The organism is Herpetosiphonaceae bacterium (assembly GCA_036374795.1).
GTDB lineage: Bacteria > Chloroflexota > Chloroflexia > Chloroflexales > Kallotenuaceae > LB3-1.
Genome location: DASUTC010000267.1, coordinates 1 through 57671, shown reverse-complemented (window position 1 = coordinate 57671; position 57671 = coordinate 1). Strand labels below are relative to the sequence as shown.

Below are 57671 nucleotides of genomic sequence, written 5' to 3'. Positions count from 1 at the left end.
ATCGCCAGCGCGGCGATCTGTCGTTGCAGGATCGCCTGCGACGCGGCCTGGAGATTGGCGTCGAGCGTTGTCGTCACGGTCAGGCCGCCGCGCGCAACGGTGTCTGCGCCGAACTGTGCCGCTAGCTGGTCGAGCACGTAGTGGACAAAGTGCGGCGCTTGCATCGGCGGGCGGCTGGTGGCGAACTGGAGCGGCTCGCGGCGGGCGGCGTCGGCTTGAGTTGACGTAATGTATCCAGCGCTGACCATCGCGTCGAGAACGGCGCTCTGGCGCGTGATCGCGGCGTCGGGATTGCTGACGGGATCGTAATATGAGGGAGCCTGCGGCAGGCCAGCCAGCAGCGCGGCCTCGGCGAGATCAAGATCGCGCACGGGCTTGCCAAAGAAATGCTGCGCTGCCGCTTCGACGCCATAGGCCAGGCCGCCGTAGTAGCTCTGATTCAAATACAGCGCCAGGATCTCATCCTTGGGATAGGTCGCGGTCAGCTTGAGCGCCAGGACCATCTCGCGGAGCTTGCGGGTGAGCGTGCGCTGCTGCATAAGCTGCGGATCGAGCAGGAAATTACGAGCAAGCTGCTGCGTGATCGTCGAGCCACCGGCGACGAGCTTGCGGGCGCGCAGGTCGATCCAGGCGGCCCGCGCGATGCCGCGCGGATCGATGCCGAGATTGGCATAGAACGAACGATCCTCGACCGCGATCGTCGCCTGCCGCAGCGCCAGCGGAATCTCGTCGAGCGGTACCGGGCGCTGCCGTCCGCTGAGCGGATCGGGCATCTCGTAGAGCAGGCGACCATGCCGATCCAGAATGCGCGTGTTGCCGATCGCGGCGCGGGCGCGCAGGTGCTCCGGCGTCGGTAAGGGCGTGGACACCCAGAAGTAGCCGCCGACCAGCAGGATCGCCAGGCAGCACAGGCCAAGGCCGCGCGCAAACCAGCGCAGCCAGCGCGGACGCTGTAGCCTGGGACGAACGTTGATGCTGGACGACATAGGCACCTCCAAGATCGGCTGCTGTGATGGGCGGTCTGTTTTGGATCACGTCTCGGACGTTGCAGAGCTGTGCGCTTCGATCACACGGCGCGCTGTATGCGATGGATGCTGATGATTCCCGGTGTCGAACGAGGACGGCGCGGGCTGCCGGGTGCGTGACACACCTACCCAAGCGCAGTGTAGTACGCGCCGACGGTGTGCAGCGCAAAGATTTCTTTCTGCCAGGGAAAGATCTCTTTATCTAGCCGCTCAGCAGGCATCGTGGGCTGCCAGGCCGAGGCGGGCACCCTCTGGGTGGTGGGAATGCCCCAAACATGCCTTCTGCACCAGCATAAGCCATTGTGGCTGAAGTCGAAATGAGATCGCGCTGAACGAACTGTGATGAGAATCGACAAATATCGGCGCTACGCCTTGCATCGTGGATCGATCTGTGCTAGACTAAACGTGTGGCCGTCGCAGATGTCTGCGGTGGCTATATTGCTTTTTGGTAGTACGACACAGTGTACTATGCCTGTTCGGTAAACAACGATCGGGCACGAACAGAACTGTGTGGGACATACACTGCGTTCCACGGAAGGAACATTTGGAGGACCGATGCAAGCTCGCTTATTCATTGGCAACCTGTCGTGGAATACGACGGACGCCGACTTATCCAATCTTGTCGCCCCGCACGCCGAAGTTTTAGACGCGAAGGTCATTTCGGATCGCGACACGGGCCGCTCTCGCGGCTTTGGCTTCGTGACGATCGAGAGCGATAATGTTCAGGATGTCATTCGCGCTCTGGACGGACAGGATCTGGATGGTCGCGCTATTCGGGTGAACGAGGCGGAAGACAAGCCGCAGCGTGATCGCGGCTTCGGCGGCGGCGGACGCCGTAACCGCTACTAGCGGCGCCTGGCCGGGGTGCAGAATCGTTGCTCCTCGGCTAGATCAGCACGCTCCATGTCCGCGTACGTGTCTCGATGATATAGCTAGACACGGTTGGGTGATGACGCGCCAGGGAATATGCCCTGGCGTGTTCTGTTTCGAGCAGCCCGCAGGCTCAGCGAGTCGTTGAGCATATGCGAGCTTGCTGTCTGCCGCTTCCTCGGCCTCGGCAATCGTTTTCTCCGAATTCTGCGCAAGGCGTAGCCTACTGGTGATTGAAACTCTGCGCCTGACTCCGCTGATGGGCGGTCTGATCGGGCTGTCGCTCGGCGTGTTGGGCGGCGGCTTTCTGATCGTACCGGCACTGGTATTGCTGGTCGGCATGGATATGCCGGAAGCGGTCGGCTCGTCGCTGGTGATGATCGCGATCAACAGCGCGGCTGGTCTGTGCAGACATCTCAGCGCTGGCGGTTATGCTGCTGAGGATCAACCTGCCAATGGTGTTCGTCGCAAAAGCGCAACTGGGACGATCGACGCTGAACAGGAGGTGCGGTCATGGAGCGTAAGTTGCGGGAGTATGGGTTTGGCGCGGATCTGGATCTGCCCTACGAGCAGGCGATCGAGCGGGTAACTGCCGCGCTCAAAGAGGAGGGCTTCGGCGTGCTGACAACGATCGACGTGCGCCAGACGATGAAGCAGAAGCTCGACGTGGATTTCGAGCCGTATGCGATCCTGGGCGCGTGCAATCCCCAGCTTGCGCATCGTGCCCTGACGCTGGAGCACACGATCGGCCTGCTGCTTCCCTGCAACGTCGTGGTGCATGCCCACGGCGAGCGCAGCCGCGTCGACATCGCCGATCCGATCGCGATGCTGAGCCTGGTGGATAATCCTGAAGTCGAGGCGGTAGCCCAGGAAGCTGATGCCCGGCTGCGTCGGGTGATCGAGCGATTGCAGGCCCGCTAGCTCGCGCTGCCGCTCAGGGTCGCAGCGGGAGCGGGGTGGGGCTTGCCCGATGCAAAGCCGCTCACCCCGCTTCGATCGTATGGCGAGTCGACACCGGATGCTGCCGATCGCCGCCTGTCTACCGCCTGATCAGCCAGTCGCTCCCTACGTCTGGCCGAACCTTGCGCGATATTCGATGGAGAGCAAGAATGCCCTGATGATATGGTCGTAATCGTTGTTGCTGTTGAGATCGTTGAGCCAGAAGTTATAGCCTGGCGCATCAGGATCGCGCTGCAAGTAGACGACATAGCACAGCCGCACAAACTCCTGATTGTACTCCGGCGTGCCCTGGGGATAGCTCGCCAGTGTCGGCTGGCGCTGGAGAAACTCGATCGATTCCCAGAACGCCCGCGACACATGCACCCGCTCCCGATCGATACAGGCGGCATCGCCGCCGCACTGCGTGATCTGGCTCGTCCAGAAGTTCAGGCCAGGCTCGTCAGGCTCTTTGACCAGGAAATCCAGGTAATGCTGCCACACAAAGAACCGTGAATTGTCGATCGGATTGATGGCTGAGGATGGAACGAAGCCCGAATACAACAGCCGGTTGGGCGATCCGGCCCCAGGATTGACGACGAGGCTCAGGCTGGCATTACTTTTGATCATCTGGCTCACGATGGTCGGGGAGGCACCTGGATTGCTTTGCAGGTAGAGCGCCGCAACGCCGGCCACATGCGGCGACGCCATCGACGTTCCCGAGATCGTGTTGGTCGCGGTGTCGCTGCCGATCCATGCCGAGATAACACTCACGCCCGGCGCAAACACATCGACCACGGGGCCATAGTTCGAGAACGAGGCGCGATTATCCGCAATATCCGTCGCGCCGACGGTCAAAGCCTGCGCGACGCGCGCAGGCGAAAAGCCACGCGCATCTGCATTGCTATTCCCGGCAGCGATGGCATACGTAATACCGCGCTGGATGGAGTTGCGCACGGCGGTATCCAGCGGGTCGTAGGCCGAGCCGCCCAGGCTCATATTCGCAACAGCCGGGAGCGCCCGGTTGTTTGTCACCCAATCCACGCCCGCGATCACGCCTGAGAATGAGCCGCTACCACCACAATCCAGCACCCGAACGCCGTAGATTCTCGCCCGTTTCGCAACGCCGTACGTGCTGCCGCCGACCGTTCCCGCGACATGCGTACCATGCCCGTTGCAATCCTGACCATTGCCGCCAAACGCATCATAGGCGATGGCAGCGCGGCCTCCAAACTCTTGATGCGTCGGACGAATGCCGGTATCGATCACGTACACGTTGACACCTTCACCAGTCGTGTTGTAGGTGTAGGCGCTGTTGAGCGGTCGGTTATTCTGGTCGATGCGGTCGAGGCCCCAGGGTGGATTGAACTGGGTGTCGACCAAACCAACCCGACCATCCTCCGCCACATAGGCAACCCGTGGGTCGCGGCTCAAGCGGGACGCCGCAGCCTCAGGGAGCCGCAGCGAAAAGCCCTTAAGCGCATGCTGATAGACGTGGTGCAGCGTGCCGCCATGCGTACGTGCCAGATCGGCTGCCACGCCCGCAACCCTGGCCGGTGCGATGTCATCCTTAAGCACAACCACATACTGATCGGGAATCGCAGGCTGAACCCGACGAATATTCCCTTCGGCCTGGCCTGCGCCGCGAGCGGGCACAGGCTGAAATGCTAACACGTAGAGCGCGACGATAACGACGAGTGCCCGAAGCCTCATGACTCTCCTCCTGTGAGGTTGTCGATCTTTGGAATATCATTCAGACGAACGATGCCGACGAGCGACGAATCGCGGGAATGTCGTCAAGCTTTCACAGCGCGACCTCCTTCTTGGCGGATGATGGAGCTATGTCGAAGAACGAGCGAGGTGATACGGCATACGGGGGCCGCTTTTCGATTCGGCCCGGAGCACGGCAGCGCAAAGGATCGCGACAGCCCTCATGGTTTGCGCGATCATCCATGAGAGTCGACAGCAAACGATGCGCGCGCATACGCAAGCGATCGGTTGAGCGCCGGGAATTGCCGAGGAAGTACGTGGCTTGGGTATGGGTAGGAAGATCGGCCCAAAGCCTGAAGCTAGAGGTGCCGTGGTTGTTACCCCAGGGGTTGCTCCTCTGAATCATCGTATGCGCCTACGCTTCGGGGGGCGATAGACGTTGATACAGTTTCAGGCTACGCCAAGCTATGCGAGATTATTTAAAAGTGTAAAGAAACGTAGCGCTATACTAGCATACGCTGCTTGCCAATGTCAAGATCGTCTGTCTTGAGCCGATTTGATATTGGCCTCACGGTGTTGACCGTGATGCTACACTGGCGCTGGAGGACATCACATGCTGTTTGCCGATCTTGCTCTTGCGCAGCGTCTTGAACGCAATGAGGCACTCAACAACGCCGAATATGCCCACACGCTGAAACGGCTTCAGCCCGATTCGAGCGCGCAGGTGGTGCCGGTCGCGGGCGGCTATGCGACGTTTACCCGGCCCGACTTTCCGGTGAACCGAGCGATCGGGCTGGGCATGTCGCAGCCGGTTACGGACGCCGATCTGGATACGCTGGAGGCGCTGTATCGCGGCTACGGCCTGCCCGCGCAGGTGGATGTATGCCCGCTGGCCGATGGCTCGCTGGTAGCTGCACTCGGTCGGCGCGGATACCGGATCGTGCGCTTTTTCAACAGGCATATTCGGGCGATCGGGGCGGCAGACATGCAGGAAGCGCCGTACCCGGCGATCCGTGTCGCTGCTGTGGCGGCGGATGATATTGACCTGTGGGAGCGGACCGTGGACCGGGGCTTCTCCGGGCGCGACGATCTCGCCGCCGATGCTATGGGGCTGAGCCTGGCGCGGCTGGCGTTCCAGCGGCCTACTGTCACCTGTTTTCTGGCGCGGATCGGGGATGAGCCGGTGGGCGCGGCGGGCCTGGCGATCCGTGACGGGCTGGCGACGTTCTTTTCGACGAGCACCAGGGTAGAATATCGCAGGCGGGGCGTGCACACAGCGCTGCTTCGCGCGCGGCTGGCGGCGGCTGCGTCGGCAGGCTGCGGCCTGGCGACGGTCGCGCCCTTACCCGGCAGCGACTCGCAGCGCAACGTGCAGCGCGCGGGCTTCCAGATCGCCTATACCCGGCTGGTGATGCAGCGTGAGCTTGCGTAGCCGCAGGGGTCGAGGGAACGCGGGAACAGGTGAGCAAAGAAGTTGGACGTTTCGTTCATGTATTCTTTGCTCTCTGCTCTTTGTTCTCCGTGTATGCTTCGACAGGCCGCAGGATCACGACGGGAATTTGCCGATCGGTGCGTTTTTGGTAGTCGGCATAGCCGCCGTAGGCGCGAACTGCGCGCTCCCAGAGCCGCTGCCGCTCCTCGCCGGTCGCATCCTCGGCTTTGACGTGTAGCGTCCGCTCGCCAACGCGCACGATGACCTCTGGACGAGCCTGTAGGTTCAAGTACCAGCCGGGATCTGTCGGCGTGCCGCCGTTGGAGGCGATCAGCACCATGCGATCGCCGTCCGGCAGGTAGAGCAGCGGCGTGACGCGCAGCTTGCCACTTTTTCGGCCTACCGTGCTCAGCAGCAGGATCGAATTGTTGACCAGCCGCCCGCCGATCTTGCCGTCGCTGAGCCGATAGAGCAGGACGTGCAATCCGGTGATAAACCGCTGCATGAAGCTCTCGAATTGCCCGACACGTCGACCAGTGCTCGCCTGATCTCCGGCAGTGGTCATAATCGAACCTCCGTGGAATCCACCCCGAACATTCATGGTATGCGCCGCGCGCCATGTGATATGCCCCCGCTTTAGACCCGGCAAGCGCACGAGCGGCTTAGTTCCAGTGTAGCACGATTTTTATATTGACATAACTTTATGCGCCTATTTACGGGTGTAGCGGTGCTTCACGCCTACGGGGAAATACTCCGGATCGCCGCTAGGTCTGAGCGTCACCTGCGGCAAACGGTATTCGGTCGGGACGTAGTTGGCAAACTCGCTGTTGAGTCGGAGTAGATGGGTGAGAATCGAGTGAGTAATGGCGTGCTGTTGCTCCGTGGTTCCTGCAACGCCTGGCGCAAGCTCGACCACAATCGATAGAAAACGGTTACGATCTGCATCTTCCGTGACTTGCAGCACAAACTTGCCGGTGACAAAGGCGCTCACGCTTGGCTGCTCTAGCCCCACCGTTATATTTTCTGGAAAGATGTTTGCGCCAAAGTACGAAACCGTGAAGTCAGAGCGGCCAAAAACGTACACAAAGGGCAGGCGGCGGACGCCCCGCGCGGTTGCCCCGCCAAGCTGATCGAGCGGGTTGAACCCATACTGCGCCAAGAACGCGAGCATGTCGTCGTAGGAGATCAGGCCGCCGGTATCCAAAATATTGTAGCGAATCAGGGGAATGCCGTTATCGCCGGTAAACAAGAGCGCTCGATCATGGACCTCAAAGAAGCGACTGAGCGGATCGTACTGCGCCAGTGTGGGCAAGCGCGACTCGCCGAAGAGCGTCCGCGCTGCATCGGGATTGTTAGCCAGGAAGCGCCGAATGCAGATCGACAAAGGCGATTCATTCGCGATCACACCCGCGTCTGCCGTGCCATAGAGCGAGGCTGAATCGTAGCAGGGGTTGTGCGCTCCGGCTCGTTCGCCAACGAGCTGTCGCCACTCCTCGCTGACGACTTCGCCCGCCATGACCCATTTGATGTTGTAGCGCTCCCAGGCCATGCCGCGCGCAATGCCGCTGTCGATGATGTCTTTAAGAAACGGAGGATACCCCAGCAGCACCACTTGCTCGAAGGCTGGGCCAAGCTCCTGCACCACGCGGAAAATCTCTTCTCGATTATTGCCCGGCGTAATCACCGTGATCGGGTAGCCTTTGCTGGCGAGATACCGGCAGCAGCTTGCGGTGTACATGCCCCCGACCCACGTGCCGAGCGTGAAGCAGACGACCGCCAGCGTGCGGCGCGTATCGGCGGAGAAGCTGTCGTGGAAGACCTGATCGAAGCGTGCGGCGACTGTCATCTCGTCGGCGAAGAAGCGCGGCCAGAAGGTCGGCTGCCCGGTCGATCCCGACGAAACCGCGATCATATCGCAGTGGTCGAGGCGACCATCACGGCAGAGATCGGCCAGCGGGTAGCGCGAGACATAGTTAGCCTTGGTCGTCAGCGGCAACCGCTGGAAATCGGCGAGGCTACGGATCGACGCAGGATCGATCTCGCGCTCGGCCAGGAATGCGCGATAGGCCGGTACGGTAGCCGCCACGCGCTGAAACAGATCGAGCGCGGCAGCTTCCGGGCTAATCGTCGTATGGTGCTGAAGCAGCGTTTCCAGCGGTGTGCTCAAAAAGGTTTGTAGGGCGGTGATCGCCAGTTGGGATTGTTCGCTTTGCATCGGGGGGCCTCCAGCCAATTAGCCACGCGGCGCGCTGATGAGGCAAGTATAGCGCATGATACGCGGCGCTGCTGCGAGGCAGCGTGATCAAGATGCCTGGCGCAGCATGACGTACCCGTTTCGGGAAACGACACCTACCATGCTGCATCAGAAAGAGGGTGGTTTGGAGGACGCCCCGGGCACGGGCATGGCACCCGCCCGGCCTGTCGGCGCACGAGCGATCTGCCGCATATCCGCTTAGGCAACCGCGTGTCCGCTGTCATACCAGCGTGATGTGCGAGGTGCTGGAGGCAGGCGCATCAGCCGAGACGCGACACAGCCGCCGCACGCGCTACGACTCGCGCTGCGGCTGCGTGATCCGTCAGGAGACGCTCCAGCGACTCACGTCGATACAGGCCGCCAGCGCCCTGGCTGCATCTGGGAGCGTGCCTGCAACGCCATCGCGCACGGCTGCCGCGCTGTCTGCCATGCCGGCCCAGGCCAGCCCCTCGTAGCGATAGCCGTTGTCGGTCGCTTGCAGCACAAAGATGCCCGGCTCCAGCGCTTCCTTGAAGCTGGCCTGAACCACCACCCAGGTGCCGACTTTGGACATGTCCCAGACTTCATCGAAGGCGTAGGGCGCGGCCCGTTGCAGCTCCGGACTCTGCGTGGCGGGAAGCGCCGCCAGGAGCGCCGCGCCGATCCTTGTGCCTTCCTCCGAATCCGGGGCGATCCGCTCGACAGCGGCGCATTCGCCATCCGGCGGTGTGGTGGCTGTTTCGACGGCTGTATCCGTCTGCGTCACTGGCGGCTGAGACGGCGGGCCTGTAGGAGACGTTGGCTGTGCCCCACAGGCCGCGAGCATACCGCTCAGCATCAGCAGCGTTGCAGCGGCACAGCCGCTCCAGAAATGTGATCTCTGCATCTGCGCTTTTTCTTATGGCGTACACCAGTTGCGACGACGCATGCCGTCGTAGGCGGTCTGGACGCGATAGTTGCGCTGCCAGATGCCGGTGCCAGCGCTGTTGTTGATCGCCTCGATAATATGATCGTAGCCGTTCGAGTCTTCGTTATACAGCAGGCCGACATGACCGTCCTGCGCAAAGGCGTCCATCCTCATCGTCTCGTCGTACGAGCCAGCGCCGCACGAGTTGCTGGTTCCGTTACCGCAGACGTTGAAGCACGCGCCGTTGCAGCCGTCGCGATACGATGTCGAGTTGTACGGGCCGTGAACGTTCTCGCCGATCGTCCATTTGACGTAGCCCGTGGCACCGCTTGAGTTGGGCAGCGCCCAGCTCTTGAAGGTAAAGCCCGAACAGTCGGGGCCTTCGCAGCCGGAGCCGCCGTCGGTGGCGCAGCCGGGCGTGTCGTCCTGGTCGTTGTCATTCCACCAGCCGCCGCCCCACTCATAGCCTTCGTGACGGCCTTTATAGCTGTAATCAACAGCGTCCTGGCGTGTCCAGCAATCGATCCTGGTGCCCGCCTCGACCGGACGGTTGATCATTGCCGATACGAGCATGCCGATAACGAGTCCCAACAGCAATCCAAGTGTTCGTACGTTCATAGGTGTGCCTCTCCTTGCCGATGTGCAGCGGCCTGGTCTGGTCGCTCGGAGTGGGCAGACGTTGGATCGGTGCGTCTCACGGGCGGCTGAGACGGCGCGCCTGCGGGAGACGCTGGTGGCCCCCCACAGGCTGCGACATGAGCTGTGCCTGCGATCGTTCTTGATCAGGCGCACCAGCTCCGGCGGCGGATACCGTCATAGGCGGTCTGGTTGCGATAGTTGCGCTGCCAGATGCCGGTGCCAGCGCTGTTGTTGATCGCCTCGATAATGTTATCGTAGCCGTTCGAGCCTTCGCTGTAGATCATGCCGACGTGGCCGCTCTGCGCGAAGCCGTCCATGGCTGCCGTGCTGCCGTAGGAGGCCGAGCCGCAGGCAGCGCCGGTACCGCCGCCACATACGTCGTAGCATGCGCCGCCGCAGCCGTCGCGATATGATGTCGAGTTGTAGGGGCCGTGAACGTTCTCGCCGATGGCCCACCTGACATACCCGGAGCTGCCGGTCGAGTTGGGCAGCGCCCAGCTCTTGAAGGTAAAGCCCGAACAGTCGGGGCCTTCGCAGCCGGAGCCGCCGTCGGTGGCGCAGCCGGGCGTGTCGTCGCCGTTGTTGTCGTTCCACCAGCCGCCGCCCCACTCATAGCCTTCGTAGCGGCCTGTGTAGGCGTAGCTCGACGCCTGCGAGCGGCTCCAGCAGCTAATGCTTGTTCCGGCCTGCGCTGGCGTCGGCGCTGCTACGGTCAGCGCCGTCAGCATGCCCATGATCAGACCCAGCACCAGTCCTAAACTGCGTACTTTCATGGTTGTGCCTCCTTATCGCGCTGCCACGCGGCTAACTTCGATGCCTGTGTCGGTCGAGCCGAGGATGTAGACGTTGCCCTGCTGGTCCACCGCCACCCGTCCGTTCGGGTTGAAGGTCGAGGCTTGCTGGTTGGGCGCGAGCACGTCTTTGATCACGGTGCCTTTCGCGTCGAACCAGACGACGCGCAGGCTGGTATCCTCGAAGACCGCGACGTAGCCCTGAGCGGTGCGGCCAAAGTAGGCAATCGCGCCGAGCGTCTCGCTGGAGGTCACGTCGAAGGTCAGGTTGCGCTGCGTGTCGGCCAGGCGCGCGTGATTGGCGTCGAGGAACTTGACGAGGTAGGCCGCGCGGCTGCGGCTCTGGCGCTGCTCCTCGCGGGTGGCGGCTCTGGCATCCGCTTTGAGCGCCTGGACCTCGCGGTTATCCAGCAGGTCGTTGACGCTGCGGCTGGCGGTCAGGCCCGTAGGACGGCTGGCATAGACTGTCGCGCTGCCCAGCTTCTTGCCCTGGGCGTCGAAGCGATGGACCTGCGGCACGCGCGCCTTGCTCTCGCCGGTACGCTCGCCGACGAGGTCGAGCACGGTAATCGTGCCGTCGGCATCGATCGCGACATCGCCAACGCCCTTGAGCGGCGCGCCAAACGTGTGGAAGCTGCCCCGCGCCGGGTTGGTGACAACGACGCGCTGGTTGATGTGGTCGAGCAGGGCAATGGTGCCGTTGGGCGCTACGTCAAAGGAGTCGGGCGCCATCGTAGCCTGCTCCACATGACGCTCGACACCAACCTGGCTGGGCGCGGTGCCCCATCCGAGGTGGAGGTAGGACTCCGCCGTAGCGGCAGTGCTGGCACCCAGGCGCACCGGGGTCAGGTCGGCGGCAACCAGCGGCTCGATCGCGCCGACAGCGGGATGCCGTCCCTGGACGCTGGTGGTGGCCTCGGTCACGTCGAGGTAGTAGCGGAGCGGCTGGCCGCTGGCATCGGCGGCAGGCACCGTGGCGGCCAGGACGCGCAAGGAGTCGTGGTTCTCTTCGGCGAGAGCGACGGGCGTGAACTGACTATCACCGTAGGCGGTGAAGAGCGTCGCGGAGGGCAGGCAGCGCTGCTGGTTGGGTAGCGCGAAGCCACAGGCAAAGGTGAAAGCCAGGCGAACGTTCTCGTCGGCCCTGGCGATGACGGGCGGATTGTGGCTGACGTCGATCGCCGGGTAGATGTCGGGATCGAACCGATCGAGGTCGGGCGTGGCGACGGCACCGTTAGTCACGACCAGGCTGATCAGACCAACGAGGAAGCCTACCATGACCCATAAGCTAAGCTGTTTGAGGTGGCGGCGCGTAGGGCTAGTTGACGCTCCGAACATAGCGCTTGGCTCCTTGTGTGAAGCGATGACGAGGGACGAGAACGGTTGATGCAATGGTGGGCAGGCTCATCGTTCGGCGGTCGCTCCTCCTTTCATGGCCGATGCGGTGCTGTCTGGTCTAGCTTCCCCTGGCGACAGAGAAGGCCCCGACCTGGTAGATTCAAATAGTTAATTGCTGGTTAAAGTGTATCCAATCGATCTCAAACGCTTCTAAAAATCAGGCTCGATCTCCTTAAAAAGATCTGATAAAAACGGTACCCCTCGGTTGTACCCCTCGCCTGAGCGAAGCACAAAAGAACAAAGAGCATGGAAACAAAGGGAGAACCGAGAATCAAGAACCAGGGGCGTGAAAGAACAAGGAAGCCCTGAACTCTTCTTCCTGAACCCCACCCTCGATCTTGATCCCTTTGGAGGCGATTGCTTGATTTTGACGTGCGGCAAGCAAGGGATTACAATGGCAATGTGGCCTGACCGTGGTAGGCGCGGCGTGTGGACGGGCCTGCACGCGAGCCGCGAGTGACAAACCTACCGGCGCACGAAACCAGGATGCTGCGCTGTAGTCGTCGGCGTTTTGCCTTGGTATTTCCCCTGGGCCTGGGCTGCCCATCACAGCTCTTGATACGGATGGTTGCCCACATGCCAACGGGGCTTGCCCGCTGTCCACGTTTCACAGATCATGAGCGACTGGCTTTGCTCGATGCCCTACACGAACGATCATTGCGCGCGTCGCCGGTGAGCTTACCGTCACTCGATGGTTAGGAACACATTGAGATAGGCACATGGAAGGAGCGAAAGACGACCATGAGCGATCAGACGAATGGAAAAAAGGACGGGGATAAACAGGAGCAGCCCTTCTTGACGAACCGCCAGGGCCATCCCGTCTATGACAACCAGAATTCTCGCACGGTCGGCGACCGTGGCCCAGCGACGCTGGAAAATTATCAGTTCCTTGAGAAGATCAGCCACTTCGATCGCGAGCGGATTCCTGAGCGTGTGGTGCATGCGCGCGGCTTCGTCGCCCACGGCGAGTTCGAGGCGTACGGCACGATCGGCGACGAACCTGCCTCGAAGTATACCCGCGCCAAGCTGTTCCAGCAGAAGGGCAAGAAGACGCCGGTCAGCATTCGCTTCTCCACGGTGATCGGCGGGCGCGACTCCTCTGAGGCGGCACGCGATCCGCGCGGCTTTGCGGTCAAGTTCCGCACCGAGGACGGCAACTGGGATCTCGTCGGCAATAACCTGCCGGTCTTCTTCATCCGCGACGCGATCAAGTTTCCCGATGTGATCCATGCGCTCAAGCCCGATCCGGTCACGTTCCGCCAGGAGCCGAATCGCATCTTCGACTTCATGAGCATGACGCCGGAGTCGATGCATATGCTGACCTGGCTGTTCAGCCCGCGCGGCATTCCCAAGAACTACCGCACTCAGGATGGCTTCGGCGTCAACACCTACAAGATGGTCAACGCCGAGGGCACGGCGGTGCTGGTCAAGTACCACTGGAAGACCCAGCAGGGCATCGAGTCGCTGACGCAGGAGCAGGCCAGCGCGATCCAGGCCACCGATCTGGGCCATGCCTCAAAAGATCTCTTCGAGGCGATCGAGCGCGGCGACTATCCCAAGTGGGAGCTGTGCGTGCAGATCATGAGCGACGACGATCATCCTGAGCTGGACTTCGATCCGCTGGACGATACCAAGACCTGGCCTGAGGATCAGTTTCCGCTGCGTCCGGTCGGCATGATGACGCTCAACCGCAATGTCGAGAACTTTTTTGCCGAGAACGAGCAGATCGCCTTCGGCACCGGCGTGCTGGTCGATGGCCTCGACTTCTCCGACGACAAGATGCTGGTCGGGCGTACCTTCTCGTACTCCGACACGCAGCGCTACCGCGTCGGCCCGAACTACCTCCAGCTGCCGGTCAACCAGCCGATCGTCAAGCCGCGCACCAACCAGCGCGATGGGCAGATGGCCTACTACGTCGACGGCGAGGGCGAGAACCCGCACGTCAACTACGAGCCGTCGTCGCTCGGCGGCCTGGCGGAGGCGGCGCCCAATGGCGCGCCCTACGAGCCGATGATCTCAGGCAAGCTGACCCGCAGCAAGCTCAGCAGGACCAACGATTACAAGCAGGCGGGCGAGCGCTACCGGACCATGCCCGATTGGGAGCGCGAGGATCTGGTGCTCAACATGGTGACGCTGCTGGGCCAGTGCGAGCGGCACATTCAGGAGCGTATGATCGGTCATTTCCTCAAGTGCGACGAAGACTATGGTCGCCGTGTCGCCGAGGGCCTGGGCATCGACGTGAAGGATACGATGGTCGAAACCGCGTAGTCCTCACTCACCGCCGGAAACAGCGCACGGGAGCAAACCTGCTCCCGTGCGCTGCTTTGTCGCCGCGCTGTCGTCGCCGAGGTTAGAACCGCCTCACGGCCAGCGCTGCGCGCTGCCGCTCGGTCCACTGCTGAAGCCGCTCGGCGCGCATCTGCTCCAGCTTCGCCGTGTCCGGTCGCTCCGCCCGCTCCAGCACCTTGACGATGTACCAGCCCGACGGTGTTTTGACCGGCTGGCCTGCTTCGCCGAGCGGCTGGTTTAGCACTGCTTCTTTCAGCGGCGGCCAGAGCGTGTCGGGCACCGACCAGCCGGGATCGACGGTTTCATCGGGATTGGCGGAGTGCTCCTGCGCCAGCTTCAGAAAGTCTGCTCCCTGCTTGAGCTGCTGGTACAGCTCATCGACTTCGACTTTAGCCGCGTCAAATGCCGGATCGTTCAGATCGGGGGTTGCTGTGATTGTGTCCGTGCCGGTGATCGGTGAGGTGACGGGCAGTAGCAGGAAGTACGCATGCGCCTGGAGCGAGCGTGGCGCCTCGCTGTCGGGCACAAGCCGCGTCTCGATCTGATCTTTCAGCAGCTCGACGCGCTGCTGACGGCGGATATGGCTGGCGAAGGCTGCCTCGGAAAACCCGACGGCAATGGTATGCTCGGCTTTGAGCACGCGCACCAGCTCGCTGTAGGCGTTGGAAAGGAGTGCCTGCGCCGACTCAGGCGCGGGCGTATCCGTCGCCGCTGGTCCTGCGTTGGTGCCTGCCGCTTCGTCTGCGTCGTGGCCGTGACCATCTTCACCGGGCGGCGCGGCCAGCGTCTTGATCAGCGTCGCGTTGACTTCGTGCTCATCGACGGCGATGCCTTCGTGGGCCGCGCCCTGCAAGACCAGCTCCTGGCCGATCCAGTGGTCGACCAGCGCGCTGTCGAGGCGACTACCCTGCACCTGTCGCAGCTCCTCTACGACCGCATCGCGCAACTGTATCGTCCGCTGCCGATCTTGCTCAAACAGCGCAGTAGTATCGCCTGCGCCGCTCATCAGCTCATCGTAGCGCCCGAGCTCGCTGTGCAGATACGCAAATTGCTGGGCCAGATCAAGCTCGACAAGCTCCCGGTACTGCCGTCGGCTGATCGTCTCGTCGCCCACCTGCGCCACCGGACGAGTTGCGACATAAAGCTGATCCCAGGCCACACGGGCAACGATCACCAACAGCAGCGCAATCCCCACCTCGATCACGATTTGACGTGTTCGGGATGGCTTCTTTATCGCCATGCAGCTCCTCCGCTTCGGCTTGTTCGTCGTGATACGGGCATAGCAAGCCGCCGGATAGCGGAACCGAGATCCCGCAACCCAGCGGCTATGACAGCTATGCGTATTGTAGCATGCTCGCGTCTGGCAGCCTGTTCTAGCGGCGCACTAGGGCCGCCATGCGCAGTGGATATGTGTGGAGTGACCGGCGTCGCCTGGGCCGAGCACTTCGTCCGCGCCCAGCTCGCGGCAATGCTGCTGGAAGGTGTTGTGCGGATAGGTATAGCTGACTTCCTGCCCGTTGACGCGGTCCACGTCAAAGGCGCGGCCCGCGTAGTGCAGCGAGGTTGAGCTGTGCGAGCCACCGGCGATCGACGTTACGCGGTAGGTGTGGTTGTAGCGCTCCTTGAGCTTTTGCATGCCGAAGAGCAGAGCGTGCTTGAGCGTGACGGTTCCGCCGGGCGCGGTGCCATAGTTGCTCCGGTTCGCTGCTCGGCCAGCAGCGGCATCGCGAATGTTATCGGCGGGCGTCGCGCCGTCGTCGCAGCCACAGCCAAGCGTGTATTCCAGCAGGTTAATGCCCCAGCCGTTATTGTAGCGGCTCAAGATCCACTGGGCATGCTCTCGGTCGGTGTTGGTGGCTTGCGCGCTAGGCACCAGCGCAAATACGCCCCAGGCCAATGTTGCGAAAAAGACGACACGAAGGGTACGCCAAACCATAGGGAGCCTCCTACTGGAGCGATGGGTCGATCCCGCCTGGATCGGTTGCACATCGCCATGCTGATCGAGTGTGCGGATTGTTTCGAGTGTAGCGCCAGCGCTGGCGTTGCAGGCCTGTACGCGATGGCTCTGTTGCCGTGGTAGAGATGTGTTTCCTGGCGACAGTCGCGTAGCATCTGTTATTAAGTGGCAAGTATAGCAGGCATATCTTATACGTGGCTAAACAAACCAGAGCCGAATCTTTAAAAAATCTAAAAATTAATGACCGGGTTGGTGCCGAGCCGCGGTTGCAATCGTCCTGAGTGGTGGGCGCTGAGTATGATATAGGACTGACGCAACCGAACAGATCCGCCTTCGACAGAGCGGCCCTGACTGGCTTTTTGTCGTGTGGCGCTGGCGCGACCGCGCGCATCTGACATGTTGCCAGGGAACAAAAGTACTTGCGGTACTCTGGACCAAAGTAATGGATGGACAGTTAGCACACGAGTACCTCGACCCACTGCGCTGATCCGTGATATTTCCCTGTATTGATGCGCCTGTTCTACGCTTACGGCTGCATGCCGTGGAGTATTCGACCATATCGTGATATAGCGATACATCGAATAGTTTGAAATAGTTAATTATCTGTTAATACTAGGCGAAAAATGGACCAGCGAGGGTTGTATAGAGATCTGATCCATGTGTATATTCACACTACCATAACGTTAGGGAGCATCTGATTGCTAAACTGGCGACAAGTAGGATTAGCCAGCGCAAACAGAGCATAGCGACGGATATAGAGACATAAACGACAGGTAAGCCAGACACCACCCATCTCGATGATTGGTGTCATCTTAGAGGCTATAGGGGTGTAGCCTCCGGCTAGCTCATCGTCTTAGGCTCTCTAGCAGTGGACAGCATGGATTCGGCGTGTTTCAAGGGGGTAAAGCATGGCCGCAAACATCATCCGCAAGCAACTTAATATTCTTCTGGTCCTGTTGATCCTTGGCGTTGGTTTTGCCACAACATACGGTGCTGCCGCGTCAGGTCAAAAGCCGCGAGGCGATACCAGCCTCGATCGACGGCATGAGCAGGTTGGGACCTGGCAATGTAGTGGAATCACCACCGCTCCGCACGGAACCGAGCGTCCGTATTACGGCCTGATGGAAAATGCGTGGACGCTCGACGGGCAGTGGTTGAAGGTTCACTTTGTCGAGCAAGACCCGATCACGCCTGAGCCGTTCATCGAAGACCAGTACTGGGGCTACACCGAGTCCACCGGCAAGCACGCGCGGACGATTATGACCAATGATGGCTCGTTCGGCGTGCTCGACTCAAACGGGTGGCAGCAAGACACGATGGTCTGGGACGGCACCTATACGACCGGCGGTGTCACGCTGGAGTTTACCGAAACCATCGAGCGCATCAAGGCCGAGCGCTACCGCTGGTACGGCGCGATCTCGCAGGACGGCACGGTTCTCGGCAGGTACGATCTGATCTGCAAACGTAAGTAACAAGCACCGTCGCACATATATTCCCCATCTAAGCAGATGGGGAATTTTTGTTTGCCGCGCCCGCTCGATCCGGCGATCGTGGCTTGCGATCAATGTGCGGCAAAGAACGCGGTGAGCGCGTCGAGGACAGGTGCTTTCCGCTCGTTGTGGAGCACATGGCTGATGCCCGGTAGGCATACATGGCTGGGCTACGCGAGCAGCGGCACGGCATGGAGCACCTCGGCATCGGTCATGATGCCGCCGGATGCCGGATCGGCTTGCAGCAGCACCGGACAGCCGATCTGTGGCAGGAGCGTGTCGATCTCGTAGCCCGCCGCGACGGTCGCGAAATCGTCGAGCAGCAATGTCAACATTGTCTGGCGCGGTAAGGTTGCTGGTAAGGTCGGGGTGGTATCTTAAGGTCAATGCACGTGTGCTTACCCCCACACTGCAACGAACCAGGCAGCGCGACGTGTCGCCAGCACACCCTCCAGCGATGCGTTCTGTTGCGGCTCCAGATGTATCGTCACCACCCCTTGCACGATACCTCCAAGCCCGAAGCCCTTGCCTGTGTTTGGATCGAAGCAGGTCTTGTAGCGCCTGTACACCCCCCTACCCCCTGTATAATGGCTCCTGAGAAGTCGCTGCATCTGAGCTGTTCAGAAGCCAGGCGAGTCAGCGGAGCGGGAGCATACAAAAACCGCTACCCCATGTGTTCGGCCCACCCCCCAGTCGGTCGAACGGCATGTTGTAGCGGCTGTGTATAGCATAGCATGGACGATGCACGACCGCAGCATAGCCGATCGTCCTGCGCTAATGGACATCGAGCACTATCCCGTTTTGTGACTTTTGGCTGCCGAGCCAACACTTCGTCGGCTGTAGCTGCTCAGCGCCACAAAGCCTATGCCACCAACAGCGCTCTCGATTCCTCGCTCACCCCGGCCTTGGCTCTGCTTTAGCCGACCAGGGCTGCATCTTTGCGTTGGGAATAATCGATGCAGGGTATGAAGCCTCATACCCTGCTGCTTAAAACGCCCGGCTGCTCCCAGCGCTGATCTACCGCGTGTTGGCGTAGAGAAAACGATAGGCGGTAAAGATCATCGCGACGCTATACTGGTCGAAGCCACGCCGATCCACGCGGTGGACCACGGCCCGCACGGCAACACGGGGCGCGGGACCGGCGGGCTCGGTTGCAAGCCGGACGACCAGAAACAGCTTCGCTCCCGGCTCGACCAGCCGCTCCAGCCTGAGGGCCAGACTATGCGCGCTAAGGTTGTCGAGCACGGTATGCTCTTCAAACGATTGCTGGTTCACATCCAGACCCCGTACGATGGCTGGGAAGGGGAGTTCGACGCGCAACAAGCTTCGTCGCTCCGTCTCCTGAAGAAGCGGCCCTGCCTGCGTGGTGGGTGTGAACGTATCGACCATGTGCTTGAACGATTGTGACGGCATAGCATCCATGTCCTTGCTCGACTATGCACGCATGATACCGGGCCTGGTCCTGCTGCGCATCGTCAAATACGATAATTGCAGTAGGCACAAATGTGCCGCGTAGCGCTGACCCGGCCCGAACAAGCAGCGCGTGCGGGATCTGGCGATCGAATGAGCTATATCCAGGTTTCAATTCTCCACGACCAGCGATCAGGGGTTGTGGATCAGGAAGCAGCGTTCCACCCTTTTCTCGCTTCCCCGGTTCTTGGCTCTTTCCTTGATCCGTTGTTCTCTTCAGCGCGGCAGCTTGGCAAGACCGTGGCGGTAGGCGTAGATCACCAGCTCAAGGCGATTGCTAACACCTACCTTATCAAAGATCGATGTCAGATGATGGCGGACGGTCGTTTCGCTGATGAAGAGACGCTCGCCGATCAGCTTGTTTTGCAGGCCCTCGCAGATCAAGGCGATCACTTCGCGCTCGCGATCGGTCAGCGCTGCCATTTTGGCCGATTCCGGGTTGATGGCGCTGGCGTCGCTACCCGGCAGCGTGCGACCGAGGACACGCGCCATCAGCGCACCGTCGAGCCACACCTCGCCAGCGTGGACTTTTTCGATCGCCTTAAGCAGGTCGTCGGCGGCCTTCTCTTTGAGCACCACGCCCATAGCACCCAGCCGAACCGCACGATGATGCTGCTCAGGATCGCGAACGCCCGTCAGCATCAGCACGCGCGCCTGGCTGGCAGTGGCGAAGAGCTCAGGGAGGATGTCAAGGCTACTCTCGCCGCCCAGATCCAGATCGAGCAGAATCAGATCGGGCTGCTCGCGACCGCTGAGCAGCAGCGCCTCGGCTGTGCTGGCAGCCTCGCCCACCACCGTCAGCCCAGGCCGACTTTCGATCAGCATCCGTAAGCCTGCCCGAACGATGGCATGGTCATCCACCACAAGAACCCGGACCGTATTGACATCGAGAGTAGTCATAAAAATGCCTCCATAGAGCATGTGTCTTGAGCGGGCTGGCGATGACAGCGGCCTGATGCTCACCACTACGCGATTCAACCCGCGCAATCTTCCAGCGCTGTCGCTCGTTCTATGAGCAAGTCTAGCTTAAAGCGCGTCCCGCTGCTTCCCGACTGTCGTGCTCGATCCCTACTGCATGCTCAAGACACGTCTGCGGACATCTCCTATCGTGCCCTGGACCTGAGACAGGGGATACGTGGGCGACACCCCACACCCTTGGCCTGACGGCGGACTATCGCGCGCTGCATTATTTGACACGTGGCAATTAGCGGCAAAGAGTCTGCGCGGGCATCCTGCGATGGGTGCTCGAACGATAATCGGCGAGGTCGTCGACGCACCAGATGACGTGCAGGTTGCCTCTTACATGACTACGTAGCGTGGTTTCAGAAGAATAAACGCTGAGATCGTCTAAAAGATGTGGGTCATGGGCATAATTTGTTATCTTTGGTATAGACACGCGAAGCTGGCTCTTGCGAACGATTGGCGTTACAATACACATCCAAACAAGGTCGGCGCTTTCCGCTCACGTTCTTTCGTAATATGTTCTGCCTCTTGACAAAGTGGCGCTATCTATGCTAGGATTAGATTGTTGACTAGTCAACAAAAAAGTGCTCCAGAGTATATGGAAGACCACAGTCTCGTGATATACCATCAACTTCAGCAGATCTACGTGCTGCTCGACGACGGCGATCGTCGTACCCTGCGGGCTGTCGGTCTTACCCCCACCCAATACAATCTGCTGCTCAAACTTGGCGTCCAGCCCGACGAAGGCCAGACGATCACCGAGCTGAGTCAGGCGCTGCTCTGTACACGCGGCAACATTACGCGGCTGGTACAGCGGCTAGCGCAACAAGGGCTGGTCCAATGCAATGGCGATAGCCGCGACCAACGTCTGGTGCGGGTTTCGCTCACCTCAACCGGCTCACAGCGTTTAGAGCAGGCCCAGGCTGCGCATACGGCCTCGCTTCGTCGTCGCCTCGGCTCACTCGATCCCGCAACGCAACAAAGCCTACACTCGCTGATGCAAACCGTGGCAACGCTTCTCACCAGTGATCTCGAAACCCATAGGATCGAGCATGGAGCGGCTCAGCCTGGGGAGTGAGCAATCGAGCGAGCGCGGAAGATACATACTGCCAGCGACAACGAAAGTTGTGCTCTAACGGTCACACCTGAATCTAAGGAGGCCACGCAATGATGCGGATACGTCGGCGTTGGAGTCGGAGCGAGGCGATAGATCCATTTCACTCCTCAGGGCATATGAACCGGGCGCGCTCCTCAAGGCAGCGCCGTGGCTTGCGCGGGCTGATGGTTGTATTGGCGGCGCTCGCCATGATCGTCCCCGGCGCGATGCGCGCGGATGCGCCAGTGACGAATCGGGCGAGTCTCAAGTCCGATCTCTGCTACCAGATCGCGACCGACCGATTTTTTGACGGGAATACCGGCAACAACAACCCCGCCAAGAGTCCTAACCTCTACGACAGCACTAAATCCAACTGGAAGCTCTACTGGGGCGGCGATTTTGCCGGTATCCAGCAAAAGCTAAGCTATCTGAAGGGCATGGGCGTTACGGCGATCTGGATCTCGCCGCACGTCGACAACATCGACAAGGCAGCGGTCTACGGCGGCGTGCCCAACGCTGGCTACCACGGCTACTGGACGCGCGACTTCATGAAGACCGAAGAGCACTTCGGGACGCTCACCGAGTTCGATAGCCTGATCTCGGCTGCTCATACCAACGGCATCAAGGTGATCATGGACTGGGCACCCAACCACACCAGCCCGGCCAATCCCAGCGACCCGAACTTCGCCGAGAAAGGCGCGCTCTACAATAACGGCACCTTCATGGGCGACTACATCAACGATCCCAACGGCTACTTCCACCACAACGGCGGCATCACCAACTGGGACGACCGCTACGAGACGCAGTACAAGAACCTGGCGGACCTGGCCGATTTCGAGCAGCAAAACGCGACGATCGATAACTACCTCAAGAATGCCGCCAACTACTGGATGAATCGCGGCGTGGACGGCATTCGCGTGGATGCGGTTAAGCATATGACCCAGGGCTGGCAGCGCTCCGCCGCCGATAAGCTGCTCAACAACAAGGATCATTTCTTGTTCGGCGAGTGGTACCTGGGCGGCTACAACGATCCGCTCTACAGCGACAACGTGCGCTTCTCCAACGACAGCGGCATCTCGGTGCTGGACTTCTACCTCAATATCGCTATGCGCGATACCTTTGGCAATGGCGTGAGCATGCGCAACCTCGATAATGCCATCACCAAAACCGGCGCGGACTACAAGTACAAAGAGAACCTGATCACGTTCATCGACAACCACGACATGTCGCGCTTTCTGACGCTCAGGAACAACACCACCTGGCTGCATCAGGCGCTCGCCTTTATGATGACCGTGCGCGGCACGCCCTGCATCTACTACGGCACCGAGCAGTATCTCCATAACGATACGAACGGCGGCGGCGATCCGTACAACCGCCCGATGATGCCCGGCTTCAGCACCACCACCACGGCGTATCAGGTGCTCAACAAGCTCTCCACGCTGCGGCAGGATCAGCCCGCGCTGGCCTTCGGCGGGCATCAGCAGCGCTGGCTCAACGACGATGTGTATATCTACGAGCGGCGCTTTTACAACGATGTCGTGCTAGTGGCGATCAACAAGTCGGCGATCAACTACAACGTCACCGGCCTGAACACCGCGCTTCCGCCGGGCACCTACACCGATCAGCTAACCGGCCTGCTGGGTGGATCGAGCATTACTGTCGGCAGCGGCACCGGCGGCAATAATCCGGTCACGGCCTTCAACCTGGGCGCGGGCAAAACTGTGGTCTGGTCGTACAAGGCTGGCGAGCCGTCCGTGCCGCAGCTTGGCAGCGTCGGGCCGGTGCTGACGCGCTCCGGCAACAAGGTGACGCTGGAAGGTCGGGGTTTCGGCACGTCGGGCACAGTCTATTTCGGCACCACGCCCGCATCGGTCGTAAGCTGGTCGGCGAACCGGATCGTCGTCACCGCGCCATCGGTCGCGTCTGGCAACACGCAGGTGAAGGTGACAACGGCGGGCGGCACCAGCAACACCTACGAGATCAAGGTGCTGAGCGGCGCTCAGGTGCCCGTCACCTTTACAGTCAAGAATGCCAGCCCCACCAGCTTCGGCGATTACATTTATCTGACCGGCAACGTCTATGAGCTGGGCAACTGGTCGACCAGCCGCTCGACGGCGATCGGCCCGATGGTCGCGCCGAGCTATCCCGACTGGTACATCACAACCAGCGTGCCCGCGTGCACCACGGTTCAGTTCAAATTCATCAAGATCACGTCGGGCGGCGCTGTGACGTGGGAGAATGGCGCTAACCATACGTACACCGCTCCATGCTCCGGCACCGGCAGCAGCACCGTGTGGTGGCAATACTGATTGTCGTCGAGGGCGGGGGACGTCCCCCGCCCTTCGGATTTGAAAACGAAAGGTTGGGCGTGATGAGCGCTGATCTGGCAGCAGGACTTTCGATCGCCTGTGCTGCCGGATCGCAGCGCTATGCTTGCGGTCGAGACGAGCACTCCCAACCTGGCGTAGGTTGTCCGCCCGGCAGCGTGGCAGGGCGGGCAATCGTGCGGCGCGCCTGCTCCCAGGCTGGCGCTCTGCTGCGTTAAGTCCTCAGCGTAGAATCAAGCAACCGTTTCGGAGCTTCGGAGACTCCGCGTGAGGACTAAGGAATCTTTGGGGAATAGACCCACCCCTGCCTGAGGGCGCAGCGGCTACGCCCTGTGTCCACAACCCTTCCCCCCAGGGGTTGCAGATCTTCCAATCGATGGTATGACCAATGCAGCCGCCCGCGCGAAGATAGCGGGCAATATTTGCCTGCGAGGATGAGCTGGAGCGCGATCGAAGCAGGTGCTTGTTGACGACAGCGCCTACCGTCGAACGGTGGCACGTACGCTGGTAGAGCTACGAGGGCTGCTAGGAGATAGTCCTTTGGGTCAATCGGGCCTAGTTCTTCTGGTTGGAGTAATTTTTTACTTGTGTTAAACATTTCGATACTCTATAATGAACGTGTCGGCCCGGATGATCCATGCACCATCGTATGTGGTGTTCCCCTAAGGTACGTCGATGGTTAATGGTTATTCGTTGATCACTTCCGTTCCCAACGGTTAACACGAGCAGCAGAACACAACCGGTGTTTTTCTGGTTAACCTGTATGTGGGTGGCGAGCGCCCTCCAAGCTCGCAGGTGTGATATGACCCTGGCCCATCTTGTGTACCGCATCGCCTCCGACCCATCCTTCGCCGCTCAGTTTGTTCAGGAGCCACAGGCAGCGATGATGGCCTCTGGCTTGGTGCTGGACGACGAAGCCGCTGCTACGGTCCTTGCCATGCTCGGTGATCGCTCACGTATACACCAGCTATGCTCGCTCGATACCAGTCCAGAGGCGTGGCAGTGGTACACCCCCCAGCTTAAAGCGTAGTCGTACATTAACGTGATAGCGGATGCTTTAGAAGCCTTGTGGGCTGCGGCGGAAATCGACGCGGCCTATCTGTCTGTCATACGCGCAACGCTCCAGCCGGTGATCGAGGATCGATCATCGGATCAGCAGCCTTCCGGATCGTTGAGCGACCTTGCTGAGCTGTGTTGCCTGGCGACCGGCGGCGATCGGCGGCGAACTGAGCGCTTTGCACTTGCCTGGAAGATACTGTACACCGCGCTCTATATGCTCGATAGTGTTGAAGATGGCGATGTGCGCGACGCGCCCTGGGCGCAGTGGGGAGCGGGGCCAGCGATTAATATTTCGACTGGCCTGCTTGCCAGCGCGGGCGCGATGCTGAGCAATCTGGAACAGACAGGCGTCGGCGCTGATACAGCTCAAGCGGTCCGGCTGGATTTTTTTCAGACGCTGCTGGACCTGACCGCCGGGCAGCACGCCGACCTGACGCTTCAACAGCCGACGCTGGAGCAGCGCTGGCGGATCGCGCAGGCGAAGTCGGGCGCGTTGTTTGGCCTGGCGTGCCGCTCCGGCGCTCGTCTGGCAAACGCCGAGCGCGGCGTGGTCGATCAGCTCAGCGAGTTTGGGCAGACGCTGGGCGTGCTGATCCAGATTGGCGACGACATCGACGGCCTCTGGGCGAAGCACGGGCAGGCGAGCGATCTCCTGGCGGGCGACCGCTGGACGCTGCCCGTGGCGTATGCGATGAGCGTCTTACCCGCCGCCGAACGCGAGCGGCTACACCGGCTGCTGCGCGCGACCGGCACGGATTCGGGAGCTGAGGCGGAAGCGCGATCACAGATCGTGGCGGCAGGAGCGATCCTCTACCTTACGACGGAGGCGCGGCGGCTACACCGGCAGGCCCATGCGGCGCTGCTACAGGCTGTGCCACGTTCGGCAGCCAGCGATGGATTGCTGCGGCTGCTGGATGCATACACACCGCTCAAAGACCTATGAAACACTTGCGCATCCAATATTGGAGCATGGTTGCTCCGTTTACACTGGCATTAGCGACATTGCTCCTGAGCGCATGGGTGGTGTGGCAGTTTACGCCCTTTCCTTACACAGGCGTAACCTGGGCTGAGCCGGGCGGAATCGTCGAGGTTGTCGATCCACGGGGACCGGCGGCTGGCTGGGTGCTGCCGGGCGATCGGATCCTGGCGATCAACGACGTGCCGCTCTGGGAGATCCGGCGCCTACCGATGAAACGGGTCGGCGACAGCTTGCAGTTCGCGATCGAGCGGGACGGCGCGCGCCATATTGTGCTGGTCAGCCTGGTCGCGCCGCCGCTGCCGATCTTCGTGCGCGATCTGATGCCCTTCTTGATCGCGCTGCCCTTCTGGCTGCTCAGCGTGCTTGTGGTAGCGTTTTCGCCGCAGGGGCGGCAGCGCTGGCTGGTATTCGTCTTCGGGCAAGTCACCAGCCTGATGCTGACGATCGGCTCGGTATCGGGGATGGGTCCACTATGGACGGCCCGGCTGTTCGGCGTGCTGATGTGGTGGTTCGGCCCGCTGGCAATCCTCTTTCACCTTTATTTTCCAACGTATCTCTTTCGGCGTGCTGCGCGCTGGCTATGGCCGATCCTGTGCGGCATCGCGATCGTGGGGAGTCTGCCAGAGCTGCTCGGCGATCCGGTTGTGCTGCGGGCGGAAGTGCCGCTGCTCTACACCTTACGCCTGCTGTGGCTGGCCGGGTGTCTGCTGGGGATGGTGCTGGTGCTCGTGCAGACCTACCGGCGCGCTGCCTCGCCGATGACCCAGCGACATATCGGCGTGGTAGCCGTCGGCGGAGCGGTAGCCTTCTTGCCGCTGCTGATGCTGTCGCTGCTGCCGAGCGCGCTGCTGGGACAGCCGCTACTGCCGTATGAGCTGGCGTTTCTGTTTCTGCTGCTGCTGCCGCTGACGTACGGCTATGCGATCTTCCGCTACCGGCTGATGCACCTCGATCGGAATGTCAGCCGGGGAGCTGCCGTGATCCTGGTGATCACCCTGCTGGGCGCAATGTACCTGACGCTGTACGCCGTGCTGCTGCCGCTGCTGCCGCTGAGCATCTGGCGCGACCAACTGATTACGTTTGTGATCGCCATGCTCCTGGCGGCGACGGTCGGGCCGACCCATCGCAGCCTTCAGCGGATCGTCGACCGGCTGCTCTATGGCGGCTGGTACGATTACCGCTCCGCCGTGCAAAGCGTGAGCCAGTCGTTCGAGCAGGTGACGAACAGCACAACGCTGGCGCAAAACTTGTGCGAGGCCGTCCAGACGGTGATGCAGCTTGAGTGGGCCAGCCTGCTGGTATTCGAGCATAGCGGCGCGCTACGCACAACGGTGATCTCCGGCACGGCCTGCGCCGAGCACGAGATCGGTACGGCCTGGCCGTCTGATGGGAGCCAGATCATCGAGTTTTTTCGCCAGCATCAGCACCCTGTAGATAGCGCCACCTTGCGCTCGCTGCTGACCGACAGACATCTGGCTTCGGCGGATCGGTGTATGCTGGATTGTGCTAAGACCCAGTTGTGGCTGCCGCTGGTCGCGACAGATCGGCTGGTCGGGCTGTTCGTGTTAGGTCCCAAGCGCGGCAGCTATACCCTGGACGTAACCGATCGCGAAATCTTGCAGACCATCGCGCGACAAGCCAGCATAGCCGTGCAGAACGTGCAGCTGATCGTCGAGCTGCGCCAGCGAGCGCTGGATAGCGAGCGCGTCCACCAGCAGCTTTTACGGGTGCGCGAGGCGGAGCGCAGCCATATGGCGCGCGAGCTACACGATGAGGTGATTCAAGAGCTGATCGCGCTGAACTATCACCTGGCCGAGCTACGGTCGATCATGCCACAGGAGCATAGCCAGTACCTCGCGCCTTTGCAGGAGCATGTGCGGCAGATCGTCGGGGATGTGCGCCGCTTATGCGCGGACCTGCGACCGCCTGCGCTAGATAGCCTGGGGCTGGTGGCAGCAATTCGGTTTCGCATCCGGGCCGTGCAGCAGCACGCGCCGTTCTCGATTCGCTTGCTCGTTCAAGGCGACGAAGCGCAGCCGCTCCCTGACGAGGTAGCGCTGTGTCTCTTCCGGGTGGTACAGGAGGCGCTGAGCAACGTGCAGAAGCACGCGGTGGCGAGCCATGTTGAGATTTGCCTGGCGCTTGGCGAGGAGGCGGTATGGCTGTCGATCGCCGATGATGGCCGTGGCTTCCGGGTGCCGGGCCATTTGGAGCGATTGCTTGATGAACAACATTTTGGTCTGATTGGGCTGCGCGAACGTCTGGAGCTGGTGCAGGGCACACTCGAAGTAATGTCCGCGCCGGGACAGGGGACGACGGTACGAGTCTGGGTGCCGCTCCCATCAGCCGCGCGTCAGGTACATGGAAAGGATGCCGTACATGATCGAAGAGTGGCAGCCGTCGAGTAGCTCGATGGTGCAGCAGCGGGTCATTCGCGTCGTCGTAGCGGACGATCATCCGGTTGTGCGCAACGGGATTGTCCACGAGCTGGCGCGACAGCCTGATATCGAGGTGCTGGGCACTGCCGAGAACGGCAATGTCGCGCTGCATCTGGTGTCGATGATCCAGCCGGATGTGCTGGTGACGGATCTGAACATGCCCGGCCTGCGCGCGGTCGATGTGGTGCGCCGGGCACGGACGCTGCCGGTACCGCCCAACATTCTGATCCTCACGGCCTACGCCGAGTTGGACTATGTGCAGACGTTCATGGACGCAGGCGCGACCGGCTATCTGCTGAAAGAAGAAGATCCTTCGGCGATCTCCGCTGCGGTGCGCTCGGTGGCGCGGGGCGAGCCCTGGCTAAGCTCAAGGGTTGCGGGCGGTAGGTTCGATCAGCGGGTGCGCGGCTCAGGAGAACCGGCGCAGCCGCTCTTGAGTATGCGCGGGCTGGATGTTTTACGTTTGGTGGTGGAGGGCAAGACCAATCAAGAGATCGGCATTGCGCTGGGGATCAGCGAAAAAACGGTGGAGAAACATCTGGCTGAAGTGTACGTGAAGCTCGGTGTGTCGTCGCGGGTGGAGGCCGCCGTGCGCGCTGTCCGTGAGGGCCTGGTGTAGCGCCGCCGCGCCGTGCTTCTGCGCCCCGGCTCACACAACGCCTGTGTACGCCGGGGCGTTTCTTATATCCGCGCTGCCTCGATCATCGCGGCCCTCCTGCCGTAAAGCGGCATGGCATCGGCGTTGCTATGCCAGCCTTGCGGCTGATGATCGAGATGATGGAGAGGGGCCAACGATGAAGCATCCAAAGACTCTGGCACTGATTATGGCGGGCGGCGAAGGCAACCGGATGGAACTCTTGACCAAGGACCGGGCGAAGCCAGCGCTGCCGTATGCGGGCGTGTACCGCCTGTTGGATTTTCCGCTCAGCAATTGTATGCATAGCGGCATTTCGCATGTGTGGGTCATCGAGCAGTTCTTGCCGCACTCGCTCAACGATCATCTGGCGAATGGCAGGCCGTGGGATCTCGACCGAACCTACGGCGGGCTGCGGATTATGCCGCCGCATATCGGCACCCAGGAGGGCGGCTGGCACCGAGGCAACGCCGATGCGATCCACCGCAACGCGCGCTTTATCCGCGAGTTCAACCCCGATCTTTTGCTGGTGCTCAGCGCCGATCATGTCTACAAGCTCGACTACAACAGCGTGATCGAGCGGCATATCGAGCGTCAGGCCGATGTCACGATGGTGACAACCGAAGTGCCGATCGAGGAGGCCGGACGCTTCGGGACGGTGCGGATCGACGAGCAGGGCAGGGTGACGGATTTTGAGTACAAGCCCGACACGCCGCGCAGCACCACGGTGACAGCCGAGGTCTTCGTGTATAACGCCGCCGTGCTGCTCGATACGCTTGACGAGCTGGCCGCGCGTGGGCCGAGCGACGACGAAGAATCCTCGGCGCTCAAAGACTTCGGCCATGAGCTGATCCCGATGCTGGTGGAGCGTGGGCGGGCGTACTCGTACCCGCTTGAGGGCTATTGGCGCGATCTGGGAACGATCGAGTCGTACTGGCGGTCGCATATGGATCTGCTGGCGGATGAGCCGCTGCTCGATCTGGATCAGCCGGAGTGGCCGATCTTGACCTATGGCGTGCAGCGAATGCCCGCACGGATCGAGCGGCCCGCGCGGATCGAGAACAGCCTGATCGCGCCCGGCTGCCTGATCCGGGGCCGCGTGGTTGATTCGGTGCTTGCTCCGGGTGTGGTCGTGGAACAGGGTGCCGAGGTGTCGCACGCGATTGTGTTCAGCGATGTGCGGATCGCCACGGGGGCCAAGGTGGCATATAGCATTCTGGACAGCGATGCGCGGATTGGCGAGGGAGCCCGAATCGGCGAGGAGCCACAGGCGGGAGCCCAACCAAACATAACGCTGGTGGGCGCGCGGGCCAGCGTCGCGGCGGGCACGACCATTGCGGCGGGTGAGCGAGTGGAGTCGAGCACAGAATACGGAGCGGCTCAGCACGCGGCAGCGGTCGGCGCTGAGCGGTGACGTGCTCGTGCCGCCTTCGTCTGCTCCAGTCGGCGGCGGTATCTGCGCTGGCGCGCCTGGGCCTCCAGACGCTTGATCTGGAGGCCCTTTGCGTCGTGACAACGCAGCGCGCCGCTGGCTGCCGGACTACACGCTTCCAGATTGCTCAAGGAAGGAAGCGGAGACGGCAGTGGTACTCTGGATTGACCAGCGTACTATCGTGTACCTTCGGCGTGTCGACACAATCCAATGGGAGCGCTCCCATGCATTTGTGCCGAATATGACTTGTCCGGCAGCGTGAAAAGCACATCAGTTCACCGATAGTCCCGGTTAAAAGAGTTTAAAATTGGTTGAAAGTACTATTCAACGCTTAGTACCAAAGAACTACCATTTTTATTGACTTTTACTTTTGCCTATGATAGATTCGTTCTTGTCCAATAGAGTGTTCTACCAACTACACCCTACTTACAACAAGTGAATATCTCAACTCGTTGTAGATACGATCCCCCCAATCTACCACGGGTCACTCTCTATGCACATGTTGTATGGCAGGGTTGGAACCGTGTACCCCCTGGCTACCCGGGAAGCCTGGTGGTGCTGAAAAACATGGTGGAACACGCGTTAATACGGACATACCTATATCGGAGGTTAGACAGCATGAAACGTTTCGCAGGCTTGTTCGTGTCCGGTCTGTTGCTTTCGGCGAGTGTTCTGGTGGGCGGTCAGGCCGAAGCTTCAACGGCGAAGTTCATTCCGGCTCAGGGGAAGGCAATCGAAAATCAGTACATCGTGGTGTTGAAAGAGGGAGCCAACCCGCGCGCAGTGGCCGCTGTGGCAGGCGTGACCCCGAAGTATGAGTACGATGCGGTGTTGAATGGCTTCGCCGCCGAACTCAATGCGGGTCAGCTCAATGCCCTCCAGAACAACCCCAACGTAGACTACATCGAGCAGGATGCGGAAGTCACGCTTAACACGACGCAGACGGGCGCGACCTGGGGCCTGGACCGCATCGATCAGCGCTATCTGCCGCTCAACGGCACCTACAACTATACTCGCACGGGCAGCGGCGTGCGCGCCTACATCATCGACACCGGCGTCTACAAGCACGCCAACTTCGGTGGGCGCGTGGTCGATGGCTACGACGCAGTTGACGGCTCGCTCCCGGCAGCGGATTGCAACGGTCACGGCACGCACGTGGCGGGCACCGTCGGCAGCGCGACCTACGGCGTCGCCAAGGGCGTGACGATTGTAGCGGTGCGCGTGCTGGATTGCAACGGCTCCGGCACCTGGTCGGGCGTCATCGCGGGCATGAACTGGGTTGCCAACAACCGCGTGCTCCCGGCAGTGGCGAACATGTCGCTGGGCGGCGGCGCGAACACCTCGGTCGATAGCGCGGCGACCAACATGGTCAACCGGGGCGTCACCACGGTCGTGGCCGCTGGCAACAGCAACGCCAACGCCTGCAACTACTCGCCCGCCCGCGCCAGCGGCGTGCTAACGGTTGCCGCGTCGGCCAGCAACGACTCCAAGGCGTCGTTCTCGAACTACGGCTCGTGCGTCGAGCTGTACGCGCCGGGCGTGAGCATCACCTCGACCTGGAACAACGGCGGCACGAACACGATCAGCGGCACCTCGATGGCCTCGCCGCACGTCGCGGGCGTTGCAGCGCTCTACCTGCAAGGCAGCACCGCCACGCCGTCAACGGTCAACAACTGGATCATCACCAACGCCACCACGAACGTGATCACGGGCAACCCGACGGGCACGCCGAACCGCCTGCTCTACAAGTCGACCCTCTAATCCGTTCGGCTAGTGGAACCGCTAAGAGCCGCAGCACTGCTGCGGCTCTTTGGTTTAGCATCGCAGCAGTGCCATGTGTCCTCACAGAGGGCCGAGATCGCACCACACCGCTCCACCGTGCGGCGGCGCTGATCGATCTTCCGTTTCATCGCCAGATATAAAGTCGCTGATGATCTCCAGTTTCATCGCCGGATACAAAGAATACCAGGATTCCTCCAGGCCGAGGAAGCCGTGATACCAGGAGGTACCATGAAACGATTTGCAGGGCTGTTTGTGTCGGGACTCATGCTCGCGGCCAGCGTTGTGGTCGGCGGCCAGGCCGAGGCATCGACGGCCAGGGTCATCCCGGCACAGGGCAAGGCCATCGACAATCAGTACATCGTGGTGCTGAAAGCGGGCGCGAGTCCTCAGTCGGTGGCGGCAGTGGCAGCCGTACACCCAACCTACGTCTACGAGTCGGCGCTCAACGGCTTCGCGGCGGAACTCAACGCGGGTCAGCTCACTGCCCTCCAGCGCAATCCCAGCGTCGATTACATCGAGCAGGACGGCGAAGTCTCGATCAATGCGACGCAATACATGGACGCAAACGGCGATCCGTGGGGCCTGGATCGCATCGATCAGCGCTATCTGCCGTTGTCGGGCACCTACACCTACAACACGCTGGCCTCGAATGTATCGGCCTACGTGATCGACACCGGCATTCACACGGCTCATGGCGACTTCGGCGGTCGCGCGACGAACGTGTACGACGCGCTGGGCGGCACCGGCAACGACTGTAACGGTCACGGCACGCACCTGGCGGGTACGATCGGCGGCCTGACCTGGGGCGTGGCGAAGGGCGTCAGGCTGCGCGGCGTGCGCGTGCTCGACTGTAACGGATCGGGGACGTATTCGGGCGTGATCGCCGGTATCGACTGGGTGCGCGTGAATGCGGTCAGGCCCGCGGTGGCAAACCTCTCGCTGGGCGGCGGCGCGAACACCTCCGTCGATACTGCCGTCAACAACCTGGCAAACTCCGGCGTCTTCGTCGCGGTGGCAGCCGGTGGCAGCGGCGGGAGCGCCTGCAACTACTCACCCGCTCGCGCGGCGGGCGCGTACACCGTGGCCGCCTCCGATCGCAATGACAACCGGGCCTCGTTCAGCAACTACGGCTCGTGCGTTGACATCTACGCGCCGGGCGTGAGCATCAAGTCGACCTGGCTCAACTACGGCGTCAACACGCTGAGCGGCACCTCGATGGCGACCGCGCACGTGACAGGCTGTGCCGCCAAGTACAAGGCGGTCTATGGCGACGCGGCGACGACCACGGTTGCCGGCTGGCTGAGCAATAACGCGACCAAGAACGTGATCAAGAATAACCCGACCGGCACCCCGAATGCGCTGGTCTTCTGCAACCAGTAGCCGACGCCAGAGCAGCGGCGGGCTGTGACCACCATCGCCCGCCACGCAAAAGTGAACCCCCCTGACGGATCTGTCCCCCCAAATGCGCGGGTCGATCAACCTATAGGAGGAGTCACGATGAAACGTTTGGCAGGGCTGTTTATGTCGGGACTGATGCTGGCGGCTAGCGTGCTGGTCGGTGGTCAGGCCGAGGCCTCACCGGCGAGGGTCATCCCGGCGCAGGGCAAGGCGCTCGAAAACCAGTATATCGTGGTGTTGAAGGAGGGTGCCAACCCGCGCGCAGTAGCCGCTGTGGCAGGTGTTACCCCGAAGTATGAGTATGACGCGGTGCTCAACGGCTTCGCGGCGGCGTTGAACGCGGGCCAGCTCGCGGCGCTCCAGCACCATCCCAGCGTCGACTACATCGAGCAGGATGCCGAGGTTTCGATCACCACAACGCAGCCCGTGGGCGCGGGCCAGTGGGGCCTGGATCGCATCGATCAGCGCTATCTGCCGCTCGACGGCACCTACACCTACAACGCCACCGGCAACGGCGTGCGCGCCTACGTCATCGACAGCGGTATCAACAAGCACCCCGACTTCGGCGGGCGCGTGATCGATGGCTACGACGCGGTCGACGGCTCGCTCCCGGCAGCGGACTGTCACGGCCAAGGCACGAATGTCGCGGGCATCGTCGGCAGCGCGACCTACGGCGTGGCGAAGGGTGTGACGCTGGTCGCGGTGCGCGTGATCAATTGCAGCGGCAGCGGCAGCTATGCGGGCGTGATCGCTGGCATGAACTGGGTGGCGACCAACGCGGTCAAGCCTGCGGTGGCGAACATATCGCTGGGCAGCGCTGCGAACACCTCGGTGGATAGCGCGGCGACCAACATGGTCAATCAAGGCATCACCGTAGCGGTCGCGGCGGGCAGCAGTAACAGCGATGCCTGCAACTACTCACCGGCCCGCGCCAGCGGCGTGCTGACCGTTACTACGTCGGATCGCACTGATACCAGGGCGTCGTACTCGAACTACGGCCCCTGCGTCGAGATCTACGCGCCGGGCGTGGGCATCACCTCGGTTTCAGGCACGATCAGCACCTCCTCGATGGCCGCGCCACACGTCGCGGGCGTTGCCGCGCTCTACCTGCAAGGCGATCCAGGCGCGTCACCGGCGACGGTCAATAGCTGGATCATCAACAATGCGACGGTCGGCGTGATCAAGAGCAACCCGCCCAGTACGCCCAACCGCCTGCTCTACAAATCGACGCTCTAACATCGATTGGTTATCGTATCAGCAGGGCTGCACCAACGACGTTGCAGCTTGTCGGTACATATCGATGGAAAGCAACAGAACAAAGGAGGACCTATGAAACGGATAGCTGGACTATGGGTAGCGAGCATGATGCTGGCGGCCAGCGTGCTGGTCGGCGGTCAGGCCGAGGCCGCGACCGCGAAGATCATCCCCGCCCAGGGCAAGGCGCTCGAAAACCAGTACATCGTGGTGCTGAAGGACGGGGCCAATCCCCGGTCGGTAGCAGCAGTGGCAGGCGTGCAGCCCAGGCACATCTACGAGTCGGCGCTCAACGGCTTCGCGGCGGCGCTGAACCAGGGCCAGCTCGCGGCGCTGCAGCACAACCCCAATGTCGACTACATCGAGCAGGACAGTGAAGTCTCGATCCAGACGACGCAGACCGTGGGCACGGGCCAGTGGGGCCTCGATCGCATCGACCAGCGCGCCCTGCCGCTGTCGGGCACCTACACCTACAACACGACCGCCTCGAACGTGACGGCCTACGTGATCGATACGGGCATCACGATGCACACTAACTTCGGCGGACGCGCCGCCGTGGCCTACGACGCGATCGGCGGCAACGGCATCGACTGTAACGGCCACGGCACCTTTATGGCGGGCATCATTGGCAGCGCGACCTGGGGCGTGGCGAAGGGTGTGAAGCTGCGCGGCGTGCGCGTGCTCAATTGCAGCGGCTCCGGCGCATACGCCGATGTGATCGAGGGCATCGATTGGGTGCGCGCCAACGCGATCAAGCCTGCGGTCGCCAATATCACCCTTGGCGGCGGCGCGAACACCTCGGTCGATACCGCCGTCAACAACCTGGCGAACTCCGGCGTCTTCGTCGCGGTAGTCGCGGGCAGCAGCAACGCGAATGCCTGCAACTACTCGCCCGCGCGCGCGGCCAATGCGTACACGGTTTCGGCCTCGGATAGGACCGACACCAAAGCTTCGTTCACCAACTACGGCTCGTGTGTGGATAGCTACTCGCCCGGCGTGAGCATCACCTCGACCTGGTACACCAGCACCACCGCGACCAACACGATCAGCGGCACGTCGGTAGCGACCTCGCACGTGACGGGCGTGGCCGCACTGTACCTGAGCACGAACCCGGCGGCCTCGACGGCGACGGTGACAAACTGGCTGAACACCAACGCCACCGCTGGCGTGATCAAGAGCAATCCAACAGGCACGCCCAACCGTCTGGTCTACAAATCGACGCTCTAATCGATCGGTCAGTGGGAACGTCAGGGCTGCAACATGTGTGTTGCAGCCCTGCGCTACGCATCGTCACAGCGCAACAGAACATGTGCATCACCGGCAAGGAGCAACTATGAAACGGATAGCAGGACTATTGGTAGCGAGCATGATGCTGGCGGCCAGCATGGCGGTCGGCGGTCAGGCCGAGGCCGCGACCGCGAAGATCATCCCGGCCAAAGAGCGGGGGATCGAGAACCAGTACATCGTGGTGCTGAAGGAGGGAGCCAATCCCCGGTCGGTGGCGGCGGTGGCGGGCGTGCAGCCCAAGCACGTCTACGAGTCGGCGCTCAACGGCTTCGCGGCGGCGCTGAACCAGGGCCAGCTCGCGGCGCTGCAGCACAATCCCAGCGTGGACTACATCGAGCAGGATGGCGAAGTCTCGATCAACACGACGCAGACGGTGGGTGCGGGCCAGTGGGGCCTCGATCGCATCGACCAGCGCTATCTGCCGCTGTCGGGCACCTACACCTACAACACGACCGCCTCGACTGTATCGGCCTACGTGATCGATACGGGCATCACCCTGCACAGCGACTTCGGCAATCGCGCGACCGTGGCCTACGACGCGATCGGCGGCAACGGCATCGACTGTAACGGCCACGGCACCTTTATGGCGGGCGTGATCGGCAGCGCGACCTGGGGCGTGGCGAAGGGTGTGAAGCTGCGCGGCGTGCGCGTGCTCAATTGCAGCGGCTCCGGCTCGTGGTCGAGTGTGATCGCGGGGATCGACTGGGTGCGCGCCAATGCGGTCAAGCCTGCGGTCGCGAATATCACCGCCGGTGGCAGCGCGAACGCCTCGGTCGACTTCGCCGTCAACAACCTGGCGAACTCCGGCGTCTTCGTCGGAGTGATCGCGGGCAGCAACAATTCCGATGCCTGCAACTTCTCGCCCGCGCGCGCGGCCAATGCGTACGCGGTTGCGGCCTCGGATAGGACCGACACCCGACACTCGGCCTCCAACTTTGGCTCATGCGTCGACATCTACTCGCCCGGCATCAACATCACATCGACGTGGTACACCAGCCCCACGGCGACGATGACCCTGAGCGGCACGTCGGCGGCGGCATCGCACGTGACGGGCGTGGCCGCGCTGTACGTGAGCACGAACCCGGCGGCCTCGGCGGCGACGGTGACAAACTGGCTGAACACCAACGCGACGGTCGCGGTGATCCAGAACAATCCGCCGGGCACGCCCAATCGCCTGGTCTACAAATCGACGCTCTAATCGATCGGTCAGTGGGAACGTCAAGGCTGCAACACACATGTTGCAGCTTTGCGCTACGCAGCGCTGCGCGCGTAATGAGCAAGGAGGACCCATGAAACGGATAGCAGGACTATTGGTAGCGGGCTTGATGCTGGCGGCCAGCGTGCTGATCGGTGCTCAGGCTGAGGCGCAGGGGAAGGTGCTCGAAAACCAGTACATCGTGGTGCTGAAGGACGGGGCCAATCCCCGGTCGGTGGCGGCAGTGGCGGGTATCAGCCCAGCCTATATCTACGAGTCGGCGCTCAACGGCTTCGCGGCGGCGCTGAACGCGGGCCAGCTCGCGGCGCTGCAACAGCATCCCAAGGTCGTCGCGATTGAATCGGATCAGACGATCGCGACCAGCAGCCAGGGCCGGATCGAGCAGAGCAGCCAGCCGCTCGCGGCGACGGACAGCACGATTAGCTCGGCGGCGAACGTGTCGGCGTATGTAATCGATACCGGCATCTACGTCACGCATCCCGATTTCGGCGGTCGCGCGATCAATGTGTATGACGCGCTGGGCGGCACGGGTCAGGACTGTAACGGTCACGGCACGCATACCGCCAGCGTGCTCGGCGGCACGACCTGGGGCGTGGCGAAAGATGTGAAGCTGCGCGGCGTGCGGGTCTTCGATTGCAGCGGCAGCGGCAGCTATTCGGGGATGATCGCGGGCGTGAACTATGTGGCGAGCAACGCGGTGCGGCCTGCGGTGGCGAATATGTCGTTTGCCGGTGCCGCGAACTCGTCATTGGATACCGCCGTCACGAACATGGTCAATCGCGGGATTGTCACGGTGGTTGCGGCGGGCGACAACAACGCCAACGCCTGCAATTATTCGCCGGCTCGCGCCTCAGGCGTGATCACGGTCGGCGCTTCGACGACCAGCAATACCAAGGCTGCGTACTCGAACTATGGATCGTGTGTGGAAGTGTACGCGCCTGGAACCAGAACCGCAGCCTGGCCTCCGAGCGGCACCAATACGATCAGCGGTACGGGCGTCGCGGCGGCCTATGTTTCGGGCTGCGTCGCCAAGTATCTTGGCATGAATCCAGGCGCAACGCCTGCCCAGGTTTCAAACTGGGTGATCAGCAACTCGCGGCTGTTCGGCACGATTCGGATCTTTACCTGTCCGATCTAGCCTGGTTTCGAGTTCCAGGTTTCGGGTTCTTGGTTCTCTTGTTCCTTTGTTCTTTCGTCTCCGGCATTTCGGAGCTATGCGGGGCTGCGACTCGTTTGAATCGCAGCCCTCGCTATGCAGCTTGCTTGCCCGCAACTGGCAATTTTGGAGGCACCATGCAGGGTTTTGTTGGTCTTTTTGCCTGCGTCTTTCTGGCGATCGGCGCGCTGACGGCGAACTCGTTGGCCGCTGCTCCCGCGAAGATGCTCCCAGCCTCATCCGGTAAGCCAATCCCCGATCAGTACATCGTGGTGCTGAAGGACGGGGCCAGTCCCCGGTCGGTGGCGGCGGTGGCGAGCGTGCGGCCCAAGCATGTCTACGAGTCGGCGCTCAACGGCTTCGCGGCGGCGCTGAACGCGGGCCAGCTCGCGGCGCTCCAGCGCCATCCCTCTGTAGACTACATCGAGCAGGATCGGGAATTTACCATTGCCGCGACGCAGACGGTGGGCGCGGGCCAGTGGGGCCTGGATCGCATCGACCAGCGCGCGCTGCCGCTCAACGGCAGCTATAGCTACACCGCGACGGGCGCGGGCGTGACGGCCTATATCATCAGCACGGGCATTCTTCCCAGCCACGCCGATTTCGGCGGACGGGCGGCCATCGCCTTTGATGCGTACGGCGGCAGCGGCACGGACTGTAACGGCTGGGGCACGCATCTCGCGGGCGTCGTCGGCGGCACAACCTACGGCGTGGCGAAGAGCGTCAATCTGCGCGGCGTGCGCGTGCTCAACTGCTCGTATTACGGCGATGTGACGGGTACGTATGCCGCGCTGATCACGGGACTCGACTGGGTCAGTGCCAACGCGGTCAGACCGGCGGCGGCGGTTGTCGTTTCGGCTGCCAGCGCTTCTAGCTCTGCGGTGTACGATGCGCTGACGCGGATGCTTGCCTCCGGCATCTTCGTCACGGTCCCGGCTGGCGATAGCGGCGGCGATGCATGCTCCGGCACGCTGGCGAGTCACAGCGGCGTGTATACCGCGACGGCATCCGATCGCAACGACTACAGGCCGGCGTTTGCCAACTATGGCTCGTGCGTCGACATCTACGCGCCCGGCGTGAGCATCACCTCGGCCTGGAACAACGGCGGCACCAGCAGCTTCACCAGCACGATCGTCTCGGCGGGGCATGTGCTGGGCTGTGTCGCCAAGTACAAGAGCGCCTACGGAGAGGCAGCGCCGTCGACGATCGCGACGTGGCTCAACAGCAACGCCACGACCGGCGCGATCCGCAATAATCTGCTGCCGACGCCAAACCGGCTGCTCTACTGCCCACTGTAATCTGCTCTACAACCGCGCGAGAACGGTGAGCAGGGCTGGGATTGGCAGCCCTGCTCGTTTCCGCGCTACAGCTCAGGGAGCAGGCCCAGCGCCCGCAGCAGCCCAGCAGTATCCCAGACATTCAGGCCATGCGTTACTTTGCCGTCCTCGATCGTCAGCAGCGACACGCCCTGAACCCTGATTCGTCGGCCAGTCGGCGGGATGCGCATCAGCGTGCCGTGATGGGTGCCAGTCATCGTCCAAGAGAGCGCCGCCCGGCTGTCCTGAACGATCGCCTCGCCCGTGAAATGGAGATCGGGAAAGGCCCGGATGTAGCTTGTCAGCACACGGATGCGCCCTTGTGGCCCGTGCTGCGGCTGCCCCTGCCCTACATCCTCGCCCAGATAGTCAGGCGCGTAAAACGTCGCCACTCGCTCGACATCGTGGGAGTTCCACGCCGCGAGCAGATCAGCGACCAAGACCTCGATCGCGCGCTCCATAGTGTCCTCCTCGATCAGCGCATCCGATTCTGAGTTGACATGCAACATTTAGCGTAGCACTCCTGTCTGAACGATCGCCTGAGCGGTGATCATAAGGCCAGCGGTTGTGACGATCACGGCGCTGGCGATCGGCAGTGCGCGTAGTCCCAGGCTCAGCCGCTGCTGGCGGCTGCCATTCAGACGATCGATCCAGCGCTTGCCATATACAAACAGCATGCCGATGCCGGTCAATACGCCCGCCAACCCCAGGCTAAACATGACAATCAGCAGCAGGCCGAGGCCGATCCGGCCCAGCGAGATCGCGCTCAACATGACCACCAGCGCTGATGGACACGGAATCAATCCGCCGGAAACGCCGAGCGCCAGCAGGCTGCGCCAGGTGATGGACGATCCATCCGCGCCGGGGATTGCGTGCGTATGCGTGTGTCCACCGTGGGAGTGCGTCAGCTCATGGCGATGATCGTGATGATGGTCGGGCGCGTGGTGACGATGGTCGTGTGGATGGCTGTGATCCGAGGTATCAGCGCCCATGCGTCCCCTACGGAACGCCGCGATCCTTAGGCGCAGCAGGGTCAGGCCCAGCGCCACGACGAGGCAGCCGGAAAGGATGCCAAGCCAGGGGTAGAGCTGCTCCGGCAGAATGTAGCGCGAGGCGTAGAGCGTGATCAGGCCCAGCGCGAACACGCCGATCGTGTGGGTTGCGGTGACGGTGATGCCCAGAAAGAGCGCGTGACGAGCGGTGCCGCGCGATCCGATCAGGTAGGCGGCGACGATCGTTTTGCCGTGGCCGGGCGAAAGCGCGTGGATCGCGCCCAGGCCCAGAGCGGAGATCAGCGCTACCAGCAGCACCAGAGGACTCAGCTCCTCGGTTGTGATCAGCGCGGCGAAACGATCGGCTGGACGGCCCGCGATGACCGGCTGCGCGCTCATAGCGCCAGGGGCGGCAGCACTGCCCGGCGCGATCACTAGCCGAGCCGCCCGAATGTCGAGCGGGCTGGCGAGCATGTTTTCGGGATAGGCGCGGAGCTGGTTACTGACATCGACGGCTGGCGCGTCAGAGCGAACGAAGCTGGCTCCGGCTGCTGGCTGCGCGACGATCTCATGCCAGCCGAGTCGATCGGTGTAGTTGCGATCCTCGTACTCGATCGAGCGCTGTGAACCGGCTGTCAGTTCCGGCAGCCCGGCGACGAGGCGGATCGTGATGCGGGTTGTTGGGAGGCTACCCTGGCCCAGCGGGAAGTCGATCTGCTGCTCGACAGCCTGGAGTTTGAGCACGCGTCCATCGACGAGCAGCCGCAATCCATCGCGCAGCGCCGGAACGATCCGCTGAAGATAGGCGGTCCGTGCGTCGGCATCGGGTGGCGCTCCGCCAAACTCCTGGTAGGTAGGAATCTCGGCCATATCAACGATATAGGTTACGTCGATCTGCTCGGCTCCGACCGCCAGCCGACTGTACAGATTCACCGTAAAGTTGCCGAGCGGATGTGCCGCCGCCAATTGCGGACGCATGCTCAGAAGCGCGAACACGCCGATCGCGCCGAGCAGCCACAGGCGCAGGCGACGCGCTGATCTCTGGTGCAGCATTATGATCTCCCTTCGGCGGGAACATGGCCGCCCAAGGCTGTGAGCGTGGTCATGGCCCGATCGCTCCAGAGCAGCGAAAAGTGCGGGTTGAGATCCACGGCTCGTTGCAGATAATCCCGCGCCTGCTGGTTCTGTCCCAGCGCGTGGGCGATCATCCCGGCGTGAAAAAGCTTCAGCGGATCGTGCGTGCCGAGGCGCAGCGACTCGCTGGCGTAGTGCTGCGCCTCGGCGTAGCTGCCGGTGCTGTAGAGCGTCCAGGCCAGGCTATCGGCGGCGTGAATGCTGGGCCGGGCTGCATAGGCGGCGCGAGCTTTCGCCAGCGCGGTCGGTAGCTCGATGGTGTGATCGGCGAAGAAGAGCGCCAGCTCAAGATCGGTGTTGACGCCGCTCGCACTAAAGAGCCGATCGATCGCGAGAACCAGGTCGTACTGCCGCCGCGCCTGCTGCTGATCGCCCTGTTTGGCATACACATCGCCCAGTGCGATCAGATACTCCGGCAGCGGCATTCGCTGGGTCGCCACGTTGTACAGCTCGATCGCCTCGGCATAGCGGCCCTGGATGGCGCGAATCCGGGCCAGTCCGGCCTGGGCGTGGACGTAGGCGGGCAAGCGTGCCAGCGCCTGCTGATACTCTCGCTGGGCGGCGGTGAGATCGCCCTGGGCGAAGTACAGATTGCCAAGCTGTACGCGGACCCACTGGGTATTTTCAGCGGTCGGACCACCGGCATCGACCGCCTGCCGCATGGCCTCGATCGCGCCCGGCAGATCGCCGTACAATTCGCGGAGGTGCGAAACCCGGCTGTAGGAGCTGAGATCAGGCCGCAGATCGACCATCTGCTGAATCGTTTGAACTGCCGCTTCGTACTGACCCAGCTCGATCTGCGCGTCGCCGATCACGCCATAGATTCGCGGAACCGCCGGATTGAGCGACCGGGCATGCTGGCCTAGCGAGAGCGCCTCGCGAAAATCGTGACGAGCCAGCGCCAGCGTTCCCTTGCCGATCAGCGCCTCGACATGCCGGGGATCGCGCTTGAGCGCGGCGTTGAAGACCGACTCGGCCTTGCCGTAGTATCCAGGATCGCCGGTTTCGCGGACGCGCTGAAGATAGGCGTGACCGAGCAGCGCGTAGCTGTCGGGGTTGGCGGGCGCGCGGCGAATCCGGCTCTGCAAAGTCTGAATCTGGCTTTCTGTACGGCTGAGCGGCTGCCGTCCCGCCGCGTTGCCGAGGAGCGCTGCGGGTCCGAGCGGCTGTGCAAGCCGGAGCAGCGCCAGAGCGGCTGCCAGCGCCAGGAGCGCCAGCGCGACGAACGGAAGATTACGATCGAGATGGAAACTACGCATCGTTGTTTCTCCGCCTGAGATCATGAATCGCGCGGGCTGCGACGATTGTGAGCGAATCAGCGCAGCCCGCGCTCACAGCCGTTACTCGGCCTTCAGACTTGCTCCGATTGCGACATGATGCATGTGTTCATAGCCCTGGTGTGGTGTGCCAACGTAGGGGAAGGTCGCCAGGAATGACACATCATTCACATCGACGCCATCGCCGAGCGCGTTGTTCGGAGCGCGGTTGGGCAGCCCCAGCACAGCGTTCAGCACGGGGCCGTAGCCCTCGGCCAGCGCTCGTAGCTCGATGTCGGTCACGTCGTCGGCCAGGCGGCGGCCATTCGGGAAGCCAGCCAGATCGCCTTCGAGAACGCCCAGGCGGCTGGGATTGTCGCTCGGTGGAATGGCAAGGTTGAGTCGCAGCAGATCCGCCTTCTGGTTGCCGGTGAAGTTGAGATTTTCCACGCCTGGGATCTTGCCCGCCGGGATCTTGACGCCGGTGAGCAGGATCGCGACCAGATCATTGCGGTTGCTCTCGGCGGCGTTATCCAGCGCCGGATAGAGCAGATTTTCCAGCTTTGTCACCTCCGGGCTGGTGTAATACTGGAGGAACTGCTGATCCTGCTGCGGACGCTGGGCGTTCCAATAATCCTTGCGTCCGAGCGGGATCACAACCTCGTTGATCAGCGGGTTGCCAAGCCGCGAAACCTGGACATACGAGCCGCTGTTGCGAACCGTGCCATCGGAGCGCAGGACGCGGGTGCTCTGCCGCTTGGCGGTGGCGTGAACGCCGATCACCGCGCGCGGATCGTTGGGGCCGGTCGGTACCTTGCCGTCGCGGGTAAGCTCCGTGATCGGCACCTGGATCGCGATCGTGTGGACGTTGTAGCCGCCGACACCGTCAACGCCGTCGCTCGCAGGAAGCGGAATGATATGCGCCGGATTGAACGGACGGAGGCCAGCCAGATCGAAGATCGAGCCAAGATCCACAAAGAACGGATCGTCGCGCTGCCCGGCAAAGACCTTGTAGCCGCCCGGCAGGTCGCGCACAGCGGCGGCAGCCAGCGCCGGATAGTTGGGCGTGGAGCGCGGGCCGACGTTGACCGGCGGCACCGGCAGGTTTGATGCCAGGATGCGGGTGCTGCTGATGTCGCCGTTGTGGTAATCGATGCGCCGGACAAGATAGAACTGGCGAATATTCCAGTCCGGATCGTCCAGCGCGCTGATCGGGCCGGTGTTGTACAAAAACGTGTTCTTGTTGCGGGTTTCGGTGCGGAAGAGGAACTGGAAGGAGATTTCGCGCCGCGCATCCATGTCGTTGCTGATCTTGATCTCATACAACACGTCGTCGCCGAAGCTATTGAAGTTCGGCCCGCCCGCAGGCTCTTGCAGCGGGACGTAGTTGGCGATCAAGGTTGCGGTGTCGGGCCGGTCGGGGCTGACAAACGCATACACATCGGTGTTGTCAGCCTGCGGATCGTTGCTGATCAAGGGCGCTTCGCGGTGGCTGGATGCGCCCACGCGCTCGGTCAGCGCTCCCGTAGCGCCGATAACCAGCGCTACCACCACACATACGATACTAACGAGCTTACGCATAAGGCATACCCTTTTGCTGAACGTGGTTTACCGCCAGTGACGAGCTGATGGATAAGTTCGTGATCACCTCCTGGCCGAGCAGCGGCTGCCATGGTGGGCAGCACGACGATTCCGAGCTGACGGACGCGATCGGCGGGGCGGCAGCGGGCGGGTATGCCTGACTACGATGATCTGAAACGCGCGATCGGCGGGGTGGCATGAAACACAAACGACTGTCGCAATGACAGTCGTAGTGTGCAGCAGGCAACTGCTCGGCTTCCAGGTCAAAAGATGCTCATTTTTTGCTCAGCTTGGGGCGGCGTTCAGCTCGCGCTGCCAGAGTATCTCGATCACGCGAGCGACGCCGGTCTTGAGGTGACGGCGAAAGGTGCTGAACGGCAGATCCAGCAGCTCGGCGGCCTGCTCCTGGGTAGCGGCGGGGCGCAGGTACGTATGGTAGATCGCGCGATAGCACTTAGCGTCGCGCGGCGTAGCCTGAAGCAACTCGGCGGCGTCTTTGATCAGCGCTTGCAGCGCGGCGACACGAGCCGGAAGATCGGCCTGAGCGCCCGCCGCCTCGACGACCAGCCGCGATTTGAGCAGCGGATTATCGCTCAACAGCTCCGGTTGACTGACGTGGTGCAGCGCCTGACGAGCCGCTGCGGTAAACGCGGACTCGCTCAGCACGATCAGCGTGGGCGCGCTCTGCGGTCGTGGCAGTTGCGGCGTGGTCGCAAGCTCACGCTCAGCCAGCACCGCAAGCCAGGCCAGCGGCGGCACGATCCGCCAGTCGTGACCGTACACGCCGTAGCAGCGTCCATCGACGACAAAATCGGCCTCGTGCAGCCGTGTCAGGTCAATGTAGCTTAGCACGGGCTCCCAGAAATCAGGATCGGCACACGGGGTGAACGTCAGGGCCAGGCTCCGCGTCGTCAGGTAGTGCTGGGCGCTCAGCACGCCGAGCAAGCTCTGGATCGGCGAAACCGACTGGTAGCTGTCGCGGTCCATCCAGAATCGGAAGAGAGTCGCGGCCTCGCCGGGGCGCAGCGGCGCGCGCATCTGGATATAGTTCCAGATCGAGCGCGTCGCCGGATCGACCTCGCGCTCGTCGGGCGTGGTCTGGTGGAGCGCCAATCGCAGCGTGAAGCCTACCGGCTGCTGCTCGGCGTTGCGGATCACGATCAGGTTTTCGGGCTGGCGCTCAAACCAGAACTCGGCCAGTCGCGCCGAGTCGGAGCCTTCATGCCGGGCGACCATCTCGATCAGCGCGGGCCACTCCCGCGCATCGGCGGTTGTCGCGAACAGGCTGCTGTTTTCGCGCCACTCGAAGAACGGACGCAGCACCGGATTTTCGCGGTGTAAGAAGACATAATCGAACAAGAGTCGCTGCTGCTCATGCGCTCCCGCCTGCTGGAAGCTGTGGGCGTAGTAGGCGCGTGCGCGACGATGCAGCTCGGCATACCAGTCGGGATTACGCCAGCGCAGGTCGGCGGTCAGCGCCTCGCGGGCCAGATCGTGAGGGAAGATCCCCCGTCGTCCAGCCTCGATAAACGACAAGCCGCGTAGCCAATCGAACAGCTCATGAGCATCGGGCATGCCCAGCATCTCGGAGAGCAGCGTCTCGGTCATCAGATGCACGAGCGCGCAGGCTTCCAGCGCCGTGCGGTGAGCAGGCCCCGGCACTTTCTGGACGAAATGCTCCAGCAGCGTGTTGATCACATCGGGCGCTGCCTCCGGCTGAAAGCGAATATCGTGGCGCTGGGCGAAGACATCCGCGACGAGCGAGAGCGCCAGCGGATGGCCGTGTGTAAAGCTCAAGACCGCGTCGTGCTGATCCGTCGGGACGGCCCGCCGCATCAGGTAGCGCTGGCTCTCGTCGGGGCTGAGGTTCCGCAGCGGCAATACCCGGATCAGCGCCTGCCAGCCGGGATCGGCGCGCCAGTCCATCGACGGCGGGTTACGGTCAGCGATCACGATCAGCGCCTGCTCCGGCAGATTGGGCAGAACGTGATCGCGTAGCCAGGCGTCGAGCGGAGCCAGCTTCTCGTAGGTATCGATCATGATCACCTGGCGCTCCGGCTGGGCTGCCAGCACCTGAAGCGGCGACTCGGGCTGATCGAGACGCAGCGCGAGACGTAGCGCGTGCAGAAACGCATCCGGCGATGGATCTACGTTGCGTCCGTCGATCGAGATCACGAGAATACCGGCCTGCCGACACAGGCGATCGAACTGTTGGAGGAGCGTCGTCTTGCCCACGCCGCCGGGACCGTACACATGCAGAATACAAAACGGCAAGCTGTCGGCGGTCAGCACGTCGCGAAACAGGGCCAGCTCAGCGGCGCGGCCTACAAACCGATCGTGCCGGGCTGCACTCAGACGATCTGCCAAACGCCCGCCCATAGGCTCTTCCTCCTGAGTGCTATCGTTAAACAGGCTGGGTAGCGCATGGCGCCCGGGCTGATGCAGGCCGGAGGCGCAAGATATGTCGCAGGATGCCCGGCGGAGCGGCGCTCCACGTCGTGAGGATCTGATTGCTCCGGGGAGTGTCACTGCTTGTAGTGTACACCCGGCGTCAAGGACGAGGAGAACAAAGCGCCGAGCGCAGCGCAGGCCGGGGGTGTGGGGGACACCCCCACCATTTCCTCCCCCGCTCCTATGGCAATGGGAGAGGGGGCCGGGGGGTGAGGGCCTGAACCAAGAACAAGGGTTGAGCGGAGTCTGAGGCGGGCACGCTCACGCGCCCCGCCGTTTGCGACGCCGACCGCGCTGCTCTATAATCCCCGTGGCGATTAACGAGGGCGGGCAGATGGTATGAGGCGATACTGGCGGATCTACCGGGTGCTGCTGCGGCGCGAGATGAATCTGGTCATCGTGTATCGCGCGCAGATGATTATCTGGCTGCTGACGGGCGTGCTGCCGCTGATCATGCTTGCGGCGTGGCTGTCGCTGGGCGAGGGCGGGCCGGTCGGATCGTTCACGCCGACCGATTTTATCGCCTACTATCTGGCGGCGATCTTCGTGCGACAGTTAACCGGCGTGTGGATCGTGTGGGACATGGACTACCAGATTCGCCAGGGCGAGTTCTCGACAATGCTGCTGCGGCCCCTCGACCCGATCCACCACTGGGCGGCGCGGGGTCTGGGCAGCAAAGGCCTGCGCCTGGTGCTGCTGCTGCCGACGCTGGGCACCGCCGCGCTGCTGACAGGCGTGCGCTACGATCTCCATCCGTCGACGCTGCTGGCGTTCCTCGCGGCGATGTTCGGCGCGTGGCTGCTGAGCTTTCTGATCCAGTACATCAACGGGCTGCTGGCCTTCTGGATCACCCAGGCGGTCGCGGTCTTCGATCTGTGGTTTGGGCTGTGGACGATCCTCTCAGGCTATCTGATCCCGCTGGACCTGCTGCCTGCGGCGGTGGGACAGGCGGCCTACTGGCTGCCGTTCCGCTATCAGCTGGCGGTGCCGCTCGAAATTCTGATGGGACGGCTGCACGGCGTCGAGCTATGGCGCAGCCTGGGCCTGCAAGCGCTGTGGATTCTGGCGATGTATGCGCTCACGCGGCTGCTCTGGCGGCGCGGCATCAAGAAGTACAGCGCGGTCGGCGCGTAAGCGCCGTTGTTCTACCGATGAAGGATGCGATGTGTGAGTAAGCAAGAGAGCGGCGGATCGACGACCAGGCTCTTCAACCGCGTCGCGGCGATTGTAGTGCGCGACGGCTGCGTGCTGACCCACGAGGCGCTGGATCGGCAGGGCCAGCCGTACCAGGCGTTGCCCGGCGGGAAGCTGGAGCCCGACGAGACAGCGGTTGAATGTGTGAAGCGCGAGCTTGCCGAGGAGTTCGGCGCTGCGGTCGAGGTCGGCCAACTGCTGTACGTGGCGGAGGGATTTTTCATGCGGCGCGGACGACGCCAGCACGAGGTCGTGCTGTACTTCGCGGCGCGGCTGGTCGATCCTGCGGCAGAGGTGGCGAGTCGCGAGGCCAAGATCCAGGCGCGCTGGCTGCCGATCCAGGGTGGCCTGGGGCGGCTGCTGCCGCAGTGGCTACGCGAGGAGCTGCCGAGTCGTGCGGCGGCAGGCTGGGATGGCCCGACGCGCTATCTCGTCTCGTACGATCTGATCGAGTAGGCTGCGACCGGAGCATCGATGCTACGCTACCTGCGATTGCTTAAAATCTTCTACAAGGCCAGCCTGCTGACCGAGCTTGAGTACCGCGCCAACTTCGTGGTCCACGGCCTGTTCAGCATCGGCTGGACGGCCTGGGTCTGGTTTGGCCTGGCGGTCTTCTACCAGCATCGTCCGACGCTGGCGGGCTGGAGCTACCACGAGGCGCTGCTGGTGGTGGGCATGTTCCAGGTCTTCTCCGGGCTGATCGAGGCGCTGCTGCGGCCCAACATCCAGGCGATCATCGAGCATGTTCGCAAAGGCACACTCGATTTCGTGCTGCTCAAGCCGCTGGATAGCCAGTTCTTTGTGTCGACGCGCCAGATCGTGTTCTGGAAGCTGCTCGACATGCTGGTCGGCTTTGGGGTCGTAGGCTATGCCCTGCTGCAACTGGGAGTGCGGCCCGGCATCGGCGCGCTGGCGATGTTTGTGATCATGTTCGTGCTGGGCGCGGTGATGCTCTACTCGGTGTGGATCGCGCTGATCACCTCGGCGTTCTGGTTCGTGCGCGTCGATAACATCTCGGAGCTGATCTACTCGTTTTTCGAGGCAGGCCGCTTTCCGGTCAACGTCTTCCGGGGCGCTGTGCGCTTTGTGCTTACGTTTATCGTGCCGATCGCCTTTATGACGACGTTTCCGGCGGCGGTGCTGATCGACAAGCTCGACTGGCGCTACGTCTGGCTGGCCGGTCCGCTGGCGCTCGGCCTGTTCGGCCTGAGCGTCTGGTTCTGGCGCTTCGCGCTGCGCTTTTATACCAGCGCCAGCAGCTAGGGCGACGACAGGGCGGGCGGGGTAGAGAACAAGCGATCAGGGGATCAAGCGAACAAGCGAGCAAGAGAACCGCGGGCCGCGAAGTATGCCCCAATAGTTGCTTAGGCAGAATCGCAGGCACGCTTTCGTGAATACATTCTTTGATTCGGGATGAAGAAGGAACAAGGTATGCTGTATCGTCGCGATCCGCAGCGGGATCTGATCACCCCCGATGGCTCGCGGATCTCTGAGCTGTTGGGCCGCGTCTCGACCGGAGACGAGTCGATGAGTGTGGCGCGGATCGTGATGCCGCCGGGCGGCGGTCAGCCGCTGCGCCGTAACCGATTTCACGAGGTGCTGATCGTGGTCGCGGGTAGCTGCGAGGTGGATCTGCCCGACGGCACGGTGCGGCTCGGCCCCGACGATGTGCTGGAGCTGCCGCCGCTGACGCTGTATGCCGAGCGCGGCGGTCCCGGCGGCTGTACCGCCTGGGCGATCTGCCGTCCCGCCTTTAATCGCGAGCTGGTCGAATTTGCCGTATAATTTTGGCCGCTCCCCAGCCTGGTCAGCGTCGACCGATTCGGTACATGATGCGTATCAGCAGGCGTGCTACATGAAAGGTTTTAAGCTATGCAGATCCACTCTGCGCGGTTCTTTGTGTATGTTACGGATCTGGCGCATTCGTTCCACTTTTATAGCGAGGTGCTGGGGCTGCCGATCGTCGAGCGCGTGGTCGGCGGCGCGATCCTGAGCGCGGGCGCGGCGCAGGTCGAGCTGCTTCAAGACCGGCGCGACTCCGAGCCGGATCTCGATCGGCGCACGGGCCTGGTGATGGTCGTGGACGATGCGGATACGGCCTATGCCGCGCTGCAAGCCCAGGGCGTGACGATCGCCTCGGAGCTGACGACGACCAGCGATGGCGGGCGCATGTTCTATATCGTCGATCCCGACGGCTTGCCGATTGGCATTCGCTCGCAGCCAGCGCAGACGATCGCGCCGGGAGCCTGGGCGCGTGATGAGCGATAGGGTACGTTCAAAGTTTCGAGTTTCGAGCTTCGAGTTCCAGGTTCAAAGTTCAAGGTTTCTTGTTCTTTGTTCTTTGTTTCGTTCTTGGTCAGGCCCTCACCCCCGGCCTGACGGCGCAAGGAGCATCCTCATGTTTGACATCGAGCGAGTACGCACCAGTTGGCGGAACGAGTCAGCCGCGATCGATGCGGTCGTCCGGGCGATGAGCGCGGAGGCGGCGCGCCAGCCCGTGCGCGAAGATGGCTGGACCGCTCATGATCTGCTGGGACACATCGCCAGTTCGGCGTATTCATTTGTGCATTTTCTCAAGCCCGACGCGCCGCCGCCGCCTGATGGGCCGGTGGATATTCACGACATCAACGCGCAGCGGCTCCAGCGCAATCGCGACCGTCCGTGGGCGGAGGTGCTGGCGTACTGGCAGCATATCCGTGACGACGTAGCGGCGTTTCTGGAGGCGAGCACCAACGATCTGGGCACCCAGCCAATCAGGCTCCCGTGGGTGCCGAGCGCGCAGAATGCGGGCGATGTTCTGCGCGTGCTGATTCTCCACACCCGCTCGCATCGGGAAGAGCTCGTGCGCGGCACGGCCATGCCAGTTGAGGAGTAGCCTATGCTGATCGACGCGCATCTTGACCTGGCGTTCAATGCGCAGGCGCTCGGCGGCGATCTCCGGCTGCCGCTCGACCAACTGCGGGCCTCGGCGTATGGGCAGCGGGCAACATCACTGCGGGAAACGCCCACGGTATCACTGCCGACGCTGCGCGCGGTCGATGTGCGCATCGTCTTCGGCACGATCTTTGTGCAAGCGCCGCATACGTTCTTTAACTTGATCGGGCCGGTGTATCACACGCCCGACGAGGCCAACGAGCAGGGCTGGGCACAACTGCGCTACTACCACGATCTCGCCGCGCAGGGGCAGATCGCGCTGATCGGCGGGCGGGCCGAGCTGGACGCGGCGCTGAATGGCACGACGCCGCTGCCGGGCCTGGTGCCGCTGATGGAGGGTGCCGATCCGATCCGCGATCTGGCTGAGCTGGAAGACTGGCACGCGGCGGGGCTGCGGATCGTCGGGCCTGCGTGGAGCGCCACGCGCTATAGCGGCGGCACTGGCGCGCCCGGCCCGCTGACGCCCGCAGGCCGCGAGCTGATGAGCGGCCTTGAGCGCTACGGCATAGCGCTGGATACCAGCCATCTGAGCGAGGAGAGCTTCTGGGAGGCGCTCCGGCTCTACCAGGGGCCGCTGCTCGCATCGCACGCCAACTGTCGCGCGCTGGTGCCCACCGATCGGCAGTTGAGCGACGACATGATCCGGGCGATCGTGGAGCGCGACGGCGTGATCGGCATCGTGCCCGCGAGCATCTTCCTGGTTCCCGGCTGGAAGATCGACGACGGCAAAAACGTATCGCTGGAGATGGTCGTGCGCCACATCGAGCATATCTGCGCCATCGCTGGCGATACCGGCCACGTCGGGATCGGCTCCGACTTCGATGGCGGTCTTGGTGTCGAGTGGCTACCGGCGGGCATGGCGTCGATCGCCGATCTGCCGAAGATCGGCGAGGCGCTGCTGGCGGCGGGCTGGAGCCAGGAGGATGTGGATGGCGTGCTGTATGGCAACTGGCTGCGCTGGCTGCGCGCTGCCTTGCCCTGAGGAAGCACAAGCAGGCTTGCGCGGCGACGCTCATCCGCTGATCTGTATCGTCGGTGTATCGGTTGATTGTATCGCTTGAGCCTTCCGCTACGCAATCGACTCTGGTTTAATAGCAGTACTGGTTCGATACACCATCTATCAGGTTAAGAATGTGTGCTGCCTAGCCTGGTTAAGTGTAAAGAGCTGCTCCGAACAGATAGGCATTCTCGAACTCTCCCCTACGAGGATGCCTATCACTCTTTTAAGCATCCTCCCACCGCCATAACAGACGTGTTAAGCAACACGGCACCGAGCCTGATCGCTTGGTGCCGTTACGTGTGCTATCGCAAGCGCCCGGCTGCTACCAGCTAGTCCACTTGCCCTGGAAGAAGTTGGTGTACACGCCGCCGCCGTTGCCGAGATAGGTCAGCGCGGTCTGTTTCACGCCCTGGCCGCCGTAGGGGCGCCCGGCGGAGGTCTGAGCGTAGCGGTAGAAGACCTGATGCACGTGCGGATACGGATCGGCATAGCCCGACGATCCGGCCCACCCGATCAGCGTGGCGTCGGTGACGTACTGCCCTTTCGAGACGTTGATCGCGCTCATGTGCGCCGACAGGCTCCAAAACTTGCCGCTCGGCGTTTTGATCACGACCATCCTGCCGTAGTTCCACCAGTTGTCGGGGTCCCAGCCCGCGTAGGTGACGTAGCCTTCTTTGAACGGGTTGTATAGCCGATCGCCCCTGTTCAGGTAGTAGTCGATCGCGTAGTAGTCGTTGGTGTAGTAGTCATGGGTGCATTTGCCGAGGCCCCAGTTCCCATGGGTGTTGTCGCCCCAGAAGTTCGGCGTGCCCATCTTGCTCCAGCCTGGATTCTCGTGCGAGTTGGCGTCCCAACTGTGTGTCGTCTGAATAAAGAAGGTCGTCGGCTGTGCCCAGCACCCGTTCGAGAGCTGGTACTCGCCCTCCGTGATCCACGGATCGCCCTCTGCCGCCGCTGCCGCCTCGCGTTTCGGATCGGCCTCCGGCTGTGCCGGGCGCGGCCCGCCGTAGAGCGCCTCGTCCGAGCTAGCGTCCGCCAGATTGAGCGAGGCGACCGAGCGCGTCGGGCGGCTGAAGCGGAGGCTTGCCAGCAGCGCGTGCGCCTGCGCGTCCAGCTTCTCGCCGTAATAGTTGATCTGATAGACCCGCCCGTTGGCCGCGACATAGACGTTGATCGACACCTGGCCGCCCGGCACCGGCCCAAGCGCCACGCCGGTCAGACCCGCGCCCAGCGGCACGGTCCAGCGCTGCATCGGCACATCGGGATACTCGGCCTGCTTGGCCTGCACCACGGCGTCGAGCTGATCGGGCATGGTCTGCTCGTGCATGGCGACGCGCGCGACCGGCGAGCGGCCATGCCCATTGGCGGCATCGGCGGGCGCTGAGCGCAGGATGAAGCCGTAGGTCGGGAAGAGGTAGGGATCGTGGACGACGGACCAGCTCGCCGGGTAGCTCAGCGTGAGTCCGAGCACGGGATCGCTGAGCTGCTGCCGGTCCGGGCTGAGGGCGGCGGAGGTTACGGCGGGGGCCAGCGCAAGGCCGCTGAGGAGGGCGACGAGCAGAACGAGCAGCCGGGAGCGCGGCAGGCGGCGGGAGGCAGGAAGACGGGCGAAACCAGAAGCGCGACGAAGCATGGCGGACTCTCCTTTCGGCGGGTAGCCCCAGGCGGGGGGATGGGGCAGCGCGGCAGAGGATCGCAAGGCAGGCCCGGAGGGGTACACGGCTCGAAGGGCTGAGTCGTCGAGGCAAGCTGCTTTTCCAATATGGCTCAGTCTAGCCGATCGGGGTGATGATGTCAAAAAGGGTTAAAGCGAAAGGGCCTGAACAAAAGAACAAAGAAACAAAGGAACAAAGGCTTAATTTCCTTGTTCCCTTGTTCCCTTGTTCTCTTGTTTTCGCTTCTGCCCGTGTTCCCTTGTTCCCGGCTCCGCGACTCCTGACCCTCGACTGTTCCGCACTATTGCTGCTCGCCGCGTACCAGCGCGCGCGCGATAGCGTTGTGGCGCTCGATCAGCACCGGCAGATCCAGATCGAGCAGACGACCCTCCTGAACGCGCACCCGCCCATTGATCACGCTGAGATCGACCGTCGGCGGCTGGCAGAAGACGAGCGCCGCCAGCGGATCGTGGACCGCGCCGCCAGCGAATGCCAGCGTATCCAGCCGGTAGCCGATGAAGTCTGCCGCCATGCCCGGCGCGAGCACGCCGAGGTCGTCGCGTCCGAGCACGGCAGCGCCGCCGACCGTCGCCAGGCGCAGGGCGTCGAGCGCGCTGAGCGCCGCAGGATCGCCGGTGACGCGCTGAAGCAGGAGCGCCTGCCGCGCCTCGGCCAGCAGATGCGAGCTATCGTTGGAGGCCGAGCCGTCCACGCCCAGCCCGACGCGCGCGCCCGCCTGTTGCAGCGGGCGGATCGGCGCGATGCCTGAGGCCAGCCGCATATTCGAGCTTGGGCAGTGCGCAACGCCGGTGCGGCTGCTTCCCAGCCGCGCGATCTCGTCGGCAGCGGGGTGGACCATATGGGCGTGCCACACGTCCGATCCGATCCAGCCCAGGTCTTCGGCCAGCTCCACGGGCGTGCGACCAAACGCAGCCGCGCAGTAGTCGGCCTCGTCCAGCGTCTCGGCCAGATGCGTGTGCGAGTGGACGCTGTAGGCGCGGGCCAGCGCGATGCTCTCGCGCATCAGGTTGGGCGAAACCGAGAACGGCGAGCACGGCGCGAGCACGATCCGCAGCATCGCGTAGCGCTCAGGATCGTGATACGTCTCGATCACCCGGCGCGAGTCGTGCAGAATGGCGGCCTCATCCTCCACCACGCGGTCGGGCGGCAGGCCACCCTGCGCCTCTCCGACCGACATCGAGCCGCGCGCGGCATGAAAGCGAAAGCCCATCTCCGTCGCCGCCTGAATCTGGTCGTCGATGCGCGCGCCGTTGGGCCAGATATAGGTGTGATCGCTGGCCGTGGTACAGCCCGACAGCATCAGCTCGGCGATAGCGATCTTGGTGCTGACGGCGATTGCCTCAGGCGTCATGCCCGCCCAGATCGGATAGAGCGTGCGCAGCCAGTTGAAGAGATTGGCATTTTGCGCCGCCGGAACGTTGCGCGTGAGCGTCTGGTAAAAATGATGGTGCGTGTTGACCAGGCCCGGCAGCACGATCATGCTGCGCGCGTCGATGATCCGATCGGCCTGCTGCGGCAACTGATCGGTGGGACCGACCTGCCGGATCACGTTGTCGACGACATAGATGCCGCCGTCGGCCCAGCGCGTATCGGCGGCGTCCAGCGTCACGAGCAGGGCGGCATGCTTAAGCAGAAGTGAGGCCATGTGGGATGCTCCCCTGGTTGCCAGGTATGCTAAACTGATCGGCGCAACTATACTCGCGCGGCCTGACAGCGTCAATCGGCCACGCTCAGCGGTTGATCGCCCGCGCCATCAGGAGTAGCTATGCCCGGAACGCGGCTCACAGTGCCGGAGCTCAACGCGCTCGATCACGAGCCGTTTGTCGCAGCGCTCGATTTTGTCTTTGAGGGGCCGCCCTGGATCGTCGCCGAAGCCTGGCACGCTCGTCCATTCCGCGATCTCGCGCACATGCATCAGGCGCTCTGCCAGGTGATGGAAAGCGCGCCGACGGAGCAAAAGATCGCGCTGATCCGCTCGCATCCCGATCTGGTCGGCAGGGCGGCGCTGGCAGGCACGCTCACGCCCGAGTCGACCGGCGAGCAGGCGGCGGCGGGGCTGGACCGGCTGACGCCAGACGAGATCGCCACGTTCAACCGGCTGAATCAGACCTACCGCGAGCGGTTCGGCTTTCCATTCGTGATCTGTGCCCGCGAGAACAAGAAAGCGAGCATCCTGGCAGGCTTCGACGAGCGGCTTCAGCATACCCGCGAGCAGGAGATCGAGGCGGCGCTGCGCGAGATCGCCAGGATCGCTTATCTGCGGCTGCGCGATGCCGTCGCCGACTGAACCGGGCAAAACGCACAGGCTTTCATCGTCGCAAAGGAGCAGACTGTGGGTACTCAGATTAGCTATGGCAAGGCGGATATACGCCTCTACCGCACCTACGCCCGGCCTCTGACCGGGCTGGCCGTGATTCCCGAATCGCCGTACGCGGGCAGGCCCAACACGCTCTTCGCGGTGAACGTCGAGGTCGAAGTCTTTGGCGATAATTTCCTCCCAGCCTACACCCAGGGCGATAACTCCAACGTGGTCGCGACCGATACGATGAAGAACTTTGTGCTGAGGCAGGCGCTAGCGTTCGACGGCGCGACGCTTGAGGGCTGGCTTGAGTTTCTGGGGCGGCAATTCCTGACGACCTATCCCGTGATGCAATCGCTGCGGGTGTCTGGCCGGGAGCAGCCCTTTGTCGCGGCGCGCGTGCCCGCCGACGACGCCCAGGGCTTCGCCGACAGCGGCGTGCTCTTCAGCCGCTCCCACGACGACGCGGCGGTCGCGGCGATCGATCTGGAGCGCCGGGGCGATGAGATCGTTGTCACCAGCCACGAGTGCGGTCGCGTGGGCATGCAGTTGATCAAGCTGACCGGCAGCGCGTTTGCCAGCTTCGCCCGCGACTCGTACACGACGCTGCCGGAAGTGACCGACCGACCGCTGTTTATCTATCTCGACGTGTTCTGGAAGTACGCCGACGCCGCGCAGATGCTCGCCGCCGACCACGCGGGCTACATTGCCGCCGAGCAGGTCCGCGATGTCGTGCAGGCGGTCTTTCACCAGTTCGTCAGCATGTCGATCCAGCATCTCGTACATGAGATCGGCGTGCGGCTGCTGGAGCGCTTCCCGCAGATGGCGGAGGTTTCGTTCGCGGCGCAGAACCGGCTGTGGGATACCGCGTTCGTCGCTGAGGACGATCCCAGGCTCAAGGTCTACACCGATCCGCGACCGCCCTACGGCTCGATCCGGCTGAAGCTGACGCGCGATGCGTAGCGGGGGAGACTATGGCAGGTCGTCTTACCACGCATGTCCTCGACACCGCCCAGGGCCGTCCGGCGGCACATCTGGCGATCGAGCTGTGGCGGCTTGATCCAGACAGCGCCGAGCGGACGCTGCTGAAGACCGTCCGCACCAACGCCGATGGACGCACGGACGGGCCGCTGCTAACGGGCGATGAGCTGGCGGTCGGCGTCTATGAGCTGGTCTTTGCCGTGGGCGAGTATTTCGCCGCGCAGCCGGTGACGGCGACCGCGCCGCCGTTTCTGGATCGCGTCCCGGTGCGCTTTGGCATCGCCGATCCGCAGGCCCACTACCACGTGCCGCTGCTGGCGTCGCCCTGGTCTTACAGCACGTATCGAGGGAGCTAAGCCATGAGTGAGCTTGAGAGCGCCCGCCGCGTCATGGCGCGCATCGACGCGCTGGCGGCGTTTAGCGAAGAGGCCGATCGGCTGACGCGGCGCTACGGATCGTCGGCGCTACGACAGGCGCGCGATGCGGTCGCGGCGTGGATGGAGGCCGCCGGGATGACCACGCGGCGCGACAATATCGGCAATCTGATCGGGCGGTACGAGGCCGCTCAGCCCGGAGCCAAGACGTTGTTGCTCGGCTCGCATCTCGACTCGGTGCGCGATGCCGGGAAGTACGACGGGCCGCTCGGCGTGATGATCGCGCTGGCGGCGGTCGAGCGGCTGCACCGTCGC

At 62.6% G+C, this 57671-nt stretch carries 51 protein-coding genes (1 of these 51 running past the window's edge); 31 read left to right on the top strand and 20 right to left on the bottom strand.

The annotated features are described in order from the left end of the window. The coding region annotated (locus VFZ66_20585; protein HEX6291593.1) for a PBP1A family penicillin-binding protein crosses the window boundary (this coding region is incomplete at its 3' end): on the bottom strand, positions 1-986 show 986 of its 2002 nt. Its footprint begins 1016 nt before the window's first position. A 594-nt stretch (positions 987-1580) separates the two neighbouring features. On the opposite strand from VFZ66_20585, the gene VFZ66_20580 reads away from it, so the two are divergent. From VFZ66_20580 to VFZ66_20570, 3 genes are all read left to right on the top strand, one after another. After that, positions 1581-1874, top strand: a complete 294-nt coding sequence (locus VFZ66_20580; protein HEX6291592.1) for an RNA-binding protein — start codon at positions 1581-1583, stop codon at positions 1872-1874. 250 nt (positions 1875-2124) lie between these two features. Next, positions 2125-2484, top strand: coding sequence for a TSUP family transporter (locus VFZ66_20575; GenBank protein HEX6291591.1), 360 nt, complete (start codon positions 2125-2127; stop codon positions 2482-2484). Further along, entirely contained in the window at positions 2409-2816 is a 408-nt protein-coding gene (locus VFZ66_20570) for a DUF302 domain-containing protein (GenBank protein ID HEX6291590.1), read from the top strand. The genes VFZ66_20575 and VFZ66_20570 overlap by 76 nt, the downstream gene beginning before the upstream one ends. 144 nt (positions 2817-2960) lie before the next feature. On the opposite strand, the gene VFZ66_20565 is transcribed toward VFZ66_20570, so the two are convergent. After that, positions 2961-4544: a S8 family serine peptidase gene (locus VFZ66_20565; protein ID HEX6291589.1), complete on the bottom strand. Its 1584-nt coding sequence runs from the start codon at positions 4542-4544 to the stop codon at positions 2961-2963. Positions 4545-5154: 610 nt separating this feature from the next. Between VFZ66_20565 and VFZ66_20560 the strand changes: the two genes are divergently transcribed. Further along, positions 5155-5973 (top strand): GNAT family N-acetyltransferase, encoded by an 819-nt coding sequence (locus VFZ66_20560; protein ID HEX6291588.1) that lies wholly within the window; start codon positions 5155-5157, stop codon positions 5971-5973. 55 nt (positions 5974-6028) lie between these two features. Here VFZ66_20560 and VFZ66_20555 read toward each other — a convergent pair whose 3' ends face one another. The 6 genes from VFZ66_20555 to VFZ66_20530 form a co-directional block, all read right to left on the bottom strand. Then, positions 6029-6538, bottom strand: a complete 510-nt coding sequence (locus VFZ66_20555; GenBank protein ID HEX6291587.1) for a nitroreductase family deazaflavin-dependent oxidoreductase — start codon at positions 6536-6538, stop codon at positions 6029-6031. 144 nt (positions 6539-6682) lie between these two features. Next, positions 6683-8188 (bottom strand): hypothetical protein, encoded by a 1506-nt coding sequence (locus VFZ66_20550; protein HEX6291586.1) that lies wholly within the window; start codon positions 8186-8188, stop codon positions 6683-6685. A 361-nt stretch (positions 8189-8549) separates the two neighbouring features. Next, on the bottom strand, positions 8550-9092 hold the full coding sequence (locus tag VFZ66_20545) for a hypothetical protein (protein ID HEX6291585.1): 543 nt from the start codon (positions 9090-9092) through the stop codon (positions 8550-8552). Positions 9093-9104: 12 nt separating this feature from the next. Beyond that, complete coding sequence (locus VFZ66_20540) at positions 9105-9731, bottom strand: hypothetical protein (protein ID HEX6291584.1); 627 nt, start codon at positions 9729-9731, stop codon at positions 9105-9107. A 164-nt stretch (positions 9732-9895) separates the two neighbouring features. Next, complete coding sequence (locus VFZ66_20535) at positions 9896-10525, bottom strand: hypothetical protein (protein HEX6291583.1); 630 nt, start codon at positions 10523-10525, stop codon at positions 9896-9898. Positions 10526-10537: 12 nt separating this feature from the next. After that, positions 10538-11821 (bottom strand): hypothetical protein, encoded by a 1284-nt coding sequence (locus VFZ66_20530; GenBank protein ID HEX6291582.1) that lies wholly within the window; start codon positions 11819-11821, stop codon positions 10538-10540. A gap of 861 nt (positions 11822-12682) precedes the next feature. On the opposite strand from VFZ66_20530, the gene VFZ66_20525 reads away from it, so the two are divergent. Continuing rightward, complete coding sequence (locus VFZ66_20525) at positions 12683-14209, top strand: catalase (GenBank protein HEX6291581.1); 1527 nt, start codon at positions 12683-12685, stop codon at positions 14207-14209. Positions 14210-14291: 82 nt separating this feature from the next. On the opposite strand, the gene VFZ66_20520 is transcribed toward VFZ66_20525, so the two are convergent. Together VFZ66_20520 and VFZ66_20515 are read right to left on the bottom strand one after the other, a co-directional pair. Further along, positions 14292-15470: a peptidylprolyl isomerase gene (locus tag VFZ66_20520; protein ID HEX6291580.1), complete on the bottom strand. Its 1179-nt coding sequence runs from the start codon at positions 15468-15470 to the stop codon at positions 14292-14294. 144 nt (positions 15471-15614) lie between these two features. Next, positions 15615-16166: a hypothetical protein gene (locus VFZ66_20515; GenBank protein HEX6291579.1), complete on the bottom strand. Its 552-nt coding sequence runs from the start codon at positions 16164-16166 to the stop codon at positions 15615-15617. Positions 16167-17095: 929 nt separating this feature from the next. On the opposite strand from VFZ66_20515, the gene VFZ66_20510 reads away from it, so the two are divergent. After that, positions 17096-17659 carry a hypothetical protein gene (locus tag VFZ66_20510; GenBank protein ID HEX6291578.1) on the top strand — a complete coding sequence of 188 codons (564 nt, stop codon included), beginning with the start codon at positions 17096-17098 and terminating at the stop codon, positions 17657-17659. 188 nt (positions 17660-17847) lie between these two features. On the opposite strand, the gene VFZ66_20505 is transcribed toward VFZ66_20510, so the two are convergent. The 3 genes from VFZ66_20505 to VFZ66_20495 form a co-directional block, all read right to left on the bottom strand. Beyond that, positions 17848-18012 (bottom strand): hypothetical protein, encoded by a 165-nt coding sequence (locus tag VFZ66_20505; protein ID HEX6291577.1) that lies wholly within the window; start codon positions 18010-18012, stop codon positions 17848-17850. A gap of 682 nt (positions 18013-18694) precedes the next feature. Further along, positions 18695-19090 carry a hypothetical protein gene (locus VFZ66_20500; GenBank protein HEX6291576.1) on the bottom strand — a complete coding sequence of 132 codons (396 nt, stop codon included), beginning with the start codon at positions 19088-19090 and terminating at the stop codon, positions 18695-18697. A 273-nt stretch (positions 19091-19363) separates the two neighbouring features. Continuing rightward, positions 19364-20047, bottom strand: coding sequence for a response regulator transcription factor (locus VFZ66_20495; protein ID HEX6291575.1), 684 nt, complete (start codon positions 20045-20047; stop codon positions 19364-19366). Positions 20048-20726: 679 nt separating this feature from the next. Here VFZ66_20495 and VFZ66_20490 point away from each other — a divergent pair. The 14 genes from VFZ66_20490 to VFZ66_20425 all read left to right on the top strand — a co-directional run bounded on the left by VFZ66_20490 (position 20727) and on the right by VFZ66_20425 (position 39466). Next, complete coding sequence (locus VFZ66_20490) at positions 20727-21188, top strand: MarR family transcriptional regulator (GenBank protein ID HEX6291574.1); 462 nt, start codon at positions 20727-20729, stop codon at positions 21186-21188. Positions 21189-21277: 89 nt separating this feature from the next. Further along, the gene (locus tag VFZ66_20485; protein HEX6291573.1) at positions 21278-23515 is read left to right on the top strand and encodes an alpha-amylase family glycosyl hydrolase; all 2238 of its coding nucleotides are present in this window, start codon (positions 21278-21280) and stop codon (positions 23513-23515) included. Positions 23516-24335: 820 nt separating this feature from the next. After that, entirely contained in the window at positions 24336-24563 is a 228-nt protein-coding gene (locus VFZ66_20480; protein HEX6291572.1) for a hypothetical protein, read from the top strand. A 141-nt stretch (positions 24564-24704) separates the two neighbouring features. After that, on the top strand, positions 24705-25535 hold the full coding sequence (locus tag VFZ66_20475) for a polyprenyl synthetase family protein (GenBank protein HEX6291571.1): 831 nt from the start codon (positions 24705-24707) through the stop codon (positions 25533-25535). Between the two features lie 26 nt (positions 25536-25561). Continuing rightward, positions 25562-27979 (top strand): ATP-binding protein, encoded by a 2418-nt coding sequence (locus tag VFZ66_20470; protein HEX6291570.1) that lies wholly within the window; start codon positions 25562-25564, stop codon positions 27977-27979. After that, the gene (locus tag VFZ66_20465) at positions 27951-28628 is read left to right on the top strand and encodes a response regulator transcription factor (GenBank protein ID HEX6291569.1); all 678 of its coding nucleotides are present in this window, start codon (positions 27951-27953) and stop codon (positions 28626-28628) included. The genes VFZ66_20470 and VFZ66_20465 overlap by 29 nt, the downstream gene beginning before the upstream one ends. 175 nt (positions 28629-28803) lie before the next feature. Then, positions 28804-30057, top strand: a complete 1254-nt coding sequence (locus tag VFZ66_20460) for a glucose-1-phosphate adenylyltransferase family protein (protein HEX6291568.1) — start codon at positions 28804-28806, stop codon at positions 30055-30057. Positions 30058-30693: 636 nt separating this feature from the next. Next, on the top strand, positions 30694-31836 hold the full coding sequence (locus VFZ66_20455; protein HEX6291567.1) for a S8 family peptidase: 1143 nt from the start codon (positions 30694-30696) through the stop codon (positions 31834-31836). A gap of 249 nt (positions 31837-32085) precedes the next feature. Continuing rightward, positions 32086-33237, top strand: coding sequence for a S8 family peptidase (locus VFZ66_20450; GenBank protein ID HEX6291566.1), 1152 nt, complete (start codon positions 32086-32088; stop codon positions 33235-33237). 117 nt (positions 33238-33354) lie between these two features. After that, complete coding sequence (locus VFZ66_20445; GenBank protein HEX6291565.1) at positions 33355-34491, top strand: S8 family peptidase; 1137 nt, start codon at positions 33355-33357, stop codon at positions 34489-34491. Positions 34492-34584: 93 nt separating this feature from the next. Next, the gene (locus VFZ66_20440) at positions 34585-35736 is read left to right on the top strand and encodes a S8 family peptidase (protein HEX6291564.1); all 1152 of its coding nucleotides are present in this window, start codon (positions 34585-34587) and stop codon (positions 35734-35736) included. A 106-nt stretch (positions 35737-35842) separates the two neighbouring features. Continuing rightward, complete coding sequence (locus tag VFZ66_20435; protein HEX6291563.1) at positions 35843-36994, top strand: S8 family peptidase; 1152 nt, start codon at positions 35843-35845, stop codon at positions 36992-36994. A 91-nt stretch (positions 36995-37085) separates the two neighbouring features. Then, a complete protein-coding gene (locus tag VFZ66_20430; GenBank protein HEX6291562.1) occupies positions 37086-38150 on the top strand; it encodes a S8 family peptidase in 1065 nt (354 codons plus the stop codon). A gap of 155 nt (positions 38151-38305) precedes the next feature. Continuing rightward, positions 38306-39466: a S8 family peptidase gene (locus VFZ66_20425; protein ID HEX6291561.1), complete on the top strand. Its 1161-nt coding sequence runs from the start codon at positions 38306-38308 to the stop codon at positions 39464-39466. Between the two features lie 65 nt (positions 39467-39531). Here the strand turns inward: VFZ66_20425 and VFZ66_20420 are convergent, their stop codons facing one another. From VFZ66_20420 to VFZ66_20400, 5 genes are all read right to left on the bottom strand, one after another. Then, positions 39532-39993 (bottom strand): ester cyclase, encoded by a 462-nt coding sequence (locus VFZ66_20420; protein HEX6291560.1) that lies wholly within the window; start codon positions 39991-39993, stop codon positions 39532-39534. Further along, positions 39994-41529, bottom strand: a complete 1536-nt coding sequence (locus VFZ66_20415; protein HEX6291559.1) for a sulfite exporter TauE/SafE family protein — start codon at positions 41527-41529, stop codon at positions 39994-39996. Further along, a complete protein-coding gene (locus VFZ66_20410) occupies positions 41529-42869 on the bottom strand; it encodes a tetratricopeptide repeat protein (protein HEX6291558.1) in 1341 nt (446 codons plus the stop codon). Before VFZ66_20410 ends, VFZ66_20415 begins: the two co-directional genes overlap by 1 nt. A gap of 81 nt (positions 42870-42950) precedes the next feature. Next, positions 42951-44447 carry a DUF4331 domain-containing protein gene (locus VFZ66_20405; GenBank protein ID HEX6291557.1) on the bottom strand — a complete coding sequence of 499 codons (1497 nt, stop codon included), beginning with the start codon at positions 44445-44447 and terminating at the stop codon, positions 42951-42953. Between the two features lie 285 nt (positions 44448-44732). Then, positions 44733-46826, bottom strand: coding sequence for an AAA family ATPase (locus tag VFZ66_20400; GenBank protein HEX6291556.1), 2094 nt, complete (start codon positions 46824-46826; stop codon positions 44733-44735). Between the two features lie 411 nt (positions 46827-47237). Between VFZ66_20400 and VFZ66_20395 the strand changes: the two genes are divergently transcribed. From VFZ66_20395 to VFZ66_20365, 7 genes are all read left to right on the top strand, one after another. Then, positions 47238-48032: an ABC-2 family transporter protein gene (locus VFZ66_20395; protein HEX6291555.1), complete on the top strand. Its 795-nt coding sequence runs from the start codon at positions 47238-47240 to the stop codon at positions 48030-48032. 33 nt (positions 48033-48065) lie between these two features. Beyond that, positions 48066-48548: an NUDIX domain-containing protein gene (locus VFZ66_20390; protein ID HEX6291554.1), complete on the top strand. Its 483-nt coding sequence runs from the start codon at positions 48066-48068 to the stop codon at positions 48546-48548. 18 nt (positions 48549-48566) lie between these two features. Beyond that, positions 48567-49355, top strand: coding sequence for an ABC-2 family transporter protein (locus VFZ66_20385; protein HEX6291553.1), 789 nt, complete (start codon positions 48567-48569; stop codon positions 49353-49355). Between the two features lie 168 nt (positions 49356-49523). Next, positions 49524-49877, top strand: a complete 354-nt coding sequence (locus VFZ66_20380; protein HEX6291552.1) for a hypothetical protein — start codon at positions 49524-49526, stop codon at positions 49875-49877. Positions 49878-49964: 87 nt separating this feature from the next. Next, entirely contained in the window at positions 49965-50360 is a 396-nt protein-coding gene (locus VFZ66_20375) for a VOC family protein (GenBank protein ID HEX6291551.1), read from the top strand. Between the two features lie 130 nt (positions 50361-50490). Next, complete coding sequence (locus VFZ66_20370; protein ID HEX6291550.1) at positions 50491-50967, top strand: DinB family protein; 477 nt, start codon at positions 50491-50493, stop codon at positions 50965-50967. Between the two features lie 3 nt (positions 50968-50970). Next, complete coding sequence (locus VFZ66_20365; GenBank protein HEX6291549.1) at positions 50971-52008, top strand: membrane dipeptidase; 1038 nt, start codon at positions 50971-50973, stop codon at positions 52006-52008. A gap of 340 nt (positions 52009-52348) precedes the next feature. On the opposite strand, the gene VFZ66_20360 is transcribed toward VFZ66_20365, so the two are convergent. Both VFZ66_20360 and VFZ66_20355 read right to left on the bottom strand, forming a co-directional pair. Continuing rightward, the gene (locus tag VFZ66_20360) at positions 52349-53659 is read right to left on the bottom strand and encodes a M23 family metallopeptidase (protein ID HEX6291548.1); all 1311 of its coding nucleotides are present in this window, start codon (positions 53657-53659) and stop codon (positions 52349-52351) included. Positions 53660-53982: 323 nt separating this feature from the next. Next, on the bottom strand, positions 53983-55347 hold the full coding sequence (locus VFZ66_20355; GenBank protein ID HEX6291547.1) for an 8-oxoguanine deaminase: 1365 nt from the start codon (positions 55345-55347) through the stop codon (positions 53983-53985). Between the two features lie 120 nt (positions 55348-55467). On the opposite strand from VFZ66_20355, the gene uraD reads away from it, so the two are divergent. From uraD to VFZ66_20335, 4 genes are all read left to right on the top strand, one after another. Further along, complete coding sequence (gene uraD / locus VFZ66_20350; GenBank protein HEX6291546.1) at positions 55468-55989, top strand: 2-oxo-4-hydroxy-4-carboxy-5-ureidoimidazoline decarboxylase; 522 nt, start codon at positions 55468-55470, stop codon at positions 55987-55989. Positions 55990-56034: 45 nt separating this feature from the next. Beyond that, positions 56035-56964 carry a urate oxidase gene (gene pucL, locus VFZ66_20345; protein HEX6291545.1) on the top strand — a complete coding sequence of 310 codons (930 nt, stop codon included), beginning with the start codon at positions 56035-56037 and terminating at the stop codon, positions 56962-56964. A gap of 11 nt (positions 56965-56975) precedes the next feature. After that, complete coding sequence (uraH, locus tag VFZ66_20340) at positions 56976-57338, top strand: hydroxyisourate hydrolase (protein HEX6291544.1); 363 nt, start codon at positions 56976-56978, stop codon at positions 57336-57338. Between the two features lie 3 nt (positions 57339-57341). Then, a partial coding sequence (locus VFZ66_20335) for a hypothetical protein (GenBank protein HEX6291543.1) occupies positions 57342-57671 on the top strand: 330 nt, incomplete at its 3' end.

Excerpts from the sequence above, each read along its gene's own strand:
- VFZ66_20405 (HEX6291557.1), bottom strand. The coding sequence starts at position 44,447 with ATGCGTAAGCTCGTTAGTATCGTATGTGTGGTGGTAGCGCTGGTTATC.
- VFZ66_20360 (HEX6291548.1), bottom strand. The coding sequence starts at position 53,659 with ATGCTTCGTCGCGCTTCTGGTTTCGCCCGTCTTCCTGCCTCCCGCCGC.
- VFZ66_20370 (HEX6291550.1), top strand. The coding sequence starts at position 50,491 with ATGTTTGACATCGAGCGAGTACGCACCAGTTGGCGGAACGAGTCAGCC.
- VFZ66_20520 (HEX6291580.1), bottom strand. The coding sequence starts at position 15,470 with ATGGCGATAAAGAAGCCATCCCGAACACGTCAAATCGTGATCGAGGTG.
- VFZ66_20430 (HEX6291562.1), top strand. The coding sequence starts at position 37,086 with ATGAAACGGATAGCAGGACTATTGGTAGCGGGCTTGATGCTGGCGGCC.
- VFZ66_20540 (HEX6291584.1), bottom strand. The coding sequence starts at position 9,731 with ATGAACGTACGAACACTTGGATTGCTGTTGGGACTCGTTATCGGCATG.
- VFZ66_20375 (HEX6291551.1), top strand. The coding sequence starts at position 49,965 with ATGCAGATCCACTCTGCGCGGTTCTTTGTGTATGTTACGGATCTGGCG.
- VFZ66_20545 (HEX6291585.1), bottom strand. The coding sequence starts at position 9,092 with ATGCAGAGATCACATTTCTGGAGCGGCTGTGCCGCTGCAACGCTGCTG.
- VFZ66_20510 (HEX6291578.1), top strand. The coding sequence starts at position 17,096 with ATGGCCGCAAACATCATCCGCAAGCAACTTAATATTCTTCTGGTCCTG.
- VFZ66_20560 (HEX6291588.1), top strand. The coding sequence starts at position 5,155 with ATGCTGTTTGCCGATCTTGCTCTTGCGCAGCGTCTTGAACGCAATGAG.
- VFZ66_20425 (HEX6291561.1), top strand. The coding sequence starts at position 38,306 with ATGCAGGGTTTTGTTGGTCTTTTTGCCTGCGTCTTTCTGGCGATCGGC.
- VFZ66_20400 (HEX6291556.1), bottom strand. The coding sequence starts at position 46,826 with ATGGGCGGGCGTTTGGCAGATCGTCTGAGTGCAGCCCGGCACGATCGG.
- VFZ66_20365 (HEX6291549.1), top strand. The coding sequence starts at position 50,971 with ATGCTGATCGACGCGCATCTTGACCTGGCGTTCAATGCGCAGGCGCTC.
- VFZ66_20580 (HEX6291592.1), top strand. The coding sequence starts at position 1,581 with ATGCAAGCTCGCTTATTCATTGGCAACCTGTCGTGGAATACGACGGAC.
- VFZ66_20445 (HEX6291565.1), top strand. The coding sequence starts at position 33,355 with ATGAAACGTTTGGCAGGGCTGTTTATGTCGGGACTGATGCTGGCGGCT.
- VFZ66_20570 (HEX6291590.1), top strand. The coding sequence starts at position 2,409 with ATGGAGCGTAAGTTGCGGGAGTATGGGTTTGGCGCGGATCTGGATCTG.
- VFZ66_20465 (HEX6291569.1), top strand. The coding sequence starts at position 27,951 with ATGATCGAAGAGTGGCAGCCGTCGAGTAGCTCGATGGTGCAGCAGCGG.
- VFZ66_20450 (HEX6291566.1), top strand. The coding sequence starts at position 32,086 with ATGAAACGATTTGCAGGGCTGTTTGTGTCGGGACTCATGCTCGCGGCC.
- VFZ66_20505 (HEX6291577.1), bottom strand. The coding sequence starts at position 18,012 with ATGTTGACATTGCTGCTCGACGATTTCGCGACCGTCGCGGCGGGCTAC.
- VFZ66_20440 (HEX6291564.1), top strand. The coding sequence starts at position 34,585 with ATGAAACGGATAGCTGGACTATGGGTAGCGAGCATGATGCTGGCGGCC.
- VFZ66_20525 (HEX6291581.1), top strand. The coding sequence starts at position 12,683 with ATGAGCGATCAGACGAATGGAAAAAAGGACGGGGATAAACAGGAGCAG.
- VFZ66_20480 (HEX6291572.1), top strand. The coding sequence starts at position 24,336 with ATGACCCTGGCCCATCTTGTGTACCGCATCGCCTCCGACCCATCCTTC.
- VFZ66_20415 (HEX6291559.1), bottom strand. The coding sequence starts at position 41,529 with ATGCTGCACCAGAGATCAGCGCGTCGCCTGCGCCTGTGGCTGCTCGGC.
- VFZ66_20530 (HEX6291582.1), bottom strand. The coding sequence starts at position 11,821 with ATGGTAGGCTTCCTCGTTGGTCTGATCAGCCTGGTCGTGACTAACGGT.
- VFZ66_20495 (HEX6291575.1), bottom strand. The coding sequence starts at position 20,047 with ATGACTACTCTCGATGTCAATACGGTCCGGGTTCTTGTGGTGGATGAC.
- VFZ66_20395 (HEX6291555.1), top strand. The coding sequence starts at position 47,238 with ATGAGGCGATACTGGCGGATCTACCGGGTGCTGCTGCGGCGCGAGATG.
- VFZ66_20460 (HEX6291568.1), top strand. The coding sequence starts at position 28,804 with ATGAAGCATCCAAAGACTCTGGCACTGATTATGGCGGGCGGCGAAGGC.
- uraH (HEX6291544.1), top strand. The coding sequence starts at position 56,976 with ATGGCAGGTCGTCTTACCACGCATGTCCTCGACACCGCCCAGGGCCGT.
- VFZ66_20410 (HEX6291558.1), bottom strand. The coding sequence starts at position 42,869 with ATGCGTAGTTTCCATCTCGATCGTAATCTTCCGTTCGTCGCGCTGGCG.
- VFZ66_20565 (HEX6291589.1), bottom strand. The coding sequence starts at position 4,544 with ATGAGGCTTCGGGCACTCGTCGTTATCGTCGCGCTCTACGTGTTAGCA.
- VFZ66_20435 (HEX6291563.1), top strand. The coding sequence starts at position 35,843 with ATGAAACGGATAGCAGGACTATTGGTAGCGAGCATGATGCTGGCGGCC.
- VFZ66_20500 (HEX6291576.1), bottom strand. The coding sequence starts at position 19,090 with ATGCCGTCACAATCGTTCAAGCACATGGTCGATACGTTCACACCCACC.
- VFZ66_20550 (HEX6291586.1), bottom strand. The coding sequence starts at position 8,188 with ATGCAAAGCGAACAATCCCAACTGGCGATCACCGCCCTACAAACCTTT.
- uraD (HEX6291546.1), top strand. The coding sequence starts at position 55,468 with ATGCCCGGAACGCGGCTCACAGTGCCGGAGCTCAACGCGCTCGATCAC.
- VFZ66_20455 (HEX6291567.1), top strand. The coding sequence starts at position 30,694 with ATGAAACGTTTCGCAGGCTTGTTCGTGTCCGGTCTGTTGCTTTCGGCG.
- VFZ66_20385 (HEX6291553.1), top strand. The coding sequence starts at position 48,567 with ATGCTACGCTACCTGCGATTGCTTAAAATCTTCTACAAGGCCAGCCTG.
- VFZ66_20485 (HEX6291573.1), top strand. The coding sequence starts at position 21,278 with ATGATGCGGATACGTCGGCGTTGGAGTCGGAGCGAGGCGATAGATCCA.
- VFZ66_20515 (HEX6291579.1), bottom strand. The coding sequence starts at position 16,166 with ATGGTTTGGCGTACCCTTCGTGTCGTCTTTTTCGCAACATTGGCCTGG.
- VFZ66_20380 (HEX6291552.1), top strand. The coding sequence starts at position 49,524 with ATGCTGTATCGTCGCGATCCGCAGCGGGATCTGATCACCCCCGATGGC.
- VFZ66_20470 (HEX6291570.1), top strand. The coding sequence starts at position 25,562 with ATGGTTGCTCCGTTTACACTGGCATTAGCGACATTGCTCCTGAGCGCA.
- VFZ66_20355 (HEX6291547.1), bottom strand. The coding sequence starts at position 55,347 with ATGGCCTCACTTCTGCTTAAGCATGCCGCCCTGCTCGTGACGCTGGAC.
- VFZ66_20420 (HEX6291560.1), bottom strand. The coding sequence starts at position 39,993 with ATGTTGCATGTCAACTCAGAATCGGATGCGCTGATCGAGGAGGACACT.
- VFZ66_20535 (HEX6291583.1), bottom strand. The coding sequence starts at position 10,525 with ATGAAAGTACGCAGTTTAGGACTGGTGCTGGGTCTGATCATGGGCATG.
- VFZ66_20555 (HEX6291587.1), bottom strand. The coding sequence starts at position 6,538 with ATGACCACTGCCGGAGATCAGGCGAGCACTGGTCGACGTGTCGGGCAA.